Annotated in this window: 49 protein-coding genes and 2 tRNA genes (1 of these 51 running past the window's edge); 28 read left to right on the top strand and 23 right to left on the bottom strand. The window is 70.9% G+C overall.

What is annotated here, in order from left to right; genetic code table 11:
- Window positions 1-85: 85 nt before the first annotated feature.
- Entirely contained in the window at window positions 86-1,105 is a 1,020-nt protein-coding gene (locus tag PPSIR1_RS47835; protein ID WP_157595549.1) for a DUF6602 domain-containing protein, read from the bottom strand.
- Between the two features lie 44 nt (window positions 1,106-1,149).
- Between PPSIR1_RS47835 and PPSIR1_RS14465 the strand changes: the two genes are divergently transcribed.
- The 4 genes from PPSIR1_RS14465 to PPSIR1_RS47820 are packed head-to-tail and all read left to right on the top strand — an operon-like array spanning window position 1,150 to window position 2,856.
- Entirely contained in the window at window positions 1,150-1,644 is a 495-nt protein-coding gene (locus tag PPSIR1_RS14465; protein WP_006971824.1) for a hypothetical protein, read from the top strand.
- 20 nt (window positions 1,645-1,664) lie between these two features.
- Window positions 1,665-1,808, top strand: a complete 144-nt coding sequence (locus tag PPSIR1_RS47830) for a hypothetical protein (protein ID WP_006971823.1) — start codon at window positions 1,665-1,667, stop codon at window positions 1,806-1,808.
- Between the two features lie 23 nt (window positions 1,809-1,831).
- Complete coding sequence (locus PPSIR1_RS47825) at window positions 1,832-2,545, top strand: hypothetical protein (RefSeq protein ID WP_157595548.1); 714 nt, start codon at window positions 1,832-1,834, stop codon at window positions 2,543-2,545.
- Window positions 2,542-2,856: a hypothetical protein gene (locus PPSIR1_RS47820; protein WP_198154513.1), complete on the top strand. Its 315-nt coding sequence runs from the start codon at window positions 2,542-2,544 to the stop codon at window positions 2,854-2,856. The genes PPSIR1_RS47825 and PPSIR1_RS47820 overlap by 4 nt, the downstream gene beginning before the upstream one ends.
- Here PPSIR1_RS47820 and PPSIR1_RS47815 read toward each other — a convergent pair.
- On the bottom strand, window positions 2,853-3,329 hold the full coding sequence (locus PPSIR1_RS47815; RefSeq protein WP_157595546.1) for a hypothetical protein: 477 nt from the start codon (window positions 3,327-3,329) through the stop codon (window positions 2,853-2,855). The genes PPSIR1_RS47820 and PPSIR1_RS47815 overlap by 4 nt on opposite strands.
- A gap of 268 nt (window positions 3,330-3,597) precedes the next feature.
- Here PPSIR1_RS47815 and PPSIR1_RS14450 point away from each other — a divergent pair, with 268 nt between their 5' ends.
- Complete coding sequence (locus PPSIR1_RS14450) at window positions 3,598-4,161, top strand: hypothetical protein (RefSeq protein ID WP_006971822.1); 564 nt, start codon at window positions 3,598-3,600, stop codon at window positions 4,159-4,161.
- Window positions 4,162-4,183: 22 nt separating this feature from the next.
- Entirely contained in the window at window positions 4,184-4,636 is a 453-nt protein-coding gene (locus PPSIR1_RS14445; protein WP_006971821.1) for a hypothetical protein, read from the top strand.
- Between the two features lie 263 nt (window positions 4,637-4,899).
- On the opposite strand, the gene PPSIR1_RS14440 is transcribed toward PPSIR1_RS14445, so the two are convergent.
- The 4 genes from PPSIR1_RS14440 to PPSIR1_RS14425 all read right to left on the bottom strand — a co-directional run bounded on the left by PPSIR1_RS14440 (window position 4,900) and on the right by PPSIR1_RS14425 (window position 9,074).
- Window positions 4,900-5,931 (bottom strand): 2Fe-2S iron-sulfur cluster-binding protein, encoded by a 1,032-nt coding sequence (locus PPSIR1_RS14440; RefSeq protein WP_045115994.1) that lies wholly within the window; start codon window positions 5,929-5,931, stop codon window positions 4,900-4,902.
- Window positions 5,932-5,972: 41 nt separating this feature from the next.
- Window positions 5,973-6,338 (bottom strand): group I truncated hemoglobin, encoded by a 366-nt coding sequence (locus PPSIR1_RS14435; protein ID WP_006971819.1) that lies wholly within the window; start codon window positions 6,336-6,338, stop codon window positions 5,973-5,975.
- A gap of 133 nt (window positions 6,339-6,471) precedes the next feature.
- Window positions 6,472-7,416, bottom strand: a complete 945-nt coding sequence (locus PPSIR1_RS14430; protein ID WP_157595545.1) for a hypothetical protein — start codon at window positions 7,414-7,416, stop codon at window positions 6,472-6,474.
- Between the two features lie 59 nt (window positions 7,417-7,475).
- Window positions 7,476-9,074 (bottom strand): phytoene desaturase family protein, encoded by a 1,599-nt coding sequence (locus PPSIR1_RS14425; RefSeq protein ID WP_006971817.1) that lies wholly within the window; start codon window positions 9,072-9,074, stop codon window positions 7,476-7,478.
- Window positions 9,075-9,202: 128 nt separating this feature from the next.
- Between PPSIR1_RS14425 and PPSIR1_RS14420 the strand changes: the two genes are divergently transcribed.
- The gene (locus PPSIR1_RS14420; RefSeq protein WP_006971816.1) at window positions 9,203-13,177 is read left to right on the top strand and encodes a serine/threonine-protein kinase; all 3,975 of its coding nucleotides are present in this window, start codon (window positions 9,203-9,205) and stop codon (window positions 13,175-13,177) included.
- Here PPSIR1_RS14420 and PPSIR1_RS14415 read toward each other — a convergent pair.
- The 3 genes from PPSIR1_RS14415 to PPSIR1_RS14405 form a co-directional block, all read right to left on the bottom strand.
- On the bottom strand, window positions 13,156-14,430 hold the full coding sequence (locus PPSIR1_RS14415; protein WP_006971815.1) for a hypothetical protein: 1,275 nt from the start codon (window positions 14,428-14,430) through the stop codon (window positions 13,156-13,158). The genes PPSIR1_RS14420 and PPSIR1_RS14415 overlap by 22 nt on opposite strands.
- Window positions 14,431-14,472: 42 nt before the next feature.
- The gene (gene purM / locus PPSIR1_RS14410; protein ID WP_006971814.1) at window positions 14,473-15,546 is read right to left on the bottom strand and encodes a phosphoribosylformylglycinamidine cyclo-ligase; all 1,074 of its coding nucleotides are present in this window, start codon (window positions 15,544-15,546) and stop codon (window positions 14,473-14,475) included.
- A 67-nt stretch (window positions 15,547-15,613) separates the two neighbouring features.
- The gene (locus tag PPSIR1_RS14405) at window positions 15,614-16,336 is read right to left on the bottom strand and encodes a hypothetical protein (protein ID WP_157595544.1); all 723 of its coding nucleotides are present in this window, start codon (window positions 16,334-16,336) and stop codon (window positions 15,614-15,616) included.
- 146 nt (window positions 16,337-16,482) lie between these two features.
- Between PPSIR1_RS14405 and accD the strand changes: the two genes are divergently transcribed.
- The 3 genes from accD (at window position 16,483) to PPSIR1_RS14390 (ending at window position 19,543) form a co-directional block, all read left to right on the top strand.
- Window positions 16,483-17,343: an acetyl-CoA carboxylase, carboxyltransferase subunit beta gene (accD, locus tag PPSIR1_RS14400; RefSeq protein ID WP_045115993.1), complete on the top strand. Its 861-nt coding sequence runs from the start codon at window positions 16,483-16,485 to the stop codon at window positions 17,341-17,343.
- A 5-nt stretch (window positions 17,344-17,348) separates the two neighbouring features.
- Window positions 17,349-18,572, top strand: coding sequence for a bifunctional folylpolyglutamate synthase/dihydrofolate synthase (locus PPSIR1_RS14395; RefSeq protein ID WP_006971811.1), 1,224 nt, complete (start codon window positions 17,349-17,351; stop codon window positions 18,570-18,572).
- Between the two features lie 83 nt (window positions 18,573-18,655).
- A complete protein-coding gene (locus PPSIR1_RS14390) occupies window positions 18,656-19,543 on the top strand; it encodes a hypothetical protein (RefSeq protein ID WP_157595543.1) in 888 nt (295 codons plus the stop codon).
- A gap of 22 nt (window positions 19,544-19,565) precedes the next feature.
- Here PPSIR1_RS14390 and PPSIR1_RS14385 read toward each other — a convergent pair whose 3' ends face one another.
- The gene (locus tag PPSIR1_RS14385; protein ID WP_006971809.1) at window positions 19,566-20,168 is read right to left on the bottom strand and encodes a hypothetical protein; all 603 of its coding nucleotides are present in this window, start codon (window positions 20,166-20,168) and stop codon (window positions 19,566-19,568) included.
- Between the two features lie 325 nt (window positions 20,169-20,493).
- A complete protein-coding gene (gene mazG / locus PPSIR1_RS14380) occupies window positions 20,494-21,408 on the bottom strand; it encodes a nucleoside triphosphate pyrophosphohydrolase (RefSeq protein WP_006971808.1) in 915 nt (304 codons plus the stop codon).
- 221 nt (window positions 21,409-21,629) lie between these two features.
- Between mazG and PPSIR1_RS14375 the strand changes: the two genes are divergently transcribed.
- The 8 genes from PPSIR1_RS14375 to PPSIR1_RS14340 all read left to right on the top strand — a co-directional run bounded on the left by PPSIR1_RS14375 (window position 21,630) and on the right by PPSIR1_RS14340 (window position 30,243).
- Window positions 21,630-22,652: a PhoH family protein gene (locus PPSIR1_RS14375; protein WP_045116021.1), complete on the top strand. Its 1,023-nt coding sequence runs from the start codon at window positions 21,630-21,632 to the stop codon at window positions 22,650-22,652.
- A 64-nt stretch (window positions 22,653-22,716) separates the two neighbouring features.
- On the top strand, window positions 22,717-24,450 hold the full coding sequence (locus PPSIR1_RS14370; RefSeq protein ID WP_006971806.1) for a metallopeptidase TldD-related protein: 1,734 nt from the start codon (window positions 22,717-22,719) through the stop codon (window positions 24,448-24,450).
- 24 nt (window positions 24,451-24,474) lie between these two features.
- The gene (locus PPSIR1_RS14365; protein WP_006971805.1) at window positions 24,475-26,412 is read left to right on the top strand and encodes an HD-GYP domain-containing protein; all 1,938 of its coding nucleotides are present in this window, start codon (window positions 24,475-24,477) and stop codon (window positions 26,410-26,412) included.
- 5 nt (window positions 26,413-26,417) lie between these two features.
- Entirely contained in the window at window positions 26,418-26,909 is a 492-nt protein-coding gene (gene ybeY / locus PPSIR1_RS42720; RefSeq protein ID WP_157595542.1) for an rRNA maturation RNase YbeY, read from the top strand.
- On the top strand, window positions 26,906-27,823 hold the full coding sequence (locus PPSIR1_RS14355; RefSeq protein ID WP_006971803.1) for an isoaspartyl peptidase/L-asparaginase: 918 nt from the start codon (window positions 26,906-26,908) through the stop codon (window positions 27,821-27,823). Before ybeY ends, PPSIR1_RS14355 begins: the two co-directional genes overlap by 4 nt.
- A gap of 7 nt (window positions 27,824-27,830) precedes the next feature.
- The gene (locus tag PPSIR1_RS14350; protein WP_006971802.1) at window positions 27,831-29,138 is read left to right on the top strand and encodes a hypothetical protein; all 1,308 of its coding nucleotides are present in this window, start codon (window positions 27,831-27,833) and stop codon (window positions 29,136-29,138) included.
- 4 nt (window positions 29,139-29,142) lie between these two features.
- The gene (locus tag PPSIR1_RS14345) at window positions 29,143-30,099 is read left to right on the top strand and encodes a DUF4097 family beta strand repeat-containing protein (RefSeq protein ID WP_006971801.1); all 957 of its coding nucleotides are present in this window, start codon (window positions 29,143-29,145) and stop codon (window positions 30,097-30,099) included.
- Between the two features lie 60 nt (window positions 30,100-30,159).
- A tRNA-Leu gene (locus tag PPSIR1_RS14340) sits at window positions 30,160-30,243 on the top strand.
- Window positions 30,244-30,297: 54 nt separating this feature from the next.
- Here PPSIR1_RS14340 and PPSIR1_RS42715 read toward each other — a convergent pair.
- Window positions 30,298-31,497 carry a serine/threonine protein kinase gene (locus tag PPSIR1_RS42715; protein WP_006971800.1) on the bottom strand — a complete coding sequence of 400 codons (1,200 nt, stop codon included), beginning with the start codon at window positions 31,495-31,497 and terminating at the stop codon, window positions 30,298-30,300.
- Between the two features lie 303 nt (window positions 31,498-31,800).
- Between PPSIR1_RS42715 and PPSIR1_RS42710 the strand changes: the two genes are divergently transcribed.
- The gene (locus PPSIR1_RS42710; protein ID WP_157595541.1) at window positions 31,801-33,723 is read left to right on the top strand and encodes a serine/threonine-protein kinase; all 1,923 of its coding nucleotides are present in this window, start codon (window positions 31,801-31,803) and stop codon (window positions 33,721-33,723) included.
- Window positions 33,724-33,796: 73 nt separating this feature from the next.
- Entirely contained in the window at window positions 33,797-34,411 is a 615-nt protein-coding gene (locus PPSIR1_RS14325) for a YqgE/AlgH family protein (protein ID WP_045116016.1), read from the top strand.
- A gap of 19 nt (window positions 34,412-34,430) precedes the next feature.
- Here the strand turns inward: PPSIR1_RS14325 and PPSIR1_RS14320 are convergent, their stop codons facing one another.
- The 3 genes from PPSIR1_RS14320 to PPSIR1_RS14310 all read right to left on the bottom strand — a co-directional run bounded on the left by PPSIR1_RS14320 (window position 34,431) and on the right by PPSIR1_RS14310 (window position 38,246).
- A complete protein-coding gene (locus PPSIR1_RS14320; protein WP_157595540.1) occupies window positions 34,431-36,167 on the bottom strand; it encodes a hypothetical protein in 1,737 nt (578 codons plus the stop codon).
- Window positions 36,168-36,252: 85 nt separating this feature from the next.
- On the bottom strand, window positions 36,253-36,885 hold the full coding sequence (locus PPSIR1_RS14315) for an MlaC/ttg2D family ABC transporter substrate-binding protein (protein ID WP_086001319.1): 633 nt from the start codon (window positions 36,883-36,885) through the stop codon (window positions 36,253-36,255).
- A 197-nt stretch (window positions 36,886-37,082) separates the two neighbouring features.
- On the bottom strand, window positions 37,083-38,246 hold the full coding sequence (locus PPSIR1_RS14310; RefSeq protein ID WP_157595539.1) for a hypothetical protein: 1,164 nt from the start codon (window positions 38,244-38,246) through the stop codon (window positions 37,083-37,085).
- Between the two features lie 65 nt (window positions 38,247-38,311).
- On the opposite strand from PPSIR1_RS14310, the gene PPSIR1_RS14305 reads away from it, so the two are divergent.
- Both PPSIR1_RS14305 and PPSIR1_RS14300 read left to right on the top strand, forming a co-directional pair.
- Window positions 38,312-38,384 (top strand) — tRNA-Arg (locus tag PPSIR1_RS14305).
- 132 nt (window positions 38,385-38,516) lie between these two features.
- Entirely contained in the window at window positions 38,517-39,746 is a 1,230-nt protein-coding gene (locus PPSIR1_RS14300) for a hypothetical protein (RefSeq protein WP_006971794.1), read from the top strand.
- A gap of 6 nt (window positions 39,747-39,752) precedes the next feature.
- On the opposite strand, the gene PPSIR1_RS42705 is transcribed toward PPSIR1_RS14300, so the two are convergent.
- The 3 genes from PPSIR1_RS42705 to lepA form a co-directional block, all read right to left on the bottom strand.
- A complete protein-coding gene (locus tag PPSIR1_RS42705; protein ID WP_006971793.1) occupies window positions 39,753-40,514 on the bottom strand; it encodes a hypothetical protein in 762 nt (253 codons plus the stop codon).
- A 215-nt stretch (window positions 40,515-40,729) separates the two neighbouring features.
- Entirely contained in the window at window positions 40,730-43,225 is a 2,496-nt protein-coding gene (gene lepB / locus PPSIR1_RS42700) for a signal peptidase I (protein WP_006971792.1), read from the bottom strand.
- Entirely contained in the window at window positions 43,225-45,054 is a 1,830-nt protein-coding gene (lepA, locus tag PPSIR1_RS14280; protein WP_006971791.1) for a translation elongation factor 4, read from the bottom strand. The genes lepB and lepA overlap by 1 nt, the downstream gene beginning before the upstream one ends.
- Before the next feature lie 281 nt (window positions 45,055-45,335).
- Between lepA and PPSIR1_RS42695 the strand changes: the two genes are divergently transcribed.
- Window positions 45,336-46,277 (top strand): hypothetical protein, encoded by a 942-nt coding sequence (locus tag PPSIR1_RS42695; protein WP_053335366.1) that lies wholly within the window; start codon window positions 45,336-45,338, stop codon window positions 46,275-46,277.
- Window positions 46,278-46,408: 131 nt separating this feature from the next.
- Window positions 46,409-46,783: a hypothetical protein gene (locus PPSIR1_RS14270; protein ID WP_006971789.1), complete on the top strand. Its 375-nt coding sequence runs from the start codon at window positions 46,409-46,411 to the stop codon at window positions 46,781-46,783.
- Window positions 46,784-46,786: 3 nt separating this feature from the next.
- Here the strand turns inward: PPSIR1_RS14270 and PPSIR1_RS14265 are convergent, their stop codons facing one another.
- From PPSIR1_RS14265 to PPSIR1_RS14245, 5 genes are all read right to left on the bottom strand, one after another.
- On the bottom strand, window positions 46,787-48,862 hold the full coding sequence (locus PPSIR1_RS14265) for a hybrid sensor histidine kinase/response regulator (RefSeq protein WP_006971788.1): 2,076 nt from the start codon (window positions 48,860-48,862) through the stop codon (window positions 46,787-46,789).
- 159 nt (window positions 48,863-49,021) lie between these two features.
- Window positions 49,022-50,152, bottom strand: coding sequence for an anhydro-N-acetylmuramic acid kinase (locus PPSIR1_RS14260; protein ID WP_006971787.1), 1,131 nt, complete (start codon window positions 50,150-50,152; stop codon window positions 49,022-49,024).
- A complete protein-coding gene (locus tag PPSIR1_RS14255) occupies window positions 50,149-50,697 on the bottom strand; it encodes an HAD hydrolase family protein (protein WP_006971786.1) in 549 nt (182 codons plus the stop codon). Before PPSIR1_RS14255 ends, PPSIR1_RS14260 begins: the two co-directional genes overlap by 4 nt.
- Before the next feature lies 1 nt (window position 50,698).
- Window positions 50,699-51,064 carry a response regulator transcription factor gene (locus PPSIR1_RS14250; protein WP_006971785.1) on the bottom strand — a complete coding sequence of 122 codons (366 nt, stop codon included), beginning with the start codon at window positions 51,062-51,064 and terminating at the stop codon, window positions 50,699-50,701.
- A 119-nt stretch (window positions 51,065-51,183) separates the two neighbouring features.
- Window positions 51,184-52,620 (bottom strand): metallophosphoesterase family protein, encoded by a 1,437-nt coding sequence (locus tag PPSIR1_RS14245; RefSeq protein WP_006971784.1) that lies wholly within the window; start codon window positions 52,618-52,620, stop codon window positions 51,184-51,186.
- A gap of 384 nt (window positions 52,621-53,004) precedes the next feature.
- Between PPSIR1_RS14245 and PPSIR1_RS14240 the strand changes: the two genes are divergently transcribed.
- The 4 genes from PPSIR1_RS14240 to PPSIR1_RS14225 all read left to right on the top strand — a co-directional run.
- Complete coding sequence (locus PPSIR1_RS14240) at window positions 53,005-55,299, top strand: (Fe-S)-binding protein (RefSeq protein WP_006971783.1); 2,295 nt, start codon at window positions 53,005-53,007, stop codon at window positions 55,297-55,299.
- 10 nt (window positions 55,300-55,309) lie between these two features.
- A complete protein-coding gene (locus tag PPSIR1_RS14235; RefSeq protein WP_006971782.1) occupies window positions 55,310-55,630 on the top strand; it encodes a BolA family protein in 321 nt (106 codons plus the stop codon).
- Between the two features lie 35 nt (window positions 55,631-55,665).
- Complete coding sequence (locus PPSIR1_RS14230; protein WP_006971781.1) at window positions 55,666-56,430, top strand: hypothetical protein; 765 nt, start codon at window positions 55,666-55,668, stop codon at window positions 56,428-56,430.
- 296 nt (window positions 56,431-56,726) lie between these two features.
- Window positions 56,727-57,109 carry the 5' end (the start) of a condensation domain-containing protein gene (locus PPSIR1_RS14225; RefSeq protein WP_006971780.1) on the top strand. The gene runs 961 nt beyond the window's last position, so the window shows 383 of its 1,344 coding nt (coding positions 1-383); it begins with the start codon at window positions 56,727-56,729; its stop codon lies beyond the right edge, outside the window.

The following is a 57,109-nucleotide window of genomic DNA, read 5'->3' as shown; positions in this document are numbered from 1 at the left end:
AGCCAGCCGAACTCGTCGAGGTCCGCCGGCTCGCGGATTTGCTTGCGAAACAGACCCCACAAGCCGGTGCTGTCTCAAAGTTGGACTAGCCCTCACTAGGCTCGACGTGTGCACCGAGCTCCTCATCAATGAGTCCTGAAGCGACGGGACTCCACTCCTGCAGGTCTGACGATGGCGTTGGTCGTGAATAGGCCGAGTGCGCGAGGTCTTCTGAGAGAGCAAACTTCACCTGCCCGGGTTCACCGTAGCTGGTCGCCACTCCTTCGGGAGCAAGGATGCAATGGAAGAGGTGGTCCATCAGGGCCCGAGCAAGAGAGTACATGGTTGAGTTGGGGGCATCCCCGCTCTCTAGGGCGGGATGCAGGTCTAGGTGCAGGTCCTCTCCAAGGAAGAGTGCAGGTTGAGCTCCATTGCTCCCCATGCGTACCCACCTCACGAGGCCCTGCTCAAGGACGCCGACAACATGGACCATCTCTAGTCGGCGCAGCATCTGATTTGTCTGTGAAAAACGCCAAACGACATCATCCATGCTGAGATCCGGCGCTAGTTGACCCGCGACGACGAACGAAAATAGTGGGTTCGAGATGCTGTGCCTATACTCATCCTGAGTCCGGTTTTCAGATAATCGGCTACCGTAGACCGGAGGGCGGTGAAGGCGGTGGGCGATGACTAGCTTTTTCATGGCATCGTCCAGAGTTCTAAGCGAGAGTGTTTGTTTGACTTCACCCACAGCGTACACCCCCTCGATGGGGAAGTGGGCTCGCCGAGAACGCCCTGTCGCGGGGGCCTTGATCGAGGGGAACCAGTCTTCGTTGAAGACTACGATATCGTAGTCACCTCCGGTTGCCCCTGTGCGGTCGTTGATGACCCCACACCGGACTGCATATCGTGAGGGCAAAAGACGGCCAAGCTCTTCCCTGAACATGTCTTCGATGCCTGGACCTGAGTCGAAGTTGTCTATGTTGAGCGACTTCTCCTGACGGGCCCGGAGTAACAACTGTTCCTCGATGGCCCGACACCGCGTCCGAAACACGGTCGACAGCCGGGTCGCGGCGTCGGTACGGGGAACCCAGTCGGACACATCTGGTGGCGGAGGGGCTGTCATGCCGACATCCTACGGCATCGACGCCTTGGCACGACAGAAGTCATATGCCTGTCCAAGAGCTCATCGCCGCAGCCCGCCGCGCCCTCGCCCGGCCCCCGCGCTACCACGTCGAGCTCTGGTACCTCTTCCACGACCGCGTCCCCGAGCCTGACCTCGCCGTCCGCTGCCCCTGCTGCGGCTCGCACCGCGCCCACATCGTCGAGTCGCGCCTCCTTGACCGCTTCTTGATCACGGCCAGCGGCGCCCACAAGGCCCGCTCCCAGGTCCGCGACGTCGAGCGCTTCGACGCCCTCGCGGCCTCGGCCCCGACGCTGCGCATCCAGCTGCAGGTCCCGGTCTGGCGTGACGACGAGGGCATGCGGCCCCTCGACGTGCTCGAGGACCTCGAGACGCCGATCGGGATGCGCGGCGGGGGCGGGTGCTGCGGGAAGACGCACTGGAACAGCATCGTGCTCACGCACCGGTGGCTGTACCGCGGCGCGCCCGAGGCCGAGTTCGCGGCGATCGCCCCGGCCGCGGGCGCTCGGGCTCGGCGCTGAAGCTCGTCTGGAAGCCGGCCATGGGCCAGGGCGCGGACGAGATCCGCGTCGAGGTCGACCGCACGCCGACCCACTCGCGCACCGACACGATCGGCCGGGTCTGGTTCTCGGTCATGCTCCGCGATCAGGACCGCATCGCCCAGGTCGTCACCGCCGCCGCCTGAACCCCCCAAGACGAAAGCCAGCCATGCCTGCCCGTATCAAGCTCGAGTGCCGCGGTCGCCTCCGCTCCGTGGTCGTGTCCTCCCGCCGCCCCGACGGCCGCGTGAAGCGGGAGCGCGCCAACCCGATCACGCCGATCGTCGACATGACCAGCGGCCACGTCCACTACGTCCGCCTGGGCCCCGCCGTGCGCCACGCGGCCGGGCGCACGCTGGCCTACTTCCACGAGGGTCAGATCCACATCCGGCCCGAGTACGCCGAGAACCTCATGTTCTACGAGGAGCTGTGCCGCCTCGGCGACCCCACCCGGGGCGTCGAGCCCTCGCAGAAGTCCTGGGCCAAGTTCGAGGCCCTGCGCGAGGTGCTCTACAAGGGCGTGCAGCCCGAGAACATGCCGAAGGACTTCTACCACCCCCACGTGGTCGAGCTGCGCAAGCGTGGGAACTCGGTGCCCCTGGCCGACATGGCCGAGGTCCTCGACAGGTTCGGATCCAGCGCCTGGTGGGGCTGGGAGATGTCGCCCAGGCCGACGTCGCCGCGCTCGTGCGCAACGCGGCCCACAACGGGGAGGCGCCCGGGAACTTGGGGAAGGCCGAGTTCCTCGAGCTGGCCAAGGCTGCGTGGTCGCAGGCCTGGCATGACCTCGTGGTGGGCGGGAAGGGCCTCGACGTGGTCGAGGAGGGCCGTAGGAGCCTCGAGCCCAAGGTGGGCATCACACACAAGCCCGTCGCCGGCGTGAACGGCCTCGAGGGCGTGCAGGGCTACGTGGGCGACGGCTGGGGCGAGAGCGGCGTGTCGTTCTCGACCTACCACTCGAAGGCGTGGCGCCAGGAGTTCGTGGGGCGGGTGCGGAAGCACCTGCTGCTGCAGGTGGGCATCGCGTCAGAGCGGGCGATCGGGATGTACTGGCCGAACCTGAGCTATCGGGAAGACCCGGGGCGTGGAGTGCAGACAGACCTCACGGCGAGCCGGCTGATCTTTCGGGGGCACGAGCGTGAGACGGGCTCGGAGCGTGGCAACTCTAGCATGATCGTGCTCTTGGCAAACTAGAGATCGACGAGGTCCTCAACTCCCAATTTTTTGAGAGCGACCTTCGCTAGTTTGCGCGCAGCCGCCTGCTGTACAGTACGCACCTGGACGAGGTCTTTGGCGGTCAAGTAGTCAGCTGCCTGGTCTTCCAGCATCTCTGTGATGCCAGCGGCTCGGGCCCAGACCTCAACCTTTTCAAACCTCGCGCGAAGGTCATTTATACTGTCCACTAAGCTTTGTTTTCCGGACCAGACTTGGTCGCAGAATGCCGATACAAGGCTGTCCGCCTCTTCCAGAGTGCACCCCGTGATTCGAATGACGGAGCCACGGCCAGGAAGCTCGCGGTAGTCGGCAACCCTGCACCGCCGGTTGAAGGGAAGGGTGCGAGCTGTCACAACATCCACGATAAGCCTGTCAGCTGCAGATAGAGGACTCACAAAGTAGATGAGCAGGCCCTCTCCGACACCCGCGTCGAGTAGTTTCTTGAAGTGCAAGCGAAGCCTGCATAGCGTTACATCCGCGACTCCCATTGCGTTGGCGAGTGCCTTTCGACTTCCCCGTGATGCGACAGCGTCGTCGAATTCTCTTAGGGCTCGCTCCCTACCGACAATTCCAGCCCACTGTCGTAGATAGTTGAGCCTCCGGCCTCTTACGTCTAGCCCAGAACCGATCCAAAACTCGTAGGTCACATTCCAAGTCTCCAGCAAGCTCCAGTCCGGGCTAATGGGCAGAACTTTCCCTCGAGGCACGCTGATAAATACCATGGCCCTCCCCACCATCCACAACCCCACCACCCCCATCATCTTCATCGCCCGCGACGACACCGCCTGGGACCGCGACCGCATCAACTACGAACTCGAGGTCATCGAGGGCGAGCGCGAGCCCGACCAGGACCGCCCCGTGGCCTGGGACGCCGTCGAGGACCACCCCATGGTCCGCTACCAGCTCGGCGAGACTCGCTACGACCTGACCACGGTCGAGCAGTACCTCGACCAAGCCGAGGGGCCGGTCCGCTTCCACCTTCGGCGCCTCACCCGCAATCAGCGCAACAACCTCCTCGCGCTCCAGCAGGGCGGGCAGCTCTACGCCGCCTACGAGGCCGCCTTCCGCCTGGGCGTGGAGACCATCGACGGCGTCCCCAACCTCGAGCTGCAGGCCCGCTTCAAGAAGTCGAAGACCCTCGGCGAGAAGGACATGGGGCGCATCGAGCAGCTCCTCGGCCGCGACATCTTCCACGAGGTCGGCGAGGCGGTCCTGCGCGCGAGCCAGGATCTGACGCGGGCCGAAAAAAAGCCCTCCGCCTCTGGGCCTGGCAGTTCGCCCTAGACCGGGGGACCCCGGCCGGGCCATGCGGCTGTTCGACTGCGACCGCGAGTGCCGGGACGGCCACGGCGAGCTCCTCGACGAGCAACGGGCCCGGCGCGGGTGCACGCGCCTCGACCTCGAGGCGGTCCACTGGCTCATCGAGCCGCGCCTCCTCCTGCGCTACCTCGGCCGCGCCCCCAACCCGGGCCTCGAGGGCGAACGCGTGTCGGGCTACCCCGTCGACTGGAAGCGCCCCTGGGAGGACGTCACCGACGGCTGCCCGCGCGGGTGGATCGACAACCCCTTCACCCTCGCCCTGCGCCCCTTCATCCCCCGGCGCACGAGCACGGGCGCCCGCGACACGAACTACCGCCTCGAGCGCTGCGACGACTGGCTGATCCTCGACGCGGTCGACACCTTCATCCACGAACAAGAGCGCTGCCTCGCCGAGATCGACGAGCAGCGGCACGACTTGGCCACGCAGCGCGATCGCTGACGCTCACGGCATGAAGGTCACCAAGCACAGGCCCCTCGAAGTGGCGTCGTAGGTCGCGTGAAGGACCGGGCCGTCGACGTCAAAGCTCCGTCTCCAGCATCTCTCCAGAGACGCTCTGGAACGAGCTGGGACCAGACTCCACGAGCCTCCCCTAAATTCCCTCAAACCCAGGCGCCAGCCGGTCCTACCGAAGATCCACGCCCGCGTCGTTTGCCGAACAGCTGAAAACGCCGGGCCAGGCGCCTGTGGGGGCAAAACAGAACTCAGCCGAAGGCGTCGGCGCGGATCCGGCGGGCGGACAGGCCGGCGAGGAAGAGCGAGCGGCGCAGGCGGTGGACCACCGAGGCGTCGCCGCACAGCAGCGCCAGCCAGTCCCCGGGGCGGCGCTCCCGATCGTCCCGGACCAGGCGGGGCGCGAGGGCGTCGACGGCCCCGACCTCGAGGGGCGTGGACGACTCGCCCTCGCTCGGCTCCTCGAGCACGCAGCGGCGAAGATCCAAGCCAGGGTGCGCCGCTGACAGGGCGTCGAGCTCGTCCCCGAGGTACAGGCTGTCGAGGGTGCGCCCCGCCTGCACGAGGGTGATCGGGGCGCGGTGGCCCGCCTCGAAGGCGGCCCGGACGATGCCCCAGATCGGCCCCAGCCCCGTGCCCACGCCGACGAGCAGCATGGGCGAGTCGAGGTACGCCGCGTCGGGCTGAGCGGGGTAGCGGCAGGTCCCGAGCGGCGGCGACACGGCCACGCGCGCGCCGACCTCGGCCTCGTCGAACAGCCAGCCGCTCATGCGCCCGTTGGGGACGCGGCGGACGTGGAACTCGAGGCAGTCCTCCCCCGGCAAGCTGGCGATGGAGTAGCTCCGGGTCACCCCGTCGGCGCGGCGCAGGGCGACGTACTGCCCGGCCTCGAAGGCGAAGGCTGCGTCGGGGCGCACGCGCACGCGCATCACCGAGGGGCTGAGGCGCTCGAGGCCCTCGAGGGTCGCCGGGACGTGGGGCTGCTCCTCGGGGTCGCGCTGGACGTGCAGGACCTTGGGCGCGGCGGACTCGGGGCCCGGCTCCGCGGGCGCGCGGCACTGGCAAGCCAGGAACATGCCGGCGGCCCGCTGCTCGGGCTCGAGGGCCGCCGCGGCCTCGGGCGGGAGCTCCCCCTCGGAGCACACCATGGTGCAGGCTCGACACACCCCGCTGCGGCAACCATGGGGGAGGTCGCGGCCAGAGCGGAGCAAGCCGTCGAGCACGGACTCCCCGGGCTCGAGGGTCACCTGGGTGTCTTCATAGCGAATCTGCAAGAGTGTCATGGCGGCTCGTTCTCCTGGGCCTGGGCGACGTCAGCGGGGTCTCAACGGCCGAGCACGTCGGCGCGGGTGCTCTCGGCGACGGCGGCGATTTGCTCGATGAGCTCCGCCGCCACGCCCAGCTCGGCGAGGGTCGCCCCGAGGTGCTGCACGACGTGGTCGAAGTGCGCGTCTCCGATGCCGCGCTCGACCAGCTTGGCGTGCGCCGTCCGCATGTCGCGGCCCGTGTATTCGTTGGGCCCGCCGGTGACCATGGTCAGGAAGGCGGCCTGCTTGCCCAGCTGCTTGTCCATGTCGATGTCGTCGAAATAGGGGGCCAGGAGCTCGTCGGAGAGGACCTTTCGGTAGAAGACCTCGACGGCTGCGGTGATCGCCGGGGCGCCACCAATCTGTTCGTAGATGCTGCTCATCTGGGCCTCTGGAGGGGCGCGACTAAAAACATGCAAACGATTTACATGTTTAAAAACGACGCGGCAAGGCCAAAACCAAACGCGAACGCGCGCAGCATTTGCCGCGCGCGTTCGTTCTCCCTCGATGAATCGCCTAGGAGCCCGTGGTCTCAGAGCCAGCGGTCTCGGCAGGATCGACCGCGCCGTCGCTCCCGACCTCCGTACCGGCGGTCTCACCGGCCTCGGCGCTGGCCTTGGGTGCAGCCGAGAGCGCCGTCTCGGCGGCGCCACGATCGGCGAACGCGGTCGCGGTCGCGGTCGCGGCGGCCGGGTCCATCCACACCCCCGCGCCCGCAGGCTCGAGGCGCAGGTCGTCGATGACCAGGGCCTCACCGTCGCGGCGGCAGTCCACGTCGGTCGCGTCCCAGACCCCGAGCATCTGGGAGTAGCGCTTGCAGCCCTCGCCCTCGAACACGTACGCGCGGTTGCCCGAGCACGCGAGCACCGGGCGCAGGGGCGAGGCCGCGTCCGCCGAGGCCGTGGCCGCGCTGCCTTCGATGGCCACGGCGCCGCCAGGGCTCAGGTGCAGCTTGCCTTCGCCGACCCACAGGGCGCGCGGGCGAGAGCGCCCGTACTCGTTGGTCACCTGCACCGCGCAGGGGCTCTGGAGGGTGACGCCGTGGACCTGCTCGCGGCCCCGACGATCGACGACGACGACCTTGGCCACCCGGGCGCCCTCGACCTTGGGGGCGGGCTGGGGGGCCTCGGCGAGCCACAGCTCGCGCTGGCCCTCGACCTCGCTGGGGACGAGCCAGGTCCCCTCGATGGTCTGGAGATCGGGGACGGGGAAGGGGGCGAAGGCCTCGGGAAAGCTGGGGCCCGCGCGGAGCCAGCGGGGCGGCCCGGCCTTGGCCTTGGCCTTGGCCTTGGCCGCCTTCTCTTTCTCCGCGTCGGCGCGCATCGCCTCGCGCTCCGCATCGGACACGCGGTTGGCCTGCTCCGGCTTCGCGGCGGGACCACACGCGACCAGCCAGACACACGCGGCGAGAGCCGCGCTCGAGGTGCGCGCGATCGAGAAGCTCATCCGTTCCCGGAACATCGGCGGGAGCATACCGGCCGCAGCCAGCGCTTGCGAGGGTGACGCCGACCCGCTGAGCCTCAGCCGCGGTTGCCCCGGCCCAAGAAAAGGTTGCGCCCGAGCCCGGACCGGCCGGCCTGGGCGACGGCACCCGCCGCGGCCCAGGCCGCCGTGAACTCGCCCTCGAGGCCCAGGCCCGGGTAGGTCAAGCGCGACGCGAAGTGCAGGTTCTTGACGCCGGAGGAGTGCGGCAGCAGGCCCACGCCGAGGCTGGGAACGGCCCCGTCCACGGCGTAGAGCGGGTCCATGGGCAGGGACAGGGCCGTGTCCGAGCCGAGGCTGGCCAGCGCTCGGCCCTCGCCGTCCGTGGCCCCGCGGCCGTCGTGGGGCGAGTGCATCAGGCGAATCCAGGGGCGCGCGAAGGGCAGGACGCCGCGGACCTCGAGATCGTCGAGGACGCGCTCGCGCAGCTCGCTCGGGTCCTCGGACGGCCCGACCACGCGCACGATCGCCACCGGGCGCAGCTCGGAGCGCCCGGACTCCCCGACCCGGACGTAGGTCGTGCCCACGCCCGCCTTGGCCGCGTAGTCGCCCGCGCTCGCCGGCAGGCACACCGTCAGCCCCTCGAGGCCCGGGCCCAGGCCGCGCGCGTCGAGGTCGAGGTGCAGCAGGTAGCGGTAGGCCGCGCCGTGGATCGCCGCCAGGCTGACCAGCAGGGGCTTGGGCAGGGTCTCGGGCACGAGCGCACCGTCGAGCAAGCGCCGCGGATCGCAGGCGATGAGCATGTGATCGCAGCCGTAGCGGTCGCGCTTGCCGAGCAAGCTGACGCCCGTGACCCGGCCGCGCTTGATGAGCACCTCGGCCACGCGCAGCTTGGGCTTGACCTCGCCGGACTTGAGCTGAATGCGCTGGATGAGCTGCTCGCGCAGGCTGGCCACGCCGCCGGGGCGATCGAGGGGTCCGCCGGGGCGCCCCCACAACCCGGCGATGCGCAGGCTCGCGGCCTTGCCCAGCTGCGCGGGGGCGAGGTGCTGCACCCAGGGCTCGAGGGCGCGGGCCTGCGCGCGCAAGGGGTGCGCCGCGGGCAGGGGCTCGAGCTCGTCGAGGTTGTCCGGCGGGAGCTGGCTGGCGACGCGGCCGAGGAAGCGCCGGGCCCAAAAACCGTCGGCGACCAGGGCGTTGTCCGAGGCCAGGAGCTCGTCGAAGAGGGCGTCGGTGGCGTCGGACCACTGCCGGCGGAGGGCCCACGCGGACGCGGCGGGCACCCCGGGCCACTCGCGCGCGGCCTCGTCCGCGAGGCTCTCGGTCCACGCCCGCGGGCCGTCGGCGCCCTCCACCGCGGACGCCACGCCCGCGCCCGCTGTCGAAGCCAGGACCTCGTCGAGGCGCGCCCCCGCCAGGGCCCAGTGCATCATGCCCGCCATCGGCCGGAGCTCTCGGCGGCTCTGCGTCCACAAGCCCAGCTCCTCGAACACCCGCCGGACCGCGGGGCAGGACGCGTGGAGCACCGGCGCGGGGTCGAGGGCGAAGGGGCGACGGTTGAGGCGGTAGTGGCCGTCGATGGGCCCCTGGGGGATGACCAGGACTCGCTTCCCCCGACGCGCGACCAGGGCCGCCGCGACCAGCCCCGCGACGTGGTCCCCGAGCACGATGAGGTCGTAGTGGTTGGTCGTCGCCAAGCCCCCGTAGCTTAGCAGGCCGAGCGCGGCCTCCGACGAGCGCCACCATGGCGCGGGCCGTGCGAGGGTCCCGCAGCTTCGACACGGGTTCCTGGGAGCTCCCGGAGGAACAGGCTACCTTTGCCCCGATGGGCGACGGACTCGCAGGCGACGACACGGTGATCGGCCTCGCCGATGCGCTCGAGTCCGTCGAGTCCTCCGCGGAGTCCGCGGCCTCCGAGCCCCGAGGCCCGCGCCTCGGCCCCGACGAGCCGCGCTCGCGCCTCGGGGCCTACACCTTGCTGCGTCGCCTCGGGTCGGGCGGCATGGGCGAGGTGTTCGCGGCGCGCCACGAGCCCAGCGGAGACGAGGTCGCGCTCAAGCTCCTGTCCGAGGCCGCGGCGACCCGGCTGTATCGCTTCAAGCGAGAGTTCCGAACGCTCGCCGACGTCAGCCACCCCAACCTCGTCGAGCTCCGCGAGCTCGTCGTGCGCGCCGACTTGCCGGCCTTCTTCACCATGGAGCTCATCGACGGCGAGCCCTTCGTGGCCCGCCTGCGCCCGGATCTTTCGGTCGGCGAGCTCCCGGACCTCGACCGGCTCCGCGCCGCCCTCGGCCAGCTCCTCGACGCCGTCGCCTTCCTCCACGCCCGCGGCTACGTCCACCGCGACCTCAAGCCCGCCAACGTCCTGCTGAGCGCGGAGGGGAGGGCGGTGGTCCTCGACTTTGGCCTGGTCGCGGCCTCCGAGGAGGTCGAGGTCGGGGTCGGGGTCACCCGAGACGGCCAGCTGCTCGGCACGCCCCGCTACATGGCGCCGGAGCAGGCCATGGGGCGCGGGGTTGGCCCCGCCGCCGACCTCTACGCCGTCGGCGTGATGCTCTACGAGAGCCTGCGGGGCGAGCCTCCCTTTGTGGGGACGGCCATGCAGCTGCTGCTCGACAAGCAGACCGCGCCCGCGCCCGATCCCGGGCCCGAGGTGCCCGAGGAGCTGCGCGCGCTGTGTCGCGCGTTGCTGGCCCGCGAGCCCGAGGCCCGACCCAGCGCCGCCGCAGCCCGGGCTCGGCTGAGCGTCGAGCTGCGCGAGGTGTTGCGACCCCCCGGGGACCCCAGCCGCGCCCCCTTCGTCGGCCGCACCCGCGAGCTCGAGGCCCTCGCCGAAGCCTTCAACGAAGCGAGCAGAGGCGGCCCCGAGCCGACCATCGTCCACGTGCACGGGCCCAGCGGGCACGGCAAGTCCCGGCTGATCCTCCACGCCTGCGCGCGCATGCGCGACGCGGGGGGCGTGGTCCTGCGCGGGCGCTGTCGCCAGCGCGAGGTCGTCCCCTACAAGGGCCTGGACGCCGTCGTCGACGCGCTCTCGGCCTACCTGCGTCAGCTCCCGGTCGAGCGCCGCGACCCCCTCGAGCCCCGGGACGCCGACGTGCTCGCGCGCATGTTCCCCGTGCTCGACGAGCTGTGGCCGCCCCGGGCCGCGCGGACCCTCGAGCCCCCCGAGCAGCGCCGCCTCGGCGCCGCGTCCCTGGCCCAGCTGCTGCGCACCCTCGCCGCCGCCAACGAAGCGCCGCTGGTGGTCCACGTCGACGACCTGCAGTGGGCCGACCACGACACCATCGCGCTGCTCGAGGTGCTCGCGGCGCCCAGCGAAGACGCCCAGGCGAGCGGGCTCGTCATGCTCCTGTCCTACCGCAGCGAGGGCAAGGGCGGGCTGGCGCCGACCCCAGCCCTGGCCGAGCTCAGCCAGTCCTCGCGCCTGTCGGGCCCGGCGGCGCGCCACGTCGCGCTCGAGCGCCTGTCCTTCGCGGCCGCCCGCGAGCTCGCCGAGCACCTGCTCGAGCCCGAGGAGACCGGCGCGAGGCCCAGTGCGGGAGCAGGAGCAGGAGGGGACACGGCGCGCCCGAAGGAGGCCGCCGCCCAGGCCGAGGCCATCGCCATGCGGGCCCAGGGCATTCCCTTTTACATCACCCAGCTCGCGCACCGCCGCGAGGTCTCGACCCACGACTCCGAGGAGGACCTCGACATCATCGTCGCCCGCCGGCTGTTCGAGCTGAGCAAGCCCGAGCGGGCCTTGCTCGAGCTCATCGCCGTGTACGGCGGGCCCATGGAGAGCGCCCTCGCCCTCGCCCTGAACCCGGAGGTCGACGCGACCGTGATCGAGCGCCTGGCGGAGCAGGGCTTGCTCCTCCGCGCGGAGCTCGAGGGCACGACGCAGGTCGAGCTGGCCCACGATCGGGTCCGCGAGGTCGCCATCGCCCGCCTCGACGCGCAGACCCGCGGGGCGCTGCACTGGCGCCTGGGTCAGGCCCTGCGCGAGCGCCTCGAGCGAGTCGAAGGCGGCGACGGAGAGCCTGGCTTCGCCTACTCGCCGACGCTCTTCCTGGCCGCCGATCACCTCGCCGCCGCCCTCGAGTTCGACGCCCCCGAGCTCGACGAGGACGCCCGCCGGGCCCTGGTCCGGCTCGAGCACCAGGCAGGTCGGCACAGCCTCGAGACCGGGGCCTGGCACGCCGCGCGCCGCTACCTTCGCTGCGCCCACGAGTCGAGCGCGGACTGGCTCGAGGCGGCCGCCCGGGGCCGAGACCCGGACAGCGCCGCGCTGCTCTTCGACCTCGCCCAGGCCGAGTTCGCCCTCGATCCCGACCGCGCCATGGCGCTGTGCCGGGAGCTGATGTCCTGGGAGCTCGACGCCGTGACCCTCAGCGAGGTCCTCGACTGGCACAACTCCCGCCTGATGCTGATCGGTGCGTGGGAGCAGGGCGTCGAGCCGGCCATCGCCGCGGCCCGGCGCCTCGGCTTTCGGGTCCCGCGGATGACCCTGCTGCGCTCGCTGTCGAGCTACGCCCTGGGCTGGCGGGCCCTGCGACGCTCCGGGATGCTCGAGGCCAGCGAGCTCGTCCTGGCCAGCCCGGCGGGACTCTCCAGTAGCCGCAGCCAAGCCCTCACCGAGACGGATGCGACGGACGCGACGACCAAGGACGCCAGCGAGCAGGCCCGGGTGCTGCTCAACGTCGTCGGCACCCTCGCCCAGACCCCGGTGTTCATCGATCCCAAGCTGAGCATCTGGGCCTACGGGCAGTACGGGCGGCTGCTCGCCCGCCACGGCGCGCACGAGAGCATGGGCACGGTGCTGGTCCGCTGGGCCCTCAGCGCCACGGTCATCGGGCGCGTCGAGCAGGCCCGGGCCATGGCCGAGCTCGTGCGTCGCTCGCTCTCGAACCCGCAGCTGCGGGTGCCCGTGAGCCACGGCCTCGAGGGCTGGCTGTCGCTGCTCCTGGCGATCTTGTACCCGCTGCGCGAGGTCGGGCCGCAGATCCTGACCAGCTTCGACGAGCTGCGTCGGGCCGCGCCGCAGCCCCTGGTCGAGGTCGCCGCCGGGACTTCGAGCGTCGGGTTGTTCCCGGCGACCCCGCTGCCCAAGCTCCTGGCCCTGGTCGAGTCGGCCCGGGGCGCCTCGGGGCAGTGGGAGGTGACCCTGGCCCGGGGCTTCCTCCAGCCCTTCGCGGCCATGCTCGAGGCCGCCATCGACCCCTCGAAGCCCCGGCCCACCGTGGACTTCGAGCACCCCGACATCAACGAGCTGTCCCGCGGGCTGCTGGCCGCCATCGAGGCCATCTTCGCCGTCGCCCGGGGCGACCTCGTGGCCGGGCGCGCCGCCATGGCCCGGGTCCCGCCCAACTACGGCCGCGCCTTCGGGCCCATGCCCACGGCGCCGATGTTCGCCTGCGTCGCCGTCATCATGCTGTCCAGCGGCGCCCAGGGGGCCTCGGCCCGGGTCCGGACCCACCGCCGCGTCGCTCGCAAGTGGGCCCGCCTGTGCCCCGAGACCTACGGCGCCGTCGAGATCATGATCGACGCCGAGCGGACCGCCGCGCGCGGGCGCCCCCGGGACGCCATCGAGCTCTACGAGCAGGCCATCGACCACGCCCAGCGCCACGGGGTCCTGTTCCTGCGCGCGCTGGCGTCCCACCGCCTCGGCAAGCTGGCTCTGGCCCGCGGCAACGCCGTGCTCGCCCGCGGGGCCCTCGACGGGGCCAAGGAGGCGCACCAGCAGTGGGGGCACGGCGCGGGCGTGGCCGCCATCGAAGCCGAAGAGGCCTCCGTCGGCTACGGCCGGACCTCGCGCTGAAGCTCCTGCACCCCGGCGAGTTGCATGCTCAGCGTGGGCTTTGGGATGATCTCGGCCTGCACGTCGCCCTCGCCGCCCAAAGACGCGAGGCGCTCGTGGCAAGCGTCGAGGACCGCCAGTTCGCGGACGGGCCCGGCGACGCAGCGCTCGAGCTCGCGGACGGCCAGCTCGGTCCACGGCTCGTCGGGCGGGTGCGTCCACGACCGCGCCCAACGACCCGTCCGAGCCCTGGACTCGGCGTCCTCGCGCTCGAGCCTCCGGTGCTCCCGGGTGCTCGACGGGAACGCGAGCTCGACGAGGTGGAGCAGCAGCCGCGCGCGACGGAGCGCGACCACGGCGGACAGCTCCGGACCGTTCTCGAGCGCCCGTGTATCCCGCTCGGCCACGCTCTCGGAGCACGCGAAGGCGCTGCTCACGGTGGCGCGGAGGAGGCTACGATGGACCTCACCGCGCTCGCGCTGTCGGAGGTAGAGCGCCTCCCACTCCGGGACGCCAGAGTCGGCGCGCCACTCCTCGACCTCCCAGGCCAGCTCTTCCGGCATCCTCGCCGCGAGCAGAGCTTCGTAGTCGGGCGTCGCGGCTGCCAGCTCGAGCGCTGCCGACAGCGGGCCCGGGTCATCCAGCGTCCTCGCCAGCTCGGTCCACGCCCGCGCACGCTCGACGGCCACGGGGTCTCGGCGCAGCGGGAGGCCGTCCGCGGTGGCGCAGCTGCGATCGGGGCCGAGCGTCCGCGCGGGGCAAGAGCGCCTCCACAGCTCGAGGGCGACGGCCCGCGCGAGCAGGGCCCGGGCCGAAGGGGAGGCCGCGGGCTCGGTTCGCTCCCAGGTGTCGAGGAGGGCGTCGAGGCGTCCAGGCCTCCCCGAGCTCGACCGCCACCACCATGAAAACGCCGCGGGTTCGAGGGCCTCCGCGCTCAGGGCGAGGACGAGCTGCGCGTGGGCGCGATTGGCCAGACCGAGGCTGTCCGCGAGCGCCCAACCGAGCCAGTGCGCGGCGCTCGCCCGGACCTCTGGAGACTCGACGCGCCCGTCCATGTGCGCCTCGAACAGCGCCTCCCAGGCAGCCTCGCGCCCCTGGGTCATGAATTCGGTCGGGAGCGGCAGCGGGAAGGCTTCGCGCTCGGGCAGCTCCGCCGGAGACTCGGGAGTCGCCCAGAACCACGAAGGGCCGGCGATGAAGGCGTCCTCGGCCGGCGGCTCGAGGCTACTCGGCGGACAGGCGAGGACGGCGAACAGCGCGGCGTGGGCGAGCACGCGCGAGCATACGGGCGCCGGCCTGGCTCGATCTGGGTGAAGTCAGCCCTGGCCGAGACCGCCGCGGATCCGAACGGCGTCGCCGCTGGCGCTGTCCCGCGCGACCACCTGGCCCAGGCGCGCGACCGGCTGCCCGGCGCCCTCGCAGGCCGTCGAGACCTCGTCGACGCGCTCGGGGTCGACGAACAAGAGCATGCCGACGCCGCAGTTGAAGGTCTTGAGCAGCTCGTTGCGGGCGACCCCGACCTCGGCGATGGCCCGGAGCACCGCCGGCACCTCGACCGCGCTCAGGTCGATCTCGGCGCACAGCTGCTCGCCGTAGGCCCGGGGGGGGTTCTCGATGAGCCCGCCGCCGGTGATGTGCGCCGCCGACCGAACCGCCGCGCCTTCGAGGGCGCGCAGGGCCGCGAAGGCCGGCTCGTAGATGCGCGTGGGCTCGAGCAGGGCCTCGCCCACGCTGCCGCCGCTGCCGGGCAGGGGGTCGTCGAGCGTCATGGCCCCGTGCTCGGGGCTGAGCAGGGCCTTGCGGGCCAGGGAGTAGCCGTTGCTGTGCAGCCCCGAGGACGCGAGACCCAGGATCACGTCGCCGGCCTGGGTGCGGCTCGGCGCCCAGATGGAGGCCTTGTCGACGACGCCCACGGCCGTCGCCGCCAGGTCGTAGTGGCCGTCGGCGTACATGCCCGGGAGCTCGGCGGTCTCCCCCCCGATCAGCGCGCAGTTCGACTGGCGACAGCCCGCGACCACGCCCGCGACGATCTGCTCGATCTTGCCGGGCTCGAGGCGCCCCGTGGCCACGTAGTCGAGCACGAAGAGCGGGCGCCCGCCGGTGCACAGCAGGTCGTTGACGTTCATGGCGACCAGGTCGATGCCGACGGTCGCGTGGCGGTCCATGGCGATGGCGACGAGGATCTTGGTGCCGACGCCGTCGGTGCACGAGACGAGCACCGGCTCGGCCAAGCCGCCTGGCAGGGCCATGAGCCCCGCGAAGCCGCCCAGACCGTCGAGCTGTTCGGGCTGGCGCGTGGTCTCGACCATCGCCTTGATCCGCCGCACGGCCTCGTTGCCGGCCTCGATGTCGACGCCTGCGCTCGCGTAGGTCAGCTGGTCCTCGCTCATGACCGGCGGCCAATACCAGGGCGGGGGAGGGGCCGCAAGCGCTCGGAGACGCGTCTCGAGGCTCTTCTCAGCCGAACAAACGCTCGAGCACGGCGAGCATGAAGCGGCGCTTCTCGACGCGGTCCGCGGTCCGCAGCCAGGTCTCGAATTCGTCCATCAACGTCAGCGTGATCGCCGGCCGATCGACGAGCTCGTCGGAGATGACCGCGCCCCCCGCTGCGAGCTTGGCCTCGAGGGTGGGGCGCAGGCGCTCGGCGTACTCCTCGAGCAGCGCCATGTACTCGCGCTTGAGGGGGCCGACGAGCTGCGGCCGCGCCCACGAAGCGGTCGAGTGCAGCGCGCGATCGATGAGCACGTCCATGCCCGCCCCCGGGACCTGCATGTAGATCGAGCTCGGCAACATCGCGAAACCCTGCATCAACAAGCTCGCCAGCTCGAGTGCGTTGCGGTCTTCACTGCGCATCACCGGCCACACGGTTCGCTCACGCATGACCACCTCGGCGACGTAGAGGCCGTCGACGCCGTGCTCGTCCGCCTCGCCGACCACGCGCCGCATGGCCTTGCCGCTGTAGCGCTCGAGGATGTTCTGGAAGGCCCGGGCGATCGACGCAAAGGCCGTTGGCGGCACCTCCGTCGAGCCTGGGATGACCTCGACGGAAGACGAGAAGGGATCCGCGGAGAAGCCGCTCGACCCCGAGGGCGACCAGCTCAGGTCTCCGCCGTCCAGCGGTCCGTAGGGATCGCTCGGTGACTTGGTCGCCGGGTTCACAGCTCGGTCCTCGTCGTTCACGGTGCGCGCAGAATCGTTGCCGCTCCATCATGTGAGCGCGCGCGGGGTCATCGTCGGGGCTAGGGTCGCCCCCAAGTGCTTGCGGAAGGCAGGGGCCGTGTGGATCATAGCCCCGCCCGGGGGAACCGGGACGAGAATTACAGACCATGGCGTGGTGGCGACGCAAAAAAGAGGCCCTCGAGCGACCCGAGTCCGGGGGCAAAATCTCGGTCCCCCCAGGCTTGTGGACCAAGTGCGACTCCTGTGGAGAAATCACCTACACTGAGGAGCTCGTCCAAAACCTGCGAGTGTGTCCAGTCTGTGGCCATCACCATGTGATGCCGACCAGCGAGCGCATCGCGGCGATGATCGACGAGGGCACCTGGGTCGAGCACGACGTCGACCTGACCTCCGGCGACCCCCTGGGCTTCACCGACAGCAAGCGCTACGTCGACCGGATCACCGCCGCGCAGAAAAAGAGCGGCCGCCTCGACGCCTTCGTCAGCGGCACCGGCAAGCTCGACGGCATCGACGTGTCCGCGGGCTTCTTCGCCTTCGAATTCATGGGCGGATCCATGGGCTCGGTCGTGGGTGAGAAGTGCACCCGCGTGTTCGAGCGCGCCCTCGAAAAGCAGTGCCCGGCGCTGGTGTTCTCGGCCTCGGGCGGCGCCCGCATGCAAGAGGGCATCCTCTCGCTGATGCAGATGGCCAAGACCTCGGCGGCGCGGGCCAAGCTGCGCGAGGCCGGGCTGCCCTACATCTCCGTGCTGCTGCACCCGACCACCGGCGGCGTGGCGGCGAGCTTCGCCTTCCTCGGCGACCTCATCGTCGCCGAGCCCAAGGCCCTGATCGGCTTCGCCGGTCCGCGCGTCATCCAGCAGACCATCGGCCAGGAGCTCCCCGAGGGCTTCCAGCGCAGCGAGTTCCTCATCGACCACGGCATGGTCGACCGCATCGTCAGCCGCCTCGAGCTGCGCGAGCACCTGGGCCAGCTGCTGCGCCTGCTGGGCTCGGGCGAGGCCGCCTGAGCGCGGTGGACTCGAGCGAAGACTTCGACTGGCGCCGGGCGCTGTTCGAGCGCCGGCGTCTGGGCGTGCGCCTGGGCGTGGAGCCCCTGGTCGCGCTGCTCGAGGCGCGCCACGGCCCGCTGTGCGAGCGCCCGCCCTTCGTGGTCACGCAGGTCGTCGGGACCAACGGCAAGGGCTCGACCTCGGCGATGCTCGCCCACGCGCTGCGCGAGCTCGGCCAGGGTCCGGTGGGGCTGTTCACGAGCCCGCACCTGCACCGGGTGGGGGAGCGCGTGCAGGTCGACGGGGTCGCCGTCGAGGACGCGCACGTCCGCGAGGAATTCGCCGCCATCGCCCGTTGCGAGGCGGACATGGGCCTCGAGCGCCTGAGCTTCTTCGAGGTCCTCACCGCCATCGCCCTCGGCCACTTCGTCGCTCGCGGCTGCCGTCACGTCGTGCTCGAGGCTGGGCTCGGGGGGCGCTACGACGCGACGACCGCCGTCCACGCCCAGCTCACCGTGATCACGCGCATCGGCATGGACCACCAGGCGGTGCTCGGCGACACCCTCGACGCCATCGCGGGGGAAAAGGCGGCGGTGATTCGGCCCGGGGTGCCATCCGTAACGTGCGCGCAGGAGGCGCTCGCGGCCGAAGTCATCCGCGCCGTCGCGGCGGACAAAGACGCGCCGCTCCTGCTCGCGCCCCCGACCGCTCGTGCGCCGCTGGGCCTGCCTGGCGACCATCAACGCCACAACGCTGGCATGGCGCTCGCGGCCCTCGACGCGCTGGGCCTGCCCGGCGTTGGGGTCGATGCCCTCGACGCCGTCGCCTGGCCCGGACGCCTCGAGTTCATCGACGGCCTGTGCTTCGACGTCGCCCACAACGTCGACGCCGTCGCGGCCGTGCTCGCGGCCCTGCGCGCCCGCGGTCAGGCCGTGCGCGCCGTGGTGTTCGGCTGCCGCCCCGACAAAGACGGCGCGGGCATGCTCGCGCTCTTGCAGGCCGAAGGCGCGCCGGTGTGGCGGGTGGCCCTCGAGGGAGCGGGGGAGGGCGACTACCCCTCGGCCACGGACCCCAGGCTGCTCGAGGCGCTGACTCGGGCGCGGGGGGAGGCGGGCTGCGTGCTCGTGTGTGGCTCCCACGCCCTCGTCGCGCCGCTTCGCGCGTGGGCCCTCGGCCTCGCCCAACCCGGGGACGGTCCGCGCCTCGACGATCCCCGCGTGGACGCGGAGCCTCCCCAGCGCCGCTGAACGCCCGACAACCTGCGCGCGTGTACCTTCGGGCCGTCCGCGATTTTTGGCTTTTCCTCGCCAGGCTCGCTAGGATCTCCAAGATGGACCGTCGTCGACGTCTCGTGGTGACCACCGGCAGTGTCGCGCTCATGCTGGTCGTGGCGCAGGCCGAAGCCCTCGCAGGGCCGCCCCCGCCGCCTCCTCCCTCGTCCGATGACGGCTCGGGGGCAGCCCCGGCTCCGCTCGATGGGGCCTCCGACACGAACCCGCGCAGCCGTCGGACCAACGCGCCGCCGCCTCCGAGCGGCGGCGGCGGGAGCATCGACAGCGGGGGCGTCAGCGACCCCCTGAACATCGACCAGCGCACCCCCGACACCGACCTCACCGGGACCTGGAGCTTCAGCCGCACGGCGCGGCCCCGGCCCAACTACATCTCCTCCGCCGAGGAGGACCCCTTCTTCCAGATCAACCCCATCGGCTACTACCAGGGGGTCACCGTCGCCGGGGGCAACACGCCTCCCTTCGCGCCCCGAGAGGTCGGCGGCGAGACGGCCGTGCTGACCTGGACGGGCTTCGAGCGCGGCGACGGCAGCTCGCGGGTGTTCTTCCAGCTCAGCACCGCCGTGACCCCGGACGTCGGCGCCGAGGGCATGACCATCACGGTGACCCTGCCGAGCACGGCGATCACCGTCCGCAACAACCGGCGCAAGCTGATCACCAAGTTCTTCAACACGCCCGTCAACGACGTGGTGCTCAGGCGCAAGGGCAAGGACGTGGTCGTGACCATGAACCTGCGCTGGGAGTCGGAGGTCAGCTGGAAGCTCGAGGACGGGGCCAACGGCTACCAGCTGCTCGTGTTCGAGTTCCCCGACTACGCCAGCGAGGACGACGCGAACACGCCGCCTCCGCCTCCGAGCCCACCGCCGACCCCGAGCGACGATGGGGACTCGGGCGACGCCGAGGGCGGCCCCTTCCTCCCGACCGACTGAGGCCGGGAGGCGCGTCTTTGGTTCAACCCTGCGGCAGGGCAGGGGGCGGCGCGCCGCGAGACAGCTCGACGGCCGCCATCGCCCCGCTCGCCGCGGCGAGCAGGTACAGGCCCACGCCCAGCACGGGCGCGAGCACGCCAAACAGGGCCGCACCGACGAGCCACTTGTAGCGCATGGCTCGGTCGATGCGGGCGTGGGTGCCGAGGGTCCGCAGCACCGCCGCCAGCTGAGCCTCGTCTTCGGGCGTCAGCGGCTCGGCCTGGGCCCGCGCCGGCAAGAATCGATGGTTTCGCCACAGCAGCTGGGTGGCCAGCTGGTGCAGGCGCGCGAGCTCTCGATCGATGTCGCGCTCGCTGTTGGTCACCACGGTGACCGCGTAAGTACGCACGCCGGGGACGAACACCCGCGCGCGCGCCAGACCCTGGACCGCCTCGACGAGCAGCCGGCGAGCGCTGGCCGCCCGGGACTGCTTGGCCTCGTGATCCTCGTCGGCCGAACCGTCGAGGGTCAGCTGGGCCATGTGCAGCGCATCCGCGGCGAGCCCCAGGGACTTGCCCGCCCGTTCATCGAGCTCCACGGCCTCCTCACGGTAGTGGGGAAAAAAGGCCAGGGTGGTCGTCGTCATGGGGCGGCTCCTGTTCGAAAACGGGGGTAGAGGAGATGGTTTTGCGGGGCGATGGCGGCGCTGTTCGTGAGTGCAAGGGGGAGGCCAAGGTGTGAGAAGATCCCACTTGGTTCGGCTTCGCCCCCTCGGGCGAGACGGCCGCGTCTCGGGTGTGGTGATTAACGCCGCGGCGGAGCATCGGTTGCACCGCGGCCCAGCCCCAGGCGGGCTGGGGCAAAGCGCGACATGACGCCGGTGTCAGGGCGCGCCGCCCGACCTGGCGAGCGCCTTAGCCAGGATCCTTGGGCCGGAGCCCGTCCCGAGGGGCAGGTGCTCTCAGACCGGATCAGCGCTCGAGCGTCTTGGCTTCGTCCCAAAAGGCGTCGAGCTGCTCGAGGCCCGCCGTGGTCGGGTCGATGCCCTGCTCGTGGCAGCGGCGCATGACGTGGCCGAAGCGGCGCTCGAACTTCAGGTTCGTCGCGCGCAGGGCCGACTCCGCCTCGACGCCGAGCTTTTGGCCCATGCGCACGAGCACGAACAGCAAGTCGCCGAACTCCTCGGCGATGGCCTGCTGGTCCCCCGAGGCGATGGCCTCCTCGAGCTCGGCCCACTCCTCGCGGGCCTTGTCTCGAGGGCCGTCGAGGTCGGGCCAGTCAAAGCCCACGCCCGCGGCCTTGTTCTGCAAGCGCCACGATCGCTGCAGGCTCGGCAGCGACTTGGGCACGCCCGCGAGGGGGTCGAGGGCCCCGTCGCCCGTGCTCGATCCGGCGTCTGGCTCAGCCTCGCCCTTGGACCGCCGCCGGGCCCGACGCTCGGCCTCTTTGATCTGCCCCCACTTGGCCTCGACCTCCTCGGGGGTGAAGCGCGGCGGCTCCCCGTTGGGCCCGAACACGTGGGGGTGGCGGCGGATCATCTTGGAGCGAATCGCCTCGACGACGCCGTCGAGATCGAAGGCGCCCTCGCGCTCGCGCAGGGCGGCGTGGAAGACGATCTGAAACAGCAGGTCGCCGAGCTCGCGGCGGTGCTCCTCGGGGTCGCCCCCGTCGATCGCCTCGAGCACCTCGTGGGCCTCCTCGACGGCGTAGGGCCGCAGGCTCTCCAGGGTCTGGGCGCGGTCCCAGGGGCAGCCGGCCTCGCCCAGGAGCCGGTCCATCAGGTCGCGCATGCCGTCCAACCCGTCGCGCAGGCCGTGCACGCGGTGGTCGATGACCTCGTCGGGGTGGTGGCTCAGGGGGAGGTCGTTGCTGGCGTCCTTGGTCACGTTGCCCTCGGCTCGAGCCGTGGTAGCTTGGCGTCCGGTGTGCAATACCACGCTCCCAGCCGGCGCCATCGCGCTCCTGGGCCGCGTGGGTTCATTTGTCTGGGACTCGTGATGTCGGCGCCGGGAGGATCTCTCCCTTTCGGCTGTCGAATCGTCCACGAGTCTTTTAGGCTCGACCCCAGCCCGGCGCCCGGCGTCCGGTGTCCTCCCAAAGACCCACCGTGAGTACTTCATCCGAAAAGCTCGTGTTCAACGACCAGCGCGCGCTGCAGCTCGTATTTGGCAGCCCCAGCGCGTCCAAGCGCGTCATCGCCGAGCTCGAGCGTGGCACCGGCGTCCGCCTGCACATTCGCGGGACCGAGATCGCGCTCGAGGGCAATTCCGACAACTTCGCCCTGGTCGAGCGCCTGCTCCACCAGATGGTCGCCCTCGCCCGCACGGGCCGGCCGATGGTGCCCACGGACATCGGCCGCGGCCTCGAGATCCTCATGGAGGACCCGGAGACCAAGCTGACCAAGGTGTTCGACGACGTCGTCGTCAACAAGGCCAACGGCAAGCCCATCGCGCCGCGCAGCCTGGCCCAAAAGCGCTACGTCGACGCCATGCGCCGCAACAACCTGGTGTTCGGCGTGGGCCCGGCGGGCACGGGCAAGACCTTCCTCGCCGTCGCCATGGCCGTCCGCCGGCTCATCGACAAGCAGGTCCGGCGCATCATCCTCAGCCGCCCGGCCATCGAGGCCGGCGAGAACCTGGGCTTTTTGCCGGGCACCCTCGAAGAGAAGGTCAGCCCCTACATGCGCCCGCTCTACGACGGGCTCTACGACATGCTCGACGGCGTGAAGGTGCAGCGGCTGATGGAGCAGGGGGTCATCGAGGTCGCGCCCTTGGCCTACATGCGCGGCCGGACCCTCAACGACGCCTTCGTGATCCTCGACGAGGCCCAGAACACGACCCGCGAGCAGATGAAGATGATGCTCACCCGCCTGGGCATGGGCACCTTCGCGGTGGTGACCGGCGATCCCTCGCAAAAGGACCTCCACGGCCGCGAAAAGAGCGGGCTCAACCACGCCCTGCGCGTGCTCTCGGGCATCCCCTCCGTGTCCGTGTGCAAGTTCACGGGTAACGACGTCATGCGCCACCCGCTGGTCCAGGACATCGTCCGGGCCTACGAGCACGACGAGCGCGAGCGGGCCGAGCGACGCGAAGAGCGGCGCGCGGCCGAGCGCAACGCCAACCGGGGTTAGCCGCCTCCACGGGCGGGTGCTCCCCTTGCGGGGCGCCGGGGAGCCGTCCATGCTTCCCGGCCCCATGCCCGCGCCTGCCAAATCCGACGCGCTGCTCGAGGCCATGCGCGCCGAGCTCGAGCGCTCGCTCGCGGGGCTGCGCGTGCCCGGTAGCCCGCGGCCCTACTACCTGCTCTACAGCCTGCGGCGGACCGAGGAGCTGGTGCTGCAGGCGGCCCACGGCTCGCTGCTGCGTCGGCGCCACCGGACCCGCAACCACCTGGGCGCGGACGTGCGCGTCGGCAGCCACGCCTTCGACAACGTCATGGACGGCGGCCTCGACGACGAGGCCGAGGAGCGCGAGAGCGCCGACTGGCTCGTCGCCCCCGACGACCTCGAGCCCATGGCCCTGCGCTGCGCGCTGTGGAAGCTGACCCAGCTCAAGTTCGACGAGGCCATCGCCGACTACTACGACCACCGCAAGGCCATGGTCGCCGAGTACCTGCGCGACGAGGTCGCCTCGTTCACCCGCGAGGCCCCGACCCGGCACCTCGAGGCCCTCGACACCGCGCCCTTGCCGATCGAGCGCTGGGCCGCGGAGCTCGTCGAGCTGTCCAAGGTGTTCCTCGACCACCCCGAGGTCTACGACCCCGAGCTGAGCATCCGCGCCGATCGCATCCACCGCTGGCAGACCGACACCGAGGGCGCCCGCGTCCGGACCTGCGACCTGTGGCTCGAGTTCGAGGTCCGCGGCTGGGTGCTGACCGAAGACGGCGTCTACGTCGAGGCCGCTCGCTCCGTGCCCACGCGCAGCGTCGAGGCGCTGCCTGGGCCCGAGGGCATGCGCGCCGAGCTCGACGCGGTCTTGGCCGAGCTGGCCGAGCTGCGCGACCACAGCTCGAGCCCCGGGGCCTTCATCGGACCCGCGCTCGTGTCGGGGCAGGCCGCGAGCACCATCTTCCACGAGGCCCTCGGCCACCGCCTCGAGGGCAACCGCCTCGTCGCCCGGGGAGAGACCCGGACCTTCGCCCACAAGATCGGCGAGCGCGTGCTCCCCGAGGGCCTGTCGGTGTTCGACGATCCGACCCTCGAGCGCCACGGCGACCAGGCGCTGTGGGGCAGCTACCGCGTCGACGACGAGGCCGTCCCGGCCCAGCGCGCGCAGCTCATCGACGACGGGGTCCTGGTCGGCTTTTTGCGCAGCCGAACGCCGCTGCCGGCCCACGCCCTGCGCCCGACGGACTCCCAAAAAAGGGAGCAGCCGCGCTCCAACGGCCACGGGCGCACGGCGGGGACCCAGCGCGCCATGGCCCGCATGGGCAACCTGATCGTCGAAGGGGACCCGGCGCGGGCCAAGACCCAGGCCGAGCTCGAGGCCGAGCTCGTCGCTCTGGCCAAGGCCCAGGGCCGGCGCCACGCCCTGGTCATCCACCGCATCCGCGCCGGCGAGACCTCTACCGACAGCTACGACTTCCAGGTGTTCAAGGGCGAGCTGGCCCACGTCGAGCGCCTGGACGTCGAGACCGGCGCCCGCGAGCGGGTGCGAGATCTCGAGCTCATCGGGACGCCGCTGTCTGCGCTACACAAGATCGTCGGCTTCGGCGGAGTCCCAGGCATCGACCACGGCTATTGCTGGGCCGAGAGCGGCTCGGTCCCCGTCGGCGGCGTTTCCCCTGCGCTCTTGCTCAGCGAGGTCGAGCTGCAACAGGCGAGCCGCACCGGCTTCCACGAGCCGCTGCTCCCGCCGCCCTTCGCCGACGACGGCTCTCGCGGTCGCCGCGGAGGACTGCGCGAGCGAGGCCGTCGCAAGCGACGCTGAGCCCGTCTATACTCGCGCCTCCTCGTGATCGAGACCTTCGACGGCGTCACGGCTCGAACGGCCGCCCTCTACGAGTTCGAAGAGGCCCTGATCCGGCAGCTCTCCAAGGACGCGCAGCTCGTTCACCGGCGCGGCGCGGAGCTGGCCCTGCTGCGCGCCGGGGCCCAGTTGCCGGCGGAGCTCGGGGCCCACTTCGACGTCGCCCTGGTCGTCATCCCGGCCATGGAGTTCGACCTGCGCCCGGGCAAGACCGAGCGCCTGAGCCAGGCCCTCGAGGGGCTGTACATGAACCGGGTCCAGCTGCTCGCGCTGCCGGCCCCGCCGCTGATCGTCGATCAGGCCCTGCGCGCGGCCCTGAGCGCGGCCAGCCAGCGCCGGCGAGCGCGGATGGTCGACAAGCTGCTCGAGGTCGGGACCGCGCTGGTCGACACCCGCGACCCCAGCAAGCTGCTCGAGCTCATCCTCGGGCAGGCCCGGGACATGGCGGGCGCCGACGCGGGCTCGATCTGGGTGGTCGAGGGGCCCAACAACGCGCCCCTGGCCGAAAAGCGCCTGCGCGTCCGCTTTGCCCGCAACGCCTCGCGCCCCGAGGCCTTGGCCGAGAACGTCGAGAGCGTGTCCCTGGCCATCAACGAGCGCTCCGTCGTGGGCACCTGCGCGCTCGCGGGCCAGGCCGTCAACCTCCGCGACCTCTACAGCGAGAGCCCCAAGGACCGCAGCCACCTCGGCCGGGAGTTCGAGCACGACCGCCGCTTCGACCAGACCCTGGGCTACCAGACGCGCTCGATGCTGACCGTGCCCATGCGGCCTCCGGACGGCGAGACCCTCGGCGTCATCCAGCTCATCAACGCCCGCCGCGACCCCCTGGACCCGCGCCCGCTGAGGACCCCGCGCGACTTCGACGAGCACGTCGTCGGCTTCGACACCGAGGCCGAGCGGCTGTGCGCCGCGTTCGCGGCCCAGGCCGCCGTGGCCCTCGAGAACACCCAGCTCTACGCCGAGATCGAGGCCCTGTTCGAGGGCTTCGTGCGCGCGAGCGTCAAGGCCATCGAGCAGCGCGATCCGACCACCAGCGGCCACAGCGAGCGCGTCGCCACGCTCACCGTGGGGCTCGCCAAGCAGGTCGACGGCATCGATCGCGGGTCGTTGGCCAGCCACCGCTTCGGCCGCGACGACCTGCGCGAGCTCGAGTACGCGGGCCTGCTCCACGACTTCGGCAAGGTCGGCGTGCGCGAGGACGTGCTGATCAAGGCCGAGAAGCTCCACCCGGTCCAGCGCGCCCGGGTCATGGCCCGCTTCGACCACATGCGCACGGCCCTGCGGCTGACGGCCATCGAGCAGCGCCTGCGCGGGGAGGGGGCCGACACCCAGGAGCTCGCCGCCGAGCTCGGCCGCGACGTCGCGCGGATCCGCCGGGAGGTCGACGAGCTGCTCGACCTGGTCCACGCCGCCAACCGGCCCACGGTGCTGAGCGAGGACTGCTCCGCCGGCATCCGGGCCCTCGAGAACTACAGCTTCCAAGACGGCGAGGGCCAGGAGCTCAGGCTGCTCGAGAGCGAGGACGTGGAGTCCCTGCTGATCACCCGCGGCAGCCTGACGCCGGCCGAGCGCAAGGAGATCCAGGACCACGTCGTCTACACCCGCAACTTCCTCGAGCAGATCCCGTGGGGGCGGACGCTCTCGCGGGTCCCCGAGATCGCCGGCAAGCACCACGAGTACCTCGACGGCACGGGCTACCCCGACGGCGTCGAGGCCCCGCAGATCCCCATCCAGACCCGGATGATGACCATCGCCGACATCTTCGACGCGCTCACGGCCTCGGACCGGCCCTACAAAAAGGCCGTGCCCCTCGAGCGCGCCCTCACCATCCTCGACATGGAGGTCCGCGGCGGCAAGCTCGACCGCGACCTCTACGAGGTGTTCGTGGGCGCCAGGGTCTACGAGCTGCTCGACGACCTGTGACCACCATGCACGCGAGCCCAACCTTCTCCATCGCCCCCAGCGTCCGCGCCCGCGTGGCCCCGGCCATGCTGCGCGCCCTCAGCCGCCGGCTTCGGCGGGCCGCCCGGCGCCTGCACATCCCCCCCGAAGAGCTCGCCGTGCTCGGCGTGCGGATCACCGACGACGAGGAGATGAGCGCGCTGCACCTGCGCTACATGGGCGAAGAGGGGCCCACGGACGTGCTCTCGTTCACCGGCGACGGGCCCGGGGACCTCGGCGACCTGGTCCTCGACTGGCAAGCGATCGAGCGCCAGGCCGCCGCGCCCACGGACGCGGCCCGCCTCGACGAGGCCACGGTGCTGATGGTCCACGGGCTCGCGCACCTGACCGGCCACGACCACCGCGACCGGGTCGAGGGCCGACGCATGCACCTCGACGAGCGCCGGGTGCTCCGCTCCCTCGGCGTGGCCAGCCCGCCCCGGCCCTACGCGCCGCGCTTGCTTCGACGAGAGCCATGAGCGCGCTGATCTTGGTGCACGGCGGGGCGGGGACCCTCGCCGATGATCTGCACGACTCCGCCGTGGCGGGGGCCCAGCGCGCGGCCGAGGCCGGGCTGGCTCGCCTGCGCGCGGCCGAAGCCAGCGACGAGCCCGACGCTTGCGTGGAAGCAGCCATCGCCGCCGTGCGCGTGCTCGAGGACGATCCGAGCTTCAACAGCGCCCACGGAGCCTGCATGACCGCCGAGGGCGAGTTCGAGGTCGACGCGGGCATCATGCGCTCCCGCGACCTGGCCACCGGAGCCATCGCCTCGGTCCGCGACCTCGCCGACGCCTGCGTCGTCGCCCGGGCGGTCATGGACCACAGCCGCCACGCGCTCTTGGTCGGCGAGGGGGCCCGCCGCTTCGCCCTCGCCCAGGGGGTGGGCCGCTTTGGACGCAACCTGGTGTGGACGGCCAAGGCCCAGGATCGCTGGGAGCGGGTGCGCGCCGGCATCCTCGACGGCGACAACCGGGCCGACACCGTCGGCGCGGTCGTCCGAGATCACCGCGGGGAGCTGTGCGCCCTCGGATCGACCGGCGGCGTGTTGCTCAAGCTCCCGGGCCGCGTCGGCGACACCCCGATCATCGGCGCGGGTTTTTACGCCCACCCCGAGCTCGGCGCGGCCGTGGCCACGGGGGTGGGGGAGGCCCTGATGCAACGCGTCGCCTGCCACGAGCTGCTCCGCCGCGTCGCCGCCGGACAGCCGGCCCAGGCCGCCGCGGAGGCCCTGTGCGCCGAGATCCACGGGTCGAGCGGGGCCGCCGTGGGCCTGCTGGCGATCGACCCCGAGGGGCGCCCGGCGATCGCCCACGCGAGCGAGCACATGGCCTGGGCGATCGCCGGACCCGAGCGGGCCGTCCACGCCCAGCTCTCGGGCTCCCTCGTGGTATGAAGCGGGCGTGACGCCCCTCGCCCTCGCGTTCTTGCTCGGCTTTGCTCCGCCCAGCGGCGGAGAGCTGCCCGAGCAGGCCGAGAGCGCCGAAGCCAGCGACGCGCCTGCGGAAGCGGAGGAGCCCGCGCCCGCGGCGACGCCCGAGCTGCGCACGCCCATCGCCGTCACCTTGCAGCCCGCCGAAGCGGCGCGCTACGTGATCCGCGACGGGGCCGACGTCACCGTCTACGAGGGCGCCCTGGGCCCCGACCGCGCCGAATCGATCCAGCTCGCGCCGGGCCTCTACTCGGTGTGGTCCGACGCTGGCGTGGTCACGACCCTCGCCGTACAGGCCGAGTCCGAGACCAACGGCCCCCTGGTCTGGGACGGCGAGCGGACCATGACCCTCGAACGGGCCCAGCGCCTCGAGGCCGAGCGCTTGGAGCTGCTCGCGCGCGCGCGGCAGGCCCAGGCCCAGGCTGAAGCCGCGAACCGGGAAGACCCCGACGCCGCGCGCCAGGCCAAGGTCGCCGCTCGCAAGCGCTGGGCCGCGCCCCTGGCCTCGACCCTCATCCCCGGCGCCGGCCAGTTCGTCAACGGCCAGGGCGGGAAGGGGACCGGCCTGCTGTTCGGCACCGTCGGCAGCCTCGCCGGCGCCATCTTGCTCTACAACACCCCCACGGACGGCACGCGCCCCGTGGGCCTCGAGTACCTGCGCCTGGGCGGCTTCGGCTTGTTGTCCTCGACCGCCGCGATCCTGTGGATTTACGCCATCGCCGACGCCTACGAGGTCGCCACGGACGCGACCGTCGAGCCGGTCCTCGACCACAAGCTGCGCGTTGGCGTGAGCCACGGCATGAGCGTGGGCTTCCGCGCCGACGTCAACCGCCCGGCCTTCTACGACGAGTGGACGATCTCGTTCATGGGCCAGGCGACCCGGCGGCTGAGCGTCGGCGTGTCCGATCTGGGCGTCAAGTTCGGCACCGTCGGCGACCCGCGGGTGTGGCAGTTCGGCGCGCGCTTGGACTACCGCGTGTTCGACGAGCGCCGGCTGTGGATCGACCTGGGCCTCGGGGTGGCCATGCAGGTGGTCTCGAGCGACCCGGTCGCGCCCCTGGATCCAAACGAAGCCGTCGCCGCGGGCCCCGAGCGGCGCTTCGGCGCGACCCCCTACGGCGTCCTCGACCTGCGCTACTTCGTCCTCGATCACCTGTCCCTCGACTTCAGCCCGCGCTTGAGCGTGCCGGCGACGACCCGCTACTACTCCGCCAACCGATCCGTGCCCGCGCTCGCCCCCATGCTCGAGATGGGCGTGGGCAGCTCGCTCTACTTTTGACGCCATGCCGCGCCCTCGACGAAGCAGCACCCCGCCATCACGCCGCGCCCTCTCGTGGGGCGGCGGCGCGCTCGCGTGCGCGCTCGGGCTGAGCTGCGTATTTGGCTTCCGCGGCCAGCTCGGCTTCGCCGATCGCCAGCCCCTCGACGGCGTCGAGACGGTGCAGCTGCACCTGCCGCCGACGCAGCTGTCGATCATCGGCGACGGCTCGCGCACGGACATCGACTGGTCGGGGATCTGGAGCACCCTCGGCGGCAACTCGAACAGCGCGCTGGCCAACGTCGAGCGCGCCGAGCTCGTGTGGGAGACCTTCGAGGGCATCGGCCGGCTGCGCGCCGAGCTGCCCGTCGACATCCGCGACATGACCGTCCTCGACGAGCTCGAGGTCGAGAGCGCCAGCTACCTCGCCCACGAGGTCCGCGGGGCCGGGGACGTGTTCGTGTCCGGGGTCGACGCCTACCTCGACATCGACCTCGAGGGCGGGAGCGTGGAGGTCCTCGGCGGCCTCGACGAGGTCCGCGTGGACACCGTGCGCGGCAACATCGAGGTGACCACCGGCGCGGCCGCGGACCTGCGCACGGGCGCGGGCTCCGTGACCCTGCGCTCCGAGCTGCCCGCCGCGATCACCGTCGACTGCGCGGGGACCGTGCTCATCGAGCTCGCCAGCGACAGCAACCTCGCCCTCGACGTCGGCGAGGCCGGGCCCATCGAGGTCGACCTCGACAACGCCCGGCACCTCGGCGGGGGCAGCTACGTCCGCACCCTCGGGCAGGGGAGCGTCCCGGTCCACGTCCGCGCGGGCGGGGGCGCCGTGACCGTGCGGATGATCGTCGAGCCCGAGCCCGAGACCGAGACCGAGACGGACACCGGCGACACCACGGACACCGAGACCGACACGACCGACGGCGACACCACCGACGACGGCGATGCGACCGACACCGGCGGCACCACGGGTCCCTGAGCCAGCTCCGGCTTGCCAGGATCCAGCCGGCGTGTTAGCTCTCCTGTCCCCCGAGCTCGTGCCAGAGTGGCGAAATCGGTAGACGCAGCGGACTCAAAATCCGCCGGGGGAGACTCTGTGCCGGTTCGAGTCCGGCCTCTGGTACTCGAAAGGCCCCCATCGGCGACGATGGGGGCCTTTCGATTGGGCCCGAGCGGCTCAGCTTCGCGGGTAGCTCAGCTGCAGGGTGAAGCCCGCCACGCCGACCTGATCGTTGGGCTCCACGGGCGCCCGAGCGTTCACGGGCGCGCCGTTGCGCATCACCTTGCGCGCGCCCATGGTCCGGACCTCGGCAAAGCCCGCGCCGCGCCACTCGACCAGCGCCCACACGTCGTCCTCGCCCTCGGAGCGCAGGCGGATGTCGAGGCCGCGACCAAAGCCGACGCGGTGGCTGCCGGGCGGGACCATGCGGTAGGCGACGTGGCCGCGCGGATCGGTGACGCGCATGGTCGCCACGGGCACGGAGCTCAGCTCGTGGTGGAGGATCCAGCCCAGGGAGTTGGCGAGCACGCCGGCGTTGGCCGGGCGCTCCTCGGGCTTCTTGGCCAGGCAGGTCTCGATGAGCGAGGCCAGGTCCGCGGGCATCCCCGCCGTCGCCGCGTGCTCGCTCAGGGCCACCGGCGCCTTCTTGGCGTGGGCGTTCATCCACTCCACGGGGTCGTCGCCGATCGCCTCGACGATCTTGCTGCGCGAGCGGTCGGCCCAAAAGGGGCAGTGGCCCGTGAGCAGCTCGTAGAGGATGACGCCGAGGGAGTAGACGTCCGAGGCCGGGGTCAGGGTCGAGCTGTAGATCTGCTCGGGCGGCGCGTACTGGGGCGTCCCCACGAGCACGTGCTGGGTCGTGACGTTGTCGCCAGCCAGCGCCGTCTCGCCAAAGCCTCGGGCCGAGGCGAAGTTGATGATCTTGAGGTTGCCGCTCGGCTCGACCCACAGGTTCGGGGGCTTGAGGTCGCGGTGGACCACGCCGCGGTTGTGGACCTCGGCCAGGCCCAGGCAGGCCTGGTGGATGAGGCCGACGGCCTGGGCCACGGACATGGGTCGGTCGAAGTCGTGCCAGTGGTCGAGGCGCGCGCCGTCGAGGGCCTCGAGGACCATGTACCAGTGGTCGTCGGCGCCCATGCCCGAGTCCGACATGTGGATCACGTGGGCGTTGGTCAGCTCGCCGAGCACCGCGAGCTCGCGCAACGCTCGGCGGGCCGTCGCCTCGTCCTGAACTGGGTCCAGGGAGATCCGCAGGCCGATCTCCTGGTCGCTGCCCGCGGCCTTGGCCCGGTACACCCAAGACGCGTCGTACTTGTGCAGGACGGACAGAATCTGGAAGTTCTCGTAGCTGTCGCCGGGGTTGAGCTGCAGAGCCATCGGCCGCACGCTATCGCGGCGGCCCGGGGTGAACAAGCGCGGCGCGAGAGCCCCCCTCGGCCCCCTCCAACGCGCTCGGAGGCCCTCGATGCCCGAGCGCACCGGCCCCGCCCCCGGCGTTGCGCCCGTGACCTCCGCAACGCGCTCGGCGGGACCCGCAATCGGGAAGAATGCTCCGGCGCGCGCTCCCGTCCACGAGTTGACCCAGGCCGCGCGGCGTCGAGATACTGCGCGGGTCCTTCTCTGGCGCCCATCCAAGGCCCCCCGCGGGCCGGCGCCTGACACCGCGAGCAAACGAGACCCGTGGCCGACTCGCCGCAACTCCACCCCGACCTTCAGGCCCTCGTGGGCCAGTCCCTCGACGAACGCTATCGCGTCGACGCCGTGCTCGGGGCAGGGGGCATGGGCGCCGTGTTCAGAGGCCACCACTCCGGGCTCAAGCGCGACGTGGCCATCAAGGTCCTGCACCCCGAGATCAGCCAGGGTCGGGACGCCTCCATGACCAAGCGCTTCGAGCGGGAGGCCCACAGCGCCTCGCGCCTCGACCACCCCAACTGCGTGCGCGTGACCGACTTCGGCACGACCGGCGACGGGACCAAGTACCTGGTCATGGAGCTGCTCACCGGGGGCGAGCTGGCCGACCGCCTCGACGCCGCCTGGGACCCGAGCGAGGCGACCGCGGTCATGCGCCAGATCTTCGCCGGCCTCGAGCACGCCCACCACTTCGGCGTGGTCCACCGCGACCTCAAGCCCGAGAACGTGTTCATGACCCAGGACTACCGCGGGCGCGAGGTGGTCAAGATCGTCGACTTTGGCATCGCCAAGCTGCTCGACGCGGGGGAGGGCGAGGGCGGCCACGAGAAGCTCACCCGCCAGGGCGTCGTGTTTGGCACCCCGCGCTTCATGGCCCCCGAGCAAGCCGCCGGCGGCAAGATCGACGAGCGCACGGACCTCTACGCGGCCGGGTTGATCTTTTACGAGCTGCTCGCCGGGCGTCCGCCCTTCGTGGCCGACGACGCCGCCGCGCTGCTGCGCATGCAGATCATGGCCCCGCCGCCGGCGCTGCCCGAGAGCGTGCCTGCGGGGCTCCGGGCCGTCGTCGAGAAGCTGCTCGAGAAGTCGCGGATGGATCGCTACGCCAACGCCCGGGCCGTGCTCGACGCCCTCGACGACTACGAGGGCGCAGCAGGGCTCGCCGCCCCTTCGGGATCGGGCGCAGGCGCGGCCGCCTCGGGATCCGCCGCCGCCGCGATGATCGCCGCCGCCAGCTCCTCGGGCCTCGGCGCGTCGAGCAAAGCCAAGGCCCCAGACCCGGCCTCGACCGTCCCCGACGCGCCCATCCCCGAGCCGACCCACTCTGGGGCCCGCTGGGAGCCCGCCAACTCCGGGACAAACTCCGGGATCGCGCCGCAGGGCCAAGCTCCGAGCGCGCTCCCGGGCGCGACCTCGGGCTGGCAGCCCGCCCCGAGCACGGACGTGTTCGCGGCGGGGGCAGACCCCAACGCGGAGACCCGCGCGGACATGGCCGCGACCGCCTCGGGCTCGGGCTACGACCCCTTCACCGCCAGCTCCGACACCGTGCCCATGCCCCCCATGGTCGCGGGCCCGAAACAAGGCGACGACGACGAGGGCAAGATGGCGCTGCCGATCATCCTCGCCGCCCTCGTGTTCACCTTCTTGCTCCTCGGCGTGCTCGGCTGGCTAGCCTTTGGGCGGGGAGACGGGGACGGGGCCGACGCGGGCGAGACCGCGAGCGTCGAGGGCAGGAGCGTCCGCGGCTCGGGCATGTCGAACGCCGCGGGCAAGCCCGAGGGCGCCGACGCCGGGCTCCCCGACGCCGGCGACACCCCGCCCGGATCGGCAGACTCGGGAGCTGCCCCTTCGGAGGGCTCCCTGGAGGGGGAGGGCGCGTCTGCGTCTGCCGACTCGGCCGAAGCCAAGCCCAACTCCCGCGCCAAGTCCAAGACCAAGGTCGAGCCCGACTCCAGCTCGGACGAGTCCAGCAACAAGGACGCGGCCGGCGGCCCGATCCCCGGCAACATCGACACAGACGCCGCCGAAAAGGCTGCCCAGGCCGAGCGGGAACGTCGTGAGCGGGAGCTCGAGCGCCTCGAAGAAGAGGAGCGCCGCCGCAAGGAGGCCGCCGACGACGACGACGACGACGACGACGACGAAAAAGAAGACAAGAAGTCGAAGAAGAAGAAGAAAAAAAAGAAGAAGAAGTGAACGGGCCCACGCCCGTTCTGCGCGCAGATCGGACCCGCATGCCCCGCTGCCCAGGATGCGCTACGCTGGCCAAATGAGCGTCTCCCACGAGCGCACCGGCCTCGCCTGCCACTTGTTGTGCGCGGTGCCGCAGCTGCTGGACCCCAACTTCAAGCGGTCCGTGGTGCTGATGCTGGAGCACGACGAGCGCGGCGCCCTCGGGCTCGTCATCAATCGCACCATGAACACGAGCTTGAGCGAGGTCGCCGAGGCCCTCGACCTGGAGTGGTGCGGCGACCCCGACGCCCAGGTCCGAATCGGCGGCCCCGTCGAGCCCGTGCGCGGGTGGTTCCTCCACGACCAGGGCGCCTGGGACCCGGACGCGAGCTCCCTCGTCGACGGGCTGTGGGTGACGACCAGCCTCGAAGGTGTGGGCGCCGCGGGCAGCGTCCGCTTTGGATCCGAGGAGAGCAATTTTTTGTTCCTGCTCGGCTACGCGGGCTGGTCTGGCGGTCAGCTCGAAGGGGAGATCGCCGCGGGCAGCTGGGTCCTCGTCCCGCTCGTCGACGACGACGATCCCCGCGTCGGCGTCGACCCGACTTTCTTGTTCGATACGCCGCCCGAGCATATGTGGAGCCTCGCGCTGCAGTCGATCGGCGTCGATCCCCAGCGCCTCGTCGGTCTGCAGGGCACCCAAACCCTGCACTGACCGGCGGGTGGCCTCGGGGCTACTCGACGCCCGCGCAGAGGTTGAGCTCCGCGCTCTGCAAGTCGTTGAGATAAGCCCGGGGCAGCGCGGCACAGCAAGCGTCCTCGGCCCGCGGCGCCTCCTTGCCCTCGCCGCCGAGCACGACCTGGGTGATCAGGTCGGCCGGCAGACCAAAGCAGCAGCTGGTCCGCCCCGCCCGCGCGCCCTCGAAGTCGACGCTGCCCACGTCGGCGCTGCACGAAGGCAGCGCGACGCAGCTGTCCCCGGGGTCGAGGCAGCGCACGCGCACGCCAGGGCTGGAGCTCGCCTCGGTGAAGTCGAGCACGGTCTCCGTGTCCTCGAGCAAGGCCCCGCCGATGAGCCCGTCGGGCTGCGCCCCCTCGGGGGTAATCTCGCGGCGTAGGGCGATGACGGGGGCCGCGGTCGCGGACACGACCAGGGTGTCGAGCCAGCGATCGGGCGCGCCGGTGGTCTGGCCCTCGACCCAGCTGACCTCACCGAGGACGACCCCGGCCTCGGCGATCGACTCGCCCGACTCGACGTTGGGGCGCACCGGCTGACCCTCGGCCAAAAAGCCCTCGCATTGTTGATGCAGGCCCTCCAGGCGCGCTCGGAGGCGCTCGCAGGGCGCCGCGCCGGAGGCTTGGTCGAGGCCGCGGACGAGACCGAGGGCGCGCACGCGGATGCGCTGGAGCCCGTCCAGGGGCGCCCAGCCCGGAAGATAGAGGCTGCCCGTCTCGCCCGTCGTGCACGCGCGAGCGTCGGGGGAGAGCTCGGGATCCGAGCAGTCGGGCAAGGCCGACGGGGCGCCCACGAGGGACTCGGCGCTGTCGCTGAACAGGACCAGCCCCGGCACCCCGGTGGCGACCACCAAGGTCGCGCTCGCGCCACGATCCTCGGCGCACGCCGCCTCCTGGCCGTCACCAGGCGCGAGCCGACAGCCCATGTCGCCGGGCTCCCACTCGACCGCGCAGGGCGGGGGCGCGACGCAGGCGTCGACCAACGCGCGGGTGCTCTCGAACAAGAGCTCCTGGTCCGACGCGCTCAGGCCCGTGGCCAGGGTGCAGTCCTCGACCCCCGAGCCCAAGTCGCACTCGTCGTTGAGCAAGCGCCCGAGCAGTCGACCCGGGTACTGCAGGCGCACGTAGGCGAGGCCCTGATCGGCCAGCGCCTCCTCGTCGCCGGGGAATTCCGAGTAAAAGGCGATGCTCGGGGTCTCGGCGGTCCGCGGGTGGCGGAACTCGACGGCGAAGTCGCGGAGCACGTTGCCCCCGAGCACGCCGCCGACCGTCGCCGACTCGAGGTCGTCCCCGACCTGCCAGTCCCAGCCCCCGACGGGCCCGCGGGGCGCTCGGAGGATGGGCGCGTCGAACAGGCGAAAGGCCGCCGTGGTCTGGGCGAGGGTGTCCGCGCCGACCTCGTCGAGCAGGCCCTCGGCCGCGCGCACCTCGATGCACTCTCGACCCACGCTCGTGCCCCCGGAGCCCGGCAAGATCGAAATCGGCGTCCCGCTGTCGATGAGCAGCGGCATGCACGAGCCCTCGGGGCAAGACTCTGGCGGACCCTCGCAGTAGCTGGTGCAGCCCCCGGCCATCCCGGGGCAGGCGTCCCCGTCGTGCCAGGCCAGGCGGGGCAGGGGAGCCTCGGACCGCGACGCCAGCGGGATGGGCCGGCCGAACTCACCCTGGCCGGTGACCTGGGTCTCCGTGCACCCGAAGGCGAGGCCGATCCCCAAGCACGGCAGGGCCGCAACCACGAACGAAGCGACCCCCGAGCGCAGGCTAGACGGGGTCGCTTCTCCGGTGGATTTGAGGCCCGACACGAGCCCCAGCATAATCCGTTCAGCCCTTGGCTTCGAGCTTGGCGAGCTTGCCCTGCAGCTTCGAGATGATCCCCTCGATGCCTTCCTTCTTGGCGATCTTGTTGAACTCGTAGCTGTAGGTGCGCGCGAGGCTGACGTCGTCGGTGATGATGTCGCGCACCTTCCAGCCGCCGCTGGTCTGGTGCATGACGTAGTCGACGGTCACGGTCTGCTCGCGGCCGTTCTTCTCGACCTTGATGCGCGTGGAGACCTTGTAGATGCCGTTGCGGCCCTCGACCTGGCCCAGGTACTCGACGGGGTGCTTCTCGGCCTTGCGGATCATCCGCAGGTAGTTCTCGCGGATGAGCCGGGTGAGCAGGTCCTCGAACTCGTCGCAGTGCTCGCCGCAGACCTTGGCGTAGTTCTTGGGGCCACCGAGGGCCGCGGTCGCCAGCCAGTCGTAGTCGAGGAGGCCGTCGACCTTGGCCTGGATCTCGGCGTCGCTCGCCCCGGCCTTGACCTGCTTGACCACCGCCTCGTGCTTGGCCTTGAACGCGTCGATTGCGCTATCGGCCGCGCTCGCGGGCGCCGGGCTCAGCGCGATCGGGGCCGCCACGAGCACGGGGAGGCCAGTCAGAGTCAGGGTGAGCAAGCGGGCACGAAGTCCAGTCATGGCGTGTCTCGGATGACGGTCACGAAGCGAGATGCGAAGCGTCGCGTCGCGGTTCGGCAGACGGGGCGATGCCTACCAGTATTCAGTCGTCGGAGCCAGGCGCAGACCTCTCACCTGTGACGAGCGCGTTCGCTTGGCCACCAAGCCTTCAGGTCAGGCTTTCACCCCACACCAAAAAGCCCTTTGACTCCGAAGACTTAGACCGAACCCGCAAGGGCCACCCGCAGCGCCACGACGAGCGTGAGAATCACCGCCGGAGCCGCAAAGAGCAAAGCTGCAGACCGCCCGCGGCCCTGGCGAGGTCCCGCCGGCAAGGGCAGCGAACCCGCCAGCCGCGCCCGCGCGTGACGTTGACGGAGCATCGGGCCGAGGGGAGCAGCCCAGATCCCCACGGCCACGGCGGCCAGGGCCACCCCGACCACGCCTGGTGGATCTCCGCGCAGCGCGAACACCACGGCCAACCCGAGGACTGCGCCCAGACGCAGGCCGGGGAGGGGAGCGAGGCGCCAAAACTGGGTGGCCATCAACCGACTCCACGGCGACATCCGGGGGCCGAGGATCCGCAGCCAGGCCGGCTCGTGCTCGGGCGTCGGCGGGCCGGCCAGGGTGACGGTCGCCTCGGCCAGGCGCGGGACGGCCTCCCACAGGCCCTGCGCGTACGCCCAGCCCGCGGCCAAGCGCAGCCCGACGCCGATCGCCACGGGGACCAGACTCAGGGCGACGTGCTGCGCCTCGAGGGCCTTGCCGTCGACCCAGCGCTCCCAAGTCAGCTGCCCGGGCAAGGCCAACAACGCCGCCAGGCCCAGGCCCAGCGCAGGGGCATAGAGATGGACGACGGCCTCCGGTGTCGTCCATCCACCGCCCGCGCTGCGCTGGATATCCGCGAGAGACGAGCCGTCCTCAAAGCGCCGACCGAGCAGCGCCGCCGCCCCGGCGATGGCCGGCTCGACGAGCGCCGCCATGACCACGAAGCCGGCGAACTCCACCGCCAGCGCCCCCGCCGAGTCCCCGCCCGAGAGCCCCACCGCCGCGCACCCGAGCACCCCCGACCACAGCAGCCCCGGGCCGTGCTCCCGGGTCGCGCTGCGCCAGTGCGCGCGCGCGCGGAGGGGGAGGGGGAGCAGGCGCATGCGCTCGGGGGCGTGGAGAAAGCCAAACAGCCGGGCGTGCAGCCCCGCGAGCAGGATCAGCGGCCCGCTGGCGAACACCAGCCCGCGGCGCATCGCCAGGCTCTCCTCGGCGGCCGCGAACGAGAAGATCCCCCAGGTAATCACGGCCGCGAGCGCCGGCGCGAGCGTGGCCGCGAAGCCGCGCGAGGCCCGGGGCAAGGCCCGAGGCGAGGGAGGTGGAGCGCCGGCCACGGCCGCAATCTACTTTTTGTCGGCGACTTGCGTCGAGCCAAAGGGCCGTCCACACTCCGGGGCGCGCGCTCGTAGCTCAGCCGGAAGAGCGCAGGATTCCTAATCCTGAGGCCGCAGGTTCGAACCCTGCCGGGCGCAAGCTCAAACTTCGAAGGACGAGCCCGTCGGCGGAAGCTGGCGGGCTCTCGTCGTTGTTGGCGACACTCGGGGGCACTCGCGCCATCACATCTGGCTCACACCCGAACGCGGGATCGAGCGTGAACACGAGCGGTGGCGGGGTCCGAGCTGTGTACAGAGGTCCGAGTCTCCTTCGCGGGCACCATCACCCAGGTCACCCAGCTGCGCCCGGGCCAGAGCTTCACCCTCGGCGAGGCGCCCACGGCCGATCTGACCTACGCGACGCCGGATCTCCACCGGCTGGTGATGGCGACCGCAGACGGGGCCGTGCTCGCTCGGCCCGGCACTGGGGCGCTCGTCGCCATGGGGAGGGGCGAGCGGACTTGCATCGAGCTCGGGGCGCTGACCATCGAGGTCGGCTGCGAGGCTCGGCCCGAGCTCGAGTTCGGGCGCCGGCCCCTCGATCTCGGGTGGTGGCTGAGCTTTTCCAGCTCCGCGCTGCTCGTGGTGACCTTCCTGTTTCTCACCGGACGGATCGCCGAGACCCAGCTCCCTCCGCTCGAGGCAGAGGTCGCGCCCTACCTCGCCTACATCGTGCGTGACGAGCCTCGACCCGAGGAGACTAGGCGAGTGCAGACCGCACCTTCGCCGCCGCGCGCGGCCGTGCAGCCCTCGTCCGAGCCGCGGCGAGCTCCCCCAAAGCCCGTCCGCCCCGCTCAACCGGACGACTTGGCCGCCGTGGACCCCGATCTCCGAACGGGTCGGGTCCGCCAGAGGAAGAACGCGCCAGCGCTCCGACGCGACAAAGACCCCGTCGAGGCAGCCCGCGAAGCGGGCGTGTTGGGGGTCATGCCCGAAGCCGAAGAGGCCTTCGAGGCCTCCCAAGTCCTCGTCGCGGCGAACTTCGACCCGGACGTCGACGATGGCGCGCTGTGGGCCTCGATGACCGGCGGCTCGATCGACGACGCCCCCGTCGCGGGCCTCGGCCTGGTCGGCAGCGGACGGGGAGGGGGCGTCGCCAGCGAGGCGATTCGATCTGGTGCTCCGCTGCGACCTCGACCGGAGGCGTCCGAGGAGCCTCAAATCCGAGTGGTCTCGACGCGCGTGGAGGGCGGAATCGACGCGAACTTCGCGCAACGCGTGGCCAACTCGCGGCGCAACGCCTGGGCGAAGTGTCTCCACGGCGAGAAGGCGCGCTCCTTCGAGCTCGACTACAGCGTGCTCGAGGACGGCCGGGTCGTTCGCGCCAAGGTCTCCGGCGCCCAGCTGTCCGCCAAGTCCAAGCGCTGCATCGCCGCCGCCACCGAGACGCGCAAGGCCGCCGCGGCGAAAGCCGGGCGGCCAGGAAAGGTGGCCCAACGCGTCGAGCTCACCGGCGGGTAGGGGGCATCACAGCCGACGCGGACCGTCGGGATCGGGCGCAAACTCGAGCTTGGACGCGTCCGGATCCGCCGGAACATCAGGATCCACGGGCGCGGCGATCTTGCCCATTCGCACGTGGTCCTTCTCCGGCTTGGGCTCGGGCGGATCGGGCTCGTAAGCCACGTCGCCCATCATCTCGATCTCGCCCTGAACCGCCGGAACCTCAGGATCCTCGGGCTTGTCGCTCGAGTCACAGGGCTCCTCGGTAGGCGCCTCACCCATGACGGGCTCGGGATCGGGCTCGGTCGGCTCCGGGTCGACCGCGATCTTGCCCATGACCTCCTCGGGCACGGCGACGTCGCCCATCATCTCGAGCTCCTCGGCCGCGGGGCAGGTGCCTTGACCGCGGGCGAGCTCGAAGCTCAGCGGGCCGCGCTCGTAGACGCACTTGTCATCGAGGATCTCCGAAGGCTCGACATCCGCGCAGCCGGTCAGCATGACCAGGGCCATGGACGCGGCCGCCAAGGTGGCCTGCCACAGCGAGGGCGCCGCGGTGGTCTCGGTCCGGAACAGGATCCCGCCGTCGCGCTGCGTCCGGTAGCGGACGCAGACCCGGCCCTTGGCGCTCTCGACCTTCAAGACCTTCCGGGCTTGGCGCTCGGTCATCGACGACAGGTCGTGGACCTCCTTGGTGCACACGTCGCAAAAGCGCCGAGCGTCGCTCTCGCGGTCCATCGCGTCCCAGTTCTCGTGGCAAGGCTCGTGGATCGGCAGGTGAAGTCGGTGCATGGCGTCCTGGCGGGGCAAACGGGGAGGTCTGCCCATTAGCTTACAGCGGAACTGCCGCACCGCGTCCTCCGACTTCATCGACATCCTACTTTACATAATCTACCTTATCGGTCTTTTATCTGGAACGCCCCAGGGGCCTCGGTACGGCGCAAAACCGCCGTAGAGCCCGTCAGACGCCCGCTGACGACGATCCAGCGCTCACGGACGGCGCCCGCTCAGTCGATCGGCGTCCAGAACCGACTCGTCGGCCACCAGATGACCTCGGCCCGCCCCTTCACGTTTCCGCGCGGCACGAAGGGCCTGGGCTTGCTGACGCCCTTTTGCAGGAAGTTGTCCGTGTCGAGGCCCTTGTCGTAGGCCCGCTCGGCGAACTTCCGCGCCGTGTCCCGATCGGGACACAGCCCGGTGCGGCACCGCAGCGACACGACCAGCTCGGTCTCCGCGATGACGAAGACGTAGCCGTGGCCGTTGGGCCCGTGGGCGTACCACGCGCTCGGGCCCAAGCCGTCGACGGGCTCCGGCGCCTCGTCGGAGTTCGACCCGAGCGTCGACACGAACTCCTGGGCGGCGGCCTCGAGGCCTTGCTCGGGCCTGCGCAGCACGGACAGCGCGATGGAGTGGCTGTCGGCCAACACGGCGCCGCGGAACGCCAGGTGATCCCAGTAGTACGGATGCCCCACCTCCGCGCCAGACTCGCTGGCGTGCTTGCCCGGCACCGGCACCTCCGGCAGCCCGCCAACGTCGGCGCGGGTCAGCAGCTCTGGCAGGCGCTCGGCCTCCGTGAGCACCGTCTGAACGCGGCCAGCGATGGTCGTGGCCAGCTCGACGGCCTGGGCCTCCTCGCCGCACCGAATCGTCCCGCACTCGAGGGCGAACAGCACGCCCCGATCGGCGTCGGCGTGGACCAACGTCCACCCGCCGCTGGGCGCCGGGATCGACCAGGTCTGCGCCTCGGGACCCTCGGCACCCACGCCGCTGACGGCCCGGGCCTGAACGGGCGGCTCGCTCTCGAGGCCCATGGCCTCGGCGACCGGTCCAGCGCCGAACTCGGCCAGCACGGCGTCGCGCAGGACCTCCACGCCCTCGTGAGGCTTTCGCCACGCGCGCAGGCGCACGCCCTTCCCCACCTTGCCGCCCGTGCCAAAGCGCCGCTCGAGGTAGCGCTCGTCGGCCTTGCCGCGGCCCGGGAAGGTCGTCGGCCGGCCCGGCTCGCGCACGAGCAGCTCGCGGGAGTCGTAGTCGGGGTTGGCCTCGTAGGCCTCGACGATCCGCGCGATGCGGTCGGCGACCTCGGAGCGTCGCTCGCAACGCTTGACCCCGCAGTGCAGCCGGAACATCGCGTCCTCGACCCCCGGCGGGCGGAACACGGCCTCGTAGACCGCCCCGTTCTTGCCAAAGCGAAACTCGCCCAGCTCCTCGCTGAGGGCCTCGAGGCGCTCGCGCTCCCGATCGGTCAGCCGGGCGTTCTCGATGAGCGCGCTGAGCTCGACGCGCTCGTTGGCGCCGTAGTGGTGGGCCAAGCTGGCGAAGGTCGCGGCCGGATCCACGGGCGGCGCGCGCCAGGCCTCCAGCGCCAGGCCGTGGGCCTCCGAGGGCCGCTCGGCGACGTAGCGCGCTTGATCCTGGTTGGCGTCGTCGTTGGCGACGATGAACTTGTCCTCGTCGCGCAGCTCGATGCGCCCCTCCTGGTGGTCCTTGGCCAGGTCGCGGATGTCGATGCGCGAGATCAGGCCCTTGGCCGTGACCGAGTCGGCGACCACGGTCCAGGCGACGGAGTCGTGGGACGCGTTGCGGTTGTCGCCCATGACCAGCAGGTGGCCCTCGGGCACCACGAAGGTCCGGGTGCTGGCGTCCATGGACCGCTGATCGTCGCGGTAGCGCACCTGGTAGCTGCGCCCGTCGAGGGTCTCGCGGAACACCGAGCAGTTGTCCATGGGCTCCGTCGAGCCCTCCTCGAGGCAGCGGACGTCGTCGAGGCGCTCGCGCTCGATGGCCGCGAACTCCTCCTCCCCTGCCCGCTTGAGCTCGATGCGTCGGCGGTCGGTGTTGACCCGGATCGTGTCCCCGGGCAGGCCGATGACCCGCTTGATGAAGTCCTGGGACTCGTCGAGGGGGTAGCGGAACACGATGACCTCGCCGCGCGCGACCCCGGCGAGCAGGTCCTCGCCGACGATGGTCGTGGTCAGCGGGACCTGGACGCCGTAGCGGAACTTGTTGACGAAGATGTGATCGCCCGCCCGCAGCGTGGGCATCATCGATCCGCTGGGGATCTGGAAGGGCTCGTAGACCGCCGAGCGCACGGCCAGGGCCACGCCGATGGCGATCACGATGTTCTCGAGGGAGTCCCGCAGCGCGCTCTTGCGGGCGAAGGAGGCGTGCTGGTGGAGCAGCTCGTCGAGGTGCTCGGCCTTGTACTCGAGCTCGACGAGGTCTTCGTTGGGCTTTTGCTCGCGCAGCGCCTCGATGGCCGTGACCGTCGCCTCGATCTCCTCGACGACCTTCTCGGGGATGCGCTCGCGGTGCTTGCGGAGGATCTTGTTGGCCTCCTTGATCAACATGCGCGCGCCCGAGCGCACGTGCCCTGCCGAGCGAACGGGCGCCGAGCGGGACGCCGCCGGATCGGCCTCAGCGGTCTCGTCGACGTCGCGCTTGCGGTTTGCGCGCGCGGCGCTGCCCTTCATGTTGGCCTCTGGCTCGCCGCTTTCGTTCATCACTGATCCAACTTGAGAATGGCATGGAACGCGCCTTGGGGGATCTCGACGTTTCCGACGGCCTTGAGACGCTTCTTACCCTTCTTTTGTTTCTCGAGCAGCTTGCGTTTGCGCGACGCGTCGCCGCCGTAGCACTTGGCCAGGACGTTCTTGCGCAAGGCCTTGACCGTGGTCCGGGCGATGATCCGGCTGCCGACGGCGGCCTGGATGGCGACCTCGAACTGCTGCCGGGGAATCTCTTCCTTCATCTTCACGCACAGGTCGCGGCCGCGGAAGAAGCTGTTGTCCTTGTGGGTGATCAGCGAAAGCGCGTCGACCTTCTCACCATTGACCATCAGGTCCAGGCGCACGAGGTTGGCCCGCCGGTACTCGCCGTGGTCGTAGTCCAAGCTGGCGTAGCCCCGGGAGCAGGACTTGAGCTGGTCGTAGAACCCAAACACGACCTCGGCCAGGGGCAGCTCGTAGGTCAGCTGGACCCGGGTGGTCGTCATGTAGGTCAGGTCTTGCTGGATGCCGCGCCGCTCCTGGCACAGCTTGATGACCGGGCCGAGGTAGTCCTCGGGCAGCTGGATGCGGCCGATGATCATCGGCTCCTCGATCATCTGGATGTCGCCGGTGTCGGGGAAGCGGGCCGGGTTGTCGACGATCTCGACGGTGCCGTCGTTGTGCGTGATCCGGAACTTCACCGAGGGCGCGGTGGTGATCAGATCGAGGTTGTACTCCCGCTCGAGCCGCTCTTGGATGATCTCCATGTGCAGCAGGCCGAGGAAGCCCAGGCGAAAGCCGAAGCCGAGGGCGTCGGAGGTCTCCGGCTCCCAGGTCACGCTGGCGTCGTTGAGGGTCAGCTTGCCCAGGGCGTCGCGCAGGTCCGCGTACTGGTTGCTGTCCGTGGGGAACACGCCCGCGAACACCATCTGCTGGACCTCCTGGAAGCCCGGCAGCGGGTCGCTCTCGCCGTCGCTGGCGAGCACGATGGTGTCGCCGACCTTCGAGTCGACGACGTCCTTGATGTTGCAGATCAAAAAGCCGACCTCGCCGGCCTCGAGCTTGTCGAGCTTGCGCGGCTCGGGGGCGAAGACACCGGTCTCGAGGATGTCGTAGCGCTTGTCCGTGGCCATGAAGCGGACCTCTTGCTTGGCCCGCATGGTCCCGGACATGACCCGGACCAGGGAGATGACGCCGCGGTAGTTGTCCCACCACGAGTCGATGATCAGCGCCTTGACCGGGCCCTCGGGGTCGGCCTTGGGCGCCGGCAGGTAGGTCACGATGGCCTCGAGCAGCTCGTCGATGCCCTGCCCGGTCTTGGCGCTGACGCAGATGGCCTGGCTCGCGTCGAGGCCGACCATCTCTTCAATCTCGGCCTTGGCGTTGTCGACGTCGGCGCTCGGGAGGTCGATCTTGTTGATCACCGGGATGATCTCGAGGTCGGCGTCGAGGGCCAGGTAGACGTTGGCGAGGGTCTGGGCCTCGACACCCTGGGCCGCGTCGACGACGAGCAGGACCCCGTCACAGGCGGCCAGCGAGCGCGACACCTCGTAGTTGAAGTCGACGTGTCCGGGGGTGTCGATGAGATCGAGCTGGTAGACGGTGCCGTCGTCCGCCTCGTAGTTCATGCGCACGGCCTGCGCCTTGATCGTGATGCCGCGCTCGCGCTCGATGTCCATGCGATCGAGGTACTGCGCGGTCTTGTCGCGCTCGCCGAGCAGGCCCGTGTGCTCCATCAGGCGGTCGGCGAGGGTGCTCTTGCCGTGGTCGATGTGGGCGATGATGCAGAAGCTGCGGATGTGCTCGCGGACGGGCAGCTTCGAGGACTCGGCGTCAGTGCTCATGGCGGGGGGCTCGGGCGGGCCTACTACCACATCGCTGGGGCCTTGCCGAACCGGGCGTTCAGGTCTGCGCGGGCAGGTGTTCAGCCGCGCCTGCCTCCAGATCCTCCGCCGACCCCGCCCGCGAGCGCCGGGCCCGCGAGACCGCCGGGTCGAGTGCATGGCCAGACCACCGGGCGGCCTTCACGGAGGCACAAAGTTCGGCTCAGGCCACTCCAGTTGCGGCTAAACGGGCGAATTCCTGTCTTGCTCCCCCACCGAGGCCGGCCTACCCTTCCCACTCGGTGCCCATGCTCAACGCCCATCGCCGCGCCCCCGCTCTGGTCGCCCTGCTCGCCGCCTCGACCCTCCTCCTGGGTGGGGGCTGCAAGAACAAGGGCAACAAGGGCGACACCGACTCCCCCGGCGACAGCGCCGACGCTGGCAAGGGCGGCTCAAAAAAGAGCGGCAAGGGCAACAAGGGAGGCGGCTCCGGGGGAGCGGACGACGGCCCCGGCGAGGCGGGCGAGGCCGAGCCCGACACCACCCGCGGGCGCAACCGCGACGCGCGGGATCTCGTCTACCTGACCGTCGACGGCGAGCGCTGCGACGCGACCAACAAGCGCAAGCACCAGGTCGACGTCAACCAGGACGGCTACGCCGATCTCGTGACCCTCTACGGCAGCGACGCGGGCGGCGAGAAGATCACCTGCAAGCAGGCCGACCTCAACTTCGACGGCCGCCTCGACGCCTTCATCCACTACACCCCTGGCGGGGACGTCGAGCGCGAGCAGTACGACCAGGACTTCGACGGCCGCATCGACATGGGCCGCTACTACGAGCAGGGCAAGCTCGTGCGCGACGAGATGGACCTCAACCAGGACGGCTTCGCCGACTCGTGGCGCATCTACGACGACGGCCGCCTGGTCCGGGTCGAGACCGACCGCGACGCCGACGGCCGGGCCGACATGTTCACCTACTACCTGGGTAAGCAGATCGACCGCATCGGCTACGACATCAACGGCGACGGCAAGGTCGACACCTGGGACCACGACGCGGCCCGCCGGGCTCGCATCGCCCAGAAAAAGCGCAGCTCCATCGCCGACGAGCCGGCCAAGGACGACTCGGCCTACGTCGACGAGGCGCCCGAGGACGAGGGTAAAAAAGACGCGAAGAAGCCCGCCCAGTCTCCGACGAAGAAGAAGTCCTCGAAGAAGAAGTCACAAAAGCCCAAGAAGTCGAACTGAGTCGTGGACGTGGGGCAGGGAGGGCGTGGCGTCGTCCACGACGGCTAAAGAAGACAGAGACTGTGAACCATTCACAGTCTCTGAGCCCCGGCCTTCGCCTTCGCCGGACGACGCGGTAGAGTGTCGGTCTCATGCGAAAGGACGAGGCCGAGCAGGATCCCGTGGACGCGACCGAGGGCCCCGGCGACGAAGTCAGCGATGACTTTGGCCCGCCCTTCGAGGCTCGGTCCTTCGGCGGCGAGTTCGTGTGGGCCGACAGCGAGCGCTACACCTGCAAGATCCTGCGGGTCCGCGCTGGCGAGAAGGTGCGCGTGTCGACCCGCGGCCGCGCGGACATGGTCGTGATGCTGACCGGAGGCCGGGCCGTGCTCGAGATCCTCGAGGGCGACGACGCCGAGCGCGTCGAGATGCTCCCGGCCACGCCGGTCCGCGTGCTGCCCGAGCGTGACCATCGGCTCATCGCCATGACGGAGGTCGAGATGTTCACCTCCTACGCGAAATTGTAGGGTTCAGGCCGATTTGGCGTCGAGGACCTCGCGCAGCCGGGCCGCGAGCTCGCGGACGGAGAAGGGCTTGGACAGCACCCGGCGCGGGTCGACCTCGGCCAGGTCTATGGCGTCGCCAGCGTAGCCCGACATCAGCAGCCACTCGAGCTTCGGTTGCTCGGCGACGAGGCGGCGCACGAGCTCGGGCCCGCTGATCCCCGGCATGATCACGTCGCTGAGCACCAGGTCGAAGCTCTCGCTGGCGAAGCGTTCGAGGGCCCGCTCGCCATCTTCGGCCGCGGCCACGACGTAGCCCAGCCGCGTCAGGACCATGATGGTCAGGGTGCGCAGCTGGTCGTCGTCCTCGACGAGCAGGACCTGCTCGTGGCCCCCGAGCACGGCGCCCTCGCGCGCGGCCTCGGCCTCGGCCTCGGCCAGCGCGTCGGCGCAGCGAGGTAGGTAGACGCTCACCCGGGTCCCCTCCCCCGCCGCGCTGTCGACCTCGAGGGTGCCCTCGTGCTGGCGAACCAGGCCCAGGACCGTCGACATGCCCAGGCCCGTGCCCTGCTCTTTGGTGGTGAAGAAGGGCTCGAACAGCCGGCGGCGGGTCTCCTTGTCCATGCCCACGCCGGTGTCGGACACCGTGAACATCACGTACTCACCGGCGGGGATCGGCTCCCAGGCCTCGTTGAGGTCGTCCTCGAGGGTCACGTTGCGGGCCCGGACCTCGATCCGGCCGCCCTCCGGCATGGCGTCGCGGGCGTTGACCAGCAGGTTCATCACGACCTGCTCGAGCTGCCCGCGATCGGCCTGCACGCTGCCCAGCTCCGGGGCGTAGTCAAAGCGCAGCTCGATGTCTTCCCGGAGCACGCGCGCGAGCATGGTCCGCATCCCGTCGAGGACCGCGCGCAGGCGCAGGCGCGCGCGCTGCTGGATCTGTCGCCGGCTGAACGAGAGCAGCTGGCCGACGAGGGTCTTGGCCCGCTCGGCCGCCTCGAGCATCGCGTCGAGGTCCTCGCGCAGCTGCGGCTGGCCGTCGAGGGCGTCGGCCATGAGCTCGCCGTAGCCGATGATGACCGCGAGGATGTTGTTGAAGTCGTGGGCGATGCCCCCGGCGATGCGGTTGATCGCCTCCATCTTCTGGGCGTGGACGACGTGGGCCTCGAGCTGCTTTTGCTCGGTGATGTCGAAGATCAGCCCGACCAAAAAGCCTGGCTTGCCGTCGGCGTCGCGCTTGGCCATGCCGCGGTTGTGCAGCCAGACCGTGCGCCCGTCCTTGTGGATCATCCGGTACTCGATGGACCCGAAGCCGTCGAGGTTGGCCGTGTCGTGGAAGGCCTGGAGCTCGAGCACCCGCTGGCGGTCCTCGGGGTGCAAGCGCTCGACGAAGAGCTCGCGGCTGCCCATGAACTCCTCGGCCTTGAAGCCGATCATGTCCTCGACCTGCGGGCTCATGAAGGTCGGCGCGCCGGGCTTGTCGAACTCGCGGTAGTAGACGATGGCCGGCATCTGCTCGACGAGGGCCTGGTACATGAGCTCGGAGTCCTGGCGCTGGCGCTCGGCGTGCAAGGTCGCGGCGAGGCTCAGCAGGTGACGGAGGATCAACCGCGCGGGGCGAACCGGGCTCGCGTCGAGGGGCCCGTCGGCCTCGGAGACGGCGACGCGCCCCAGCCAGCAGCGCATCGCCTGGCCGTGTCCCGCCTCGAGGACAAAGCTGGCGACTTCGGCCAGCGGTGGACCATCCGCGAGGCCCAGCTCCCGGCGCGCGAGCAAGGCCACAGTGGCTGCGCTCGCGTCGGGCTGACGCAGCCCCTCCGCGATGTACGCAGGCAGCGGCGCTGCGCTGCGTCGCCCGGCCGTCCCCGAGCTCAGGCTCGAATCTCTGTCGAGCCCGTCGAGCCCGATCCAGCTCGGCGGCTCCCCGTCCCCACCTGCCGCAGTCAGCACGACCATCACGGCGACCCCCTCGACAGCCCCAAGGCTGCGCGCGGCCAGGTCACACAGCTCGGAGATGTCCCGCAGCGCAGCGGCCTCGACCATGAAGTCCTCGACCGCCGCGAGCGGATCCCGACCTCGTCCTCGACCTCCCGCGCTCACCATTGTCGATGGTAGGCGATGCTCGGGGCCCGCCGCGGGTCCAAAGACGCCCTCCCCCACGTCCACGAATCAAAGACGAAGCACGAATCCACGCCCCCGCGAGCGGGGACGACCCCATGCCCTCTCCAAGGCACGAACCCCCCGCGGGGGCATGACAACAACTCAGCCCGGAGTCGGGTAGGCGATGTGACCGAGCAGGCAGGGCTTGCTCGCGCCCGTCACCGAGGGCAGCGAGCTCGGCAGGCCCGCCTGCGTCCGCGCGGCGATCAAGGCGATCGCCGCGGGCTCATGGTGGGAAGCCGCGAACACCCCCGCGTCCGCGCGCGAAACGGGCAGCGGGATGAACTCCTTGACCAGGCGCACGAGCGTGGGGTTCTTCGCGCCCCCGCCGGTGAGCAGCACCGAGCCCACGCCCTCGAGCTCGGCCAGAGCCGCCCGCGCGATGCAGCGCGCGGTCACGGCCATCACCGAAGTCAGTAGATCCCGGGCGCTGAGCTCGGCGAAGCGCTCGAGCAAGCGCGAGGCGTAGTCGATGCCGAAGTCCTCGCGCCCCGTCGAGCGCGGCGGCGCCTTGGCGAAGAAGGGGTGGGCCATGATCGACTCGACGACGCCGGGGTCGACCTTGCCGCCGCAGCTGAGCACGCCGTCCTTGTCGTACTCGTAGTCGCCCCCGCTGAGCCGCCGCGTGCAGTAGTCGGCGATCATCATCCCCGGGCCGATGTCGTAGCCGCGGACCTCGCCCAGGCGCGCGGTCACGTGGGTGATGTTGGCGATACCGCCGACGTTGACCACCAGGCGGCCGGCCTCCTCGGCGGGGGTGAAGAACCAGTGGGCGAAGGGCACGATCGGCGCCCCCTCTCCGCCGTGGAACATGTCCGCGGCTCTCAGATCGCCGACCACGGGGCGCCCGAGGGCCTCGGCGAGGATCGCCGTGCTGCCGATCTGCAGGGTGTTGGGGACGCGGTGGCCCAAGCTGGCCTGGGCCGAGGGCGGGCTGTGCCACACCGTCTGGCCGTGCATGCCGACGACCTTGCAGTGGGACCAGCCGTCGATGGCCCGGACGGCCTCGGCGTAGCGGCGCGGGAGCTCGGCGTGGAGCTCGGAGAGTCGGGGCAAGGTCAGCGCCGTCGGGTTGGTCAGCTCGGCGCGCAGCTCGGCCGGGAAGGCCACGAAGGCGTGGTCGAGGACCCGGGGCTCGTGGCGCTCGCGGACGGAGTCGAGCTCGATGAGGATGGCGTCCACGCCGTCGCCCGACGTCCCGCTCATGATCCCGATGGCCAGGGTCTTGCTCACGCCTGGGACTCCACGAGCTTGGGGTGCTCGGCGGCGATCATCCGCAGCTCCAGCTCCTCCATGGTCCGCTGGCCGCCGCCCGCGTCGAGGACCAGGCGCGCGACCTCCCGGGCCCGGGGGTGCGCGTCGGCGACGGCGACCCCGACCCCGACGTGCTCGAACACCGCGGCGTCGTCGGGGCCGTCGCCGATGTGCAGCACGCGCTCGATGGCGACCCCGCCGTGGCGCGCCGCGATGGCCTCGACCGCGGCGATCTTGTCTTTGACCCCGAGCCAGTCGAGCTCCCGGCGCAGGTGCTCCATGCGCCGCCGGGCCGCCTCGGTGCCGTTGCGCGACAGCGGGACCACGGGCAGCCCCGCGCGAGCCAGGCGCAGGATCGCCTCGCCGTCGCGGACGCTGTAGCGCTGGACCCAGCCGGCGCCCTCCCCCACCCACCAGGTGGTCGCGTCGGTCAGGGTGCCGTCGATGTCGAAGGTGATCAGCTCGACGCTGGCCAGTCTCTGCGCCAGCGAGGGGGCTTTGGCGGGGTCGGCGGAGGCGCTCACTCTAGAGCGCCTTCTCGACCTTGGACAGCAGCTCGTCGAGCTGGAAGGGCTTGGTGACGTAGTACTTGGCGCCGACGTTGATGCCCTCGACCACGCTGCGCGGGTCGTTCTTGGCGGTCAAGAAGATGACCGGCACCGAGCGCGTCCCGGCGTTGCGCTTGATCGCCTTGACGAAGGTCATGCCGTCGAGGCGCGGCATCATGATGTCCGCGATGATCAGGTCGGGCTGCTCCTCCTCGAGGGCCGTCAGCCCGGCGAGGCCGTCCTGGGCCTGGGTCACGCGGTAGCCCTGAGCGGTCAGGGCCTTGCCGAGCAGAGTCTGCACGGAGGGGTCGTCTTCGACGATGAGGATGTGCTCGCCTGCCACAGCCCGACGCTATCAGAGCCAGACGGGTTCGGGCCAGCTTTCCGCACGGATCGACAGTCTTTGGGCGACGGACGTCGAGCCCCATCGCGGATGCGCCAGGCCCAAACTGGGACCCAGGCTCACTCGGCCGCTGCACCGGCGGCGGGGTCCAGCAGCGCCGCGCTGGTGGTCCCCGGGCGGGCGCAGGGCTCCCCCTCGAGCCCCGCGCTGGCGTCCAGGCTCATGGTCTCGAGCACCGTCACCCCACCATTTCGCCACCGGCGCAGCTCGACGTGATCCAAGATCCCCTGGGCGCCGCGGCGGACCACGAGGTGCGATCCGTCGAGCCAGCTCCCCGAATTTCCATAGATCACCGGCCCCCGCCGCTCGAGGCTGCCGTGGTGGCTGTGGCCCATGAGCACGACGTTGGTCCCGGTCAGCTCGCCGACGCTGGACGAGACCTCGAGCATGTCTTGGGCGATGTTCCGCGGGTTTCGGCGGCGCTGCACCGCCAACACCATGAAGCCCGCGACGAAGGCCCCGACGCACAACCCGGCCAGCATGGACTTGCCAAAAGCCAGGGCCAGGGCTGGCCCGAGCACGATCGGGACCGTGGCGCTGAGGATGAGATCGAGGGCCGTCACCGAGAGCACCCCGCCGACGCTGGCCGAGGTCGGCGGCGGGACCATGTTCTGGAGCGCGACCAGTGCGCTGATCTGCAAGCCGGCGTTCTTGGCCACCCGCGCGAGGCGCTCTTCGTGGGCCTGGCGTCCGGCTCGATCCACGCGTCCGCCCCGGGCCCACAGCGCCAACATCCCGCCGACCATGCGCAGGTAAAAGAACAGCACGCGGACCATGAACAGCCACCCGCGGGCCATGGCCCACTTCACGTAGTCTTTGGCCGTGAAGTGCTCGTGGGCGTCGTAGGCCATCTCGGGCATGCGGTTGGTGAAGCGCCGGGTGGCGACCTCGGCGACGCTCTTGACCAGCCGCCCCCCCCGGGTCGGCGAGAGCTGGGCGTGGGTCGAGCAAGCCGGGTCGAACACGTGGCCGTGCTCGATCCACGCGCCGCCGTCGCGGACGAACCAGGGCACGAAGCGGACCTTGCCGGCGTCGACCTGGTCCAAGGTTGCGACCCCCGTGGCGGTGATCGAGTGGCCCGCCAGGCCCTGGTCGCCCCCCGTCACCGCCCCCTCGAGGCGCTCGGCGAAGGCCCGGCACACGTCGCCATAGAGGAACTCAGCGTCATGGTTGCCGGCCACGAACACGATCGAGTTGCCGGCCTCGAGGAAGGACACCAGCGCGTCCTCGACCCCGGGGTACGCGTCGATGACCGCGTGCAGGCGCTCGACCGCGACCGCCTCGGGCTCGCCGTTGGGATCGCCGATCTCGACGTTCCAAAAGTCGATGAAGTCCCCGTTGACCACGAGCTGCCACGTCCCGTCGCGGGCGTAGTGGTCGAGGAACTGAGGCAGCGACTCGTCCACGCGCGCGGCGAGGTGCACCCACTCCCCCCGCGTCCTCGCCTTGAGGTGCGATCCGAGGTGGAGATCGCTGATGAGCAGCAGGTCGCGCACGGGACTCGGGGCTTCGGCACGGGGCGCCCGCGACGCGGAGTCGTCGAGAGCGCCGTTTCCTGGCAAACTGCCGCGGATCGCGGGGGATCGCTCCCGACCACGCCGGGCTGACCCGTCAAGCGGGCGCCAGGTGGGAACAGGCTAGCAGGATGGGCGCGCAATGGCGCGCTTTTGTGGAGGCTGGCGATGAAACGCTGCGGGGGTCCTCGACCGTGGGATCTCCGTGGGCCCGTGCCCTACGAGTCCGCCCCGGCCGGGGTCGCGCGCAAGGCCTTGAACGCTGTGGTATAGCGCGCGCGAACGGGTAGAGACCGGATCCGGCACACGGCTGTCCCCCCCGGCCAGCGCGCCGCTCGACCCATCCACCAACCCACGAGCCCAGACATGTTCAAGCTCCTCGCCTTCGTCGTCGTCGTCGCCATCGCCCTCGGCCTGTTCGTCAAGAACCTCTCGAAGTTCGTCAAGATCGCGGCCCTTGGTCGCCCCGCCGGCCTCGAGGAGACCTGGGGGGAGCGCATCGCCAGCTTGATGACCTTCTTCTTCGGCCAGCGAAAGGTCGTCGAGGAGAAGCGCAGCTGGCACCACCTGGCGCTCTACTGGGGCTTTTTGATCCTCCAGGTCGGCCTCGTCGACATGGGCATCACCGGCCTGTTCGGCGAGTTCGGCCTGACCCTGGGCACGATCCTCGGTGACACCGGCCACGCCTGGCTCAAGTTCTTCGTCGACTGGGGCAACTTCGTCGTCGGCATGGCGCTCCTGTACGCCTTCACCCGGCGCCTGGTCATCAAGCCGACCTTCGTCCCGGTCAGCCTCGACGCCATGCTGATCCTCGGCGCCATCTCGATCATCGTGGTCACCCACTTCGGCCACCACGTGTTCGAGATGGCCCACAGCGGCATGATGGAGGACGGCGCGATGGTCTCCTACGCCATCGCCTCGGGCCTCGGCGTCGTGTCGGGGCCCGAGTGGGCCACCTCGGCCCCGGGCGGCGGATCCGTGCTCTTGAACAACGTCCGCATGGACTCGGACACGGCGCACCTGCTCGGCGAGGTCCACTGGTGGGCGCACATGGGCGTGGTCCTGTCCTTCCTCAACTACCTACCCTTCTCCAAGCACATCCACGTCCTCGGCTCGGGCCCGAACATCCTCCTGCGTCGCCAGGGGCAGCGCGGGATCATGCCCAAGCTCGTGCTCATGCCGCCCGAGCCCACCGACGAGGAGCTCGAGGCCATGGAGGAGTCGGACGAGGAGATGGAGGAGCCCCCGATCCCCTGGGAGAACTGGGGCGTCGGGCGCATCGAGGACTTCGACTGGAAGTCGCTCATCGACAACTACGCCTGCACCGAGTGCGCGCGCTGCACGACCTACTGCCCGGCCTTTGCCACGCAAAAGCCGCTCTCGCCCATGCACCTCATCCACGACCTCAAGGATGAGATGAAGGACCGCGGCGGCCTGCTGGTCGCGCTCGAGGAGGCCGGCGGCCAGCGGCCCATGTACGAGCCGGACACCGGCGAAGAGGGCTTCCCGGAGGACTTCGACGAGGAGTCGCCCGCCTACAAGGCGCTCGGGGCCGAGGCCCAGACCGACAAGATCACCGAGATCAAGAAGATGCTCGGCGAGCTCCCGCCGCTCATCGGCGGGCGCATCAAGGACGAGACCCTGTGGAGTTGCACGACCTGCGGCGCCTGCCAGGAGGTCTGCCCCGTCTTCATCGAGCACCCCCTCAAGATCCTGCAGATGCGCACGCGCATCGTGCTCAACGACGAAGAGGGCCGCACCCCCGGCGACATCACCCGCGTCATCGGCAACATCGCCGACGGCCAGGGCAACCCCTGGAACGACAACACGGACCGCATGGCCTGGGCCGAGGGCCTGAACGTCCCGACGGTGGACGACAAGCCCAACGCCGAGTGGCTGCTCTTCGTCGGCTGCGCGGGCGCCCTCGACGACGGGGCCAAGAAGACCTCCCGCGCCCTGGTCCGCATCCTCCACGCCGCCGGGGTCGACTTCGCCGTGCTCGGCAAGCAAGAAAAGTGCACCGGCGACACGCTGCGCCGCCTGGGCGCCGAGGACAAGTTCCAGGAGCTCGCCGCCGAGCAGGTCGAGCTCATGAACGAGCACCAGGTCACCAAGGTGATCGCGACCTGCCCGCACTGCTTCCACGTGATCAAGAACGAGTACCCGCAGTTCGGCGGGGACTACGAGGTCGTCCACCACGCCGACCTCATCGCGCGCTTGCTCGAGGACGGGAAGCTCAAGGTCGAGAACCCCTACGACAAGAAGTTCACCTACCACGACAGCTGCTACCTCGGCCGCTGGAACTCGGTCTACGAGGGCCCGCGCACGGCCATCGCCAAGAGCCTCGGGGCCAAGGGCCAGTTCGTCGAGCTCGGCCGCAACAAGGAGCACGGCTTTTGCTGCGGCGCCGGCGGTGGCCGGATGTGGGTCGAGGAGGAGACCCACAAGCGGGTCAACGTCAACCGCAGCGAGGAGATCGTCGAGGCCAAGGTCGACGCCGTCGCCGTCGGCTGCCCCTTTTGCAAGACGATGATCTCCGACGGCATGAAGCACTTCGACAAGGACGAGGACATCGAGGTCCTCGACATCGCCCAGGTCGTCGCCGCCACCTTGCCGCCCGAGACCACAGCCGACGCCGCGGGCGAGTCGGCCGCCCAGTGAGCAAGACGCCATGAGCGGGCCGGTCCAGGACTCGATCCACGACGCCCTCGTGGCCGCGCTCGCGCCCACGGTGCTCGAGGTCATCAACGAGTCGGGCAACCACAACGTGCCGCCCGGCTCCGAGACCCACTTCAAGGTCATCGTCGTGAGCCCTGCCTTCGAGGGCAAGACCCTCGTCGCGCGCCACCGGGCCGTGAACTCGGCCCTCGCCGAGCAGCTCGCGGGCCCCGTGCACGCCCTCTCGATTCAGGCCTTCACGGCCCCGCAGTGGGCCGAGCGCGGCGGCGTCGTGCCCGACTCGCCGCCTTGTCTGGGCGGCTCGAAGCGCTGAACACCCGAGCGCCCGGCCGCCGTACACTCTCGGGTATGCGGCATGGCTGGAGCGTCCTTGGGCTGATCCTCGCGGTGGGCTGCGGGCCCGACTCGGTCGACGCCGACACCGACTCAGGCTCGGGCGCCGACGAGCTCGGCGACGCCGGCTGCGACTACGAGGACTTCGAGGTCCCTCCCCTCGACGAGCCCGACGCCTGCGCGTCCTACTTTGGCGACCCGCCGCTGGCCTTCGATCCGCGCGACATCCCGCTGGAGATCGTCAACGCGCGCGACGAGGCCGTGCTGATCTACGAGCAGGGCTCGGGCTGCCAGCACGCCCCGCGGTGGTTCTCGCTGACGGGGAGCTACGCCGGGCGCGAGGTGTGGCTGCCCTTGACCAACTGCGAGACGCAGTGGCCCTCGTGCGCGACCTACAGCGAGGACCCCCCGACTTGCCTGCTGTGCCAGACCTTCCACGCGCCGATCTACATCGAGCCGGGCGGGCGCTTCTCGACGACCTGGCGGGCTGCGGCGGCCCTCGATCTCGAGCTGCCCGCGAGCTGCAACGTCGCCGGGGAGGCCACGAGCTGCTGGGCGCCGACCCCCCTGCCGCCGGAGACCTACAGCCTCGAGGCCCTCGGCCAGCCCGCGAGCGAGTGCGATCTGGTCAACTGCTCGTGCACCCCCGACGCCGACGGGAGCTGCCCGGTCGATCTGGGGCTGGACGGGGACTACGCCGTCGTGTTCGACGAGCTGAGCCTGTCGGCGTCGCTGGAGTGGTCGAGCACCTGTAATTCGATTTCACTGCGCTTCGAGTGAGTTCTGTTTTGCCCCCACAGCCGCCTGGGACCGGGGACGCTTCGTCGCCCCGCTCCTCCTCTTTGGCTTGGTGGGCAATGGAGTTCGTGCCTTGGAGAAGGCTCGTGGTCGCCCCCGCCCGCGCGGGCGTGGATTCGTTGACAGTCTCCGAGTCGTGGACGTGGGGCAGGGAGGGCGTGGCGTCGTCCACGACGGCTCAAATACTCAGGCGCGAACGAGTCATCACACGCGCTTTGCCTGAATGAGAATCGCTCGCCCCATGACTCCCCTCTCGGACCCCGGCCCCGAGACGAGTCATGCCAGTCGCCCAGCAAGCCCGCGAGCCCGAGACCTTCGCCCTCACCCCCGGCCAGCGCCTGCTGTGGGACGATCTGGCGCCCAGCGGCGCTCAGCTCAACATCGGCAGCCTCGTCCTCGTCCCGGGTGACCTCGACGTCGACGCCTTCTACCGCGCCCTGGCCCAGTCCCTCGCCGAGCACGACGCCTTCTCGATCCGCCTCGTCGCCGATCCGACCGGAGGCGTCCCCCGCCAGCGCGTCGAGCCCACCAAGCCCCTGCTCCAGCTCGTCGACCTGTCCGCCGCCCTCGACCCCACCGCGGCCGCCCACGCCCGCGCCCGCCAGCTCATGGCCGCGCCCCTCGACAGCTTCGGCCCGGTCCTCTACCGCTCCCAGCTCCT

The organism is Plesiocystis pacifica SIR-1, from assembly GCF_000170895.1.
GTDB lineage: Bacteria > Myxococcota_A > Polyangia > Nannocystales > Nannocystaceae > Plesiocystis > Plesiocystis pacifica.
Note: the sequence above shows the minus strand (reverse complement) of the source record. Positions and strands in the feature narration are given on the sequence as shown.

Coding starts and splice junctions, on each gene's coding strand:
- PPSIR1_RS47835 (WP_157595549.1), bottom strand. CDS start 1,105: ATGACAGCCCCTCCGCCACCAGATGTGTCCGACTGGGTTCCCCGTACC.
- PPSIR1_RS14465 (WP_006971824.1), top strand. CDS start 1,150: ATGCCTGTCCAAGAGCTCATCGCCGCAGCCCGCCGCGCCCTCGCCCGG.
- PPSIR1_RS47830 (WP_006971823.1), top strand. CDS start 1,665: ATGGGCCAGGGCGCGGACGAGATCCGCGTCGAGGTCGACCGCACGCCG.
- PPSIR1_RS47825 (WP_157595548.1), top strand. CDS start 1,832: ATGCCTGCCCGTATCAAGCTCGAGTGCCGCGGTCGCCTCCGCTCCGTG.
- PPSIR1_RS14450 (WP_006971822.1), top strand. CDS start 3,598: ATGGCCCTCCCCACCATCCACAACCCCACCACCCCCATCATCTTCATC.
- PPSIR1_RS14445 (WP_006971821.1), top strand. CDS start 4,184: ATGCGGCTGTTCGACTGCGACCGCGAGTGCCGGGACGGCCACGGCGAG.
- PPSIR1_RS14440 (WP_045115994.1), bottom strand. CDS start 5,931: ATGACACTCTTGCAGATTCGCTATGAAGACACCCAGGTGACCCTCGAG.
- PPSIR1_RS14435 (WP_006971819.1), bottom strand. CDS start 6,338: ATGAGCAGCATCTACGAACAGATTGGTGGCGCCCCGGCGATCACCGCA.
- PPSIR1_RS14430 (WP_157595545.1), bottom strand. CDS start 7,416: ATGTTCCGGGAACGGATGAGCTTCTCGATCGCGCGCACCTCGAGCGCG.
- PPSIR1_RS14420 (WP_006971816.1), top strand. CDS start 9,203: ATGGGCGACGGACTCGCAGGCGACGACACGGTGATCGGCCTCGCCGAT.
- purM (WP_006971814.1), bottom strand. CDS start 15,546: ATGAGCGAGGACCAGCTGACCTACGCGAGCGCAGGCGTCGACATCGAG.
- accD (WP_045115993.1), top strand. CDS start 16,483: ATGGCGTGGTGGCGACGCAAAAAAGAGGCCCTCGAGCGACCCGAGTCC.
- PPSIR1_RS14390 (WP_157595543.1), top strand. CDS start 18,656: ATGGACCGTCGTCGACGTCTCGTGGTGACCACCGGCAGTGTCGCGCTC.
- PPSIR1_RS14385 (WP_006971809.1), bottom strand. CDS start 20,168: ATGACGACGACCACCCTGGCCTTTTTTCCCCACTACCGTGAGGAGGCC.
- PPSIR1_RS14370 (WP_006971806.1), top strand. CDS start 22,717: ATGCCCGCGCCTGCCAAATCCGACGCGCTGCTCGAGGCCATGCGCGCC.
- ybeY (WP_157595542.1), top strand. CDS start 26,418: ATGCACGCGAGCCCAACCTTCTCCATCGCCCCCAGCGTCCGCGCCCGC.
- PPSIR1_RS14355 (WP_006971803.1), top strand. CDS start 26,906: ATGAGCGCGCTGATCTTGGTGCACGGCGGGGCGGGGACCCTCGCCGAT.
- PPSIR1_RS14345 (WP_006971801.1), top strand. CDS start 29,143: ATGCCGCGCCCTCGACGAAGCAGCACCCCGCCATCACGCCGCGCCCTC.
- PPSIR1_RS42715 (WP_006971800.1), bottom strand. CDS start 31,497: ATGGCTCTGCAGCTCAACCCCGGCGACAGCTACGAGAACTTCCAGATT.
- PPSIR1_RS14325 (WP_045116016.1), top strand. CDS start 33,797: ATGAGCGTCTCCCACGAGCGCACCGGCCTCGCCTGCCACTTGTTGTGC.
- PPSIR1_RS14315 (WP_086001319.1), bottom strand. CDS start 36,885: ATGACTGGACTTCGTGCCCGCTTGCTCACCCTGACTCTGACTGGCCTC.
- PPSIR1_RS42705 (WP_006971793.1), bottom strand. CDS start 40,514: ATGCACCGACTTCACCTGCCGATCCACGAGCCTTGCCACGAGAACTGG.
- lepB (WP_006971792.1), bottom strand. CDS start 43,225: ATGAACGAAAGCGGCGAGCCAGAGGCCAACATGAAGGGCAGCGCCGCG.
- lepA (WP_006971791.1), bottom strand. CDS start 45,054: ATGAGCACTGACGCCGAGTCCTCGAAGCTGCCCGTCCGCGAGCACATC.
- PPSIR1_RS14270 (WP_006971789.1), top strand. CDS start 46,409: ATGCGAAAGGACGAGGCCGAGCAGGATCCCGTGGACGCGACCGAGGGC.
- PPSIR1_RS14265 (WP_006971788.1), bottom strand. CDS start 48,862: ATGGTGAGCGCGGGAGGTCGAGGACGAGGTCGGGATCCGCTCGCGGCG.
- PPSIR1_RS14240 (WP_006971783.1), top strand. CDS start 53,005: ATGTTCAAGCTCCTCGCCTTCGTCGTCGTCGTCGCCATCGCCCTCGGC.
- PPSIR1_RS14235 (WP_006971782.1), top strand. CDS start 55,310: ATGAGCGGGCCGGTCCAGGACTCGATCCACGACGCCCTCGTGGCCGCG.
- PPSIR1_RS14230 (WP_006971781.1), top strand. CDS start 55,666: ATGCGGCATGGCTGGAGCGTCCTTGGGCTGATCCTCGCGGTGGGCTGC.